Origin of the sequence: Paraburkholderia sp. RL17-380-BIE-A, assembly GCF_046028085.1 — a bacterium.
Taxonomy (GTDB): Bacteria; Pseudomonadota; Gammaproteobacteria; order Burkholderiales; family Burkholderiaceae; genus Paraburkholderia.
Window position 1 is genome coordinate 461,374 of sequence record NZ_JARESQ010000002.1, and the last position, 57,671, is coordinate 519,044.

Annotated in this window: 52 protein-coding genes and 2 pseudogenes (2 of these 54 only partly in view); 27 read left to right on the plus strand and 27 right to left on the minus strand. The window is 60.5% G+C overall.

Annotated elements, in window-relative coordinates; all coding sequences use genetic code 11:
* A protein-coding gene (locus P0D68_RS04870) for an NAD(P)/FAD-dependent oxidoreductase (protein WP_408295226.1) crosses the window boundary here: on the plus strand, window positions 1–888 show its 3' portion. Its footprint begins 321 nt before the window's first position; 888 of the gene's 1,209 nt are visible here — the last part of the coding sequence; its start codon lies off the left edge, out of view; its stop codon occupies window positions 886–888.
* A 116-nt stretch (window positions 889–1,004) separates the two neighbouring features.
* On the opposite strand, the gene P0D68_RS04875 is transcribed toward P0D68_RS04870, so the two are convergent.
* A complete protein-coding gene (locus tag P0D68_RS04875; protein WP_408295036.1) occupies window positions 1,005–1,505 on the minus strand; it encodes an Ohr family peroxiredoxin in 501 nt (166 codons plus the stop codon).
* An 809-nt stretch (window positions 1,506–2,314) separates the two neighbouring features.
* On the opposite strand from P0D68_RS04875, the gene P0D68_RS04880 reads away from it, so the two are divergent.
* The 6 genes from P0D68_RS04880 (at window position 2,315) to P0D68_RS04905 (ending at window position 9,874) form a co-directional block, all read left to right on the plus strand.
* Window positions 2,315–3,340, plus strand: a complete 1,026-nt coding sequence (locus P0D68_RS04880) for a LysR family transcriptional regulator (RefSeq protein ID WP_091805805.1) — start codon at window positions 2,315–2,317, stop codon at window positions 3,338–3,340.
* A gap of 778 nt (window positions 3,341–4,118) precedes the next feature.
* Window positions 4,119–4,619, plus strand: a complete 501-nt coding sequence (locus P0D68_RS04885; protein ID WP_408295039.1) for a lecithin retinol acyltransferase family protein — start codon at window positions 4,119–4,121, stop codon at window positions 4,617–4,619.
* Between the two features lie 90 nt (window positions 4,620–4,709).
* Entirely contained in the window at window positions 4,710–6,227 is a 1,518-nt protein-coding gene (locus P0D68_RS04890) for an efflux transporter outer membrane subunit (protein ID WP_408295042.1), read from the plus strand.
* A 34-nt stretch (window positions 6,228–6,261) separates the two neighbouring features.
* A complete protein-coding gene (locus P0D68_RS04895) occupies window positions 6,262–7,575 on the plus strand; it encodes an HlyD family secretion protein (protein ID WP_408295044.1) in 1,314 nt (437 codons plus the stop codon).
* 105 nt (window positions 7,576–7,680) lie between these two features.
* Window positions 7,681–9,231, plus strand: coding sequence for a DHA2 family efflux MFS transporter permease subunit (locus P0D68_RS04900; protein ID WP_091805819.1), 1,551 nt, complete (start codon window positions 7,681–7,683; stop codon window positions 9,229–9,231).
* Between the two features lie 31 nt (window positions 9,232–9,262).
* Window positions 9,263–9,874: a YbhB/YbcL family Raf kinase inhibitor-like protein gene (locus tag P0D68_RS04905; protein WP_408468060.1), complete on the plus strand. Its 612-nt coding sequence runs from the start codon at window positions 9,263–9,265 to the stop codon at window positions 9,872–9,874.
* Between the two features lie 187 nt (window positions 9,875–10,061).
* On the opposite strand, the gene P0D68_RS04910 is transcribed toward P0D68_RS04905, so the two are convergent.
* The 9 genes from P0D68_RS04910 to P0D68_RS04950 form a co-directional block, all read right to left on the minus strand.
* Window positions 10,062–10,577 (minus strand): Ohr family peroxiredoxin, encoded by a 516-nt coding sequence (locus P0D68_RS04910; RefSeq protein ID WP_408295050.1) that lies wholly within the window; start codon window positions 10,575–10,577, stop codon window positions 10,062–10,064.
* A 365-nt stretch (window positions 10,578–10,942) separates the two neighbouring features.
* Window positions 10,943–11,974 (minus strand): LysR family transcriptional regulator, encoded by a 1,032-nt coding sequence (locus P0D68_RS04915; protein ID WP_408295053.1) that lies wholly within the window; start codon window positions 11,972–11,974, stop codon window positions 10,943–10,945.
* 330 nt (window positions 11,975–12,304) lie between these two features.
* Window positions 12,305–13,366, minus strand: coding sequence for a DedA family protein/thiosulfate sulfurtransferase GlpE (locus P0D68_RS04920; RefSeq protein WP_408295229.1), 1,062 nt, complete (start codon window positions 13,364–13,366; stop codon window positions 12,305–12,307).
* Window positions 13,367–13,422: 56 nt separating this feature from the next.
* The gene (locus tag P0D68_RS04925) at window positions 13,423–14,694 is read right to left on the minus strand and encodes a DUF3734 domain-containing protein (protein WP_408295056.1); all 1,272 of its coding nucleotides are present in this window, start codon (window positions 14,692–14,694) and stop codon (window positions 13,423–13,425) included.
* Window positions 14,695–14,704: 10 nt separating this feature from the next.
* On the minus strand, window positions 14,705–15,487 hold the full coding sequence (locus P0D68_RS04930) for a 3-hydroxybutyrate dehydrogenase (RefSeq protein ID WP_408295059.1): 783 nt from the start codon (window positions 15,485–15,487) through the stop codon (window positions 14,705–14,707).
* 15 nt (window positions 15,488–15,502) lie between these two features.
* Complete coding sequence (locus P0D68_RS04935) at window positions 15,503–16,282, minus strand: acetoacetate decarboxylase (RefSeq protein WP_408295062.1); 780 nt, start codon at window positions 16,280–16,282, stop codon at window positions 15,503–15,505.
* A gap of 616 nt (window positions 16,283–16,898) precedes the next feature.
* Window positions 16,899–17,705, minus strand: coding sequence for a hypothetical protein (locus tag P0D68_RS04940; RefSeq protein WP_408295065.1), 807 nt, complete (start codon window positions 17,703–17,705; stop codon window positions 16,899–16,901).
* A gap of 392 nt (window positions 17,706–18,097) precedes the next feature.
* Window positions 18,098–18,808: an SDR family NAD(P)-dependent oxidoreductase gene (locus P0D68_RS04945; protein ID WP_408295068.1), complete on the minus strand. Its 711-nt coding sequence runs from the start codon at window positions 18,806–18,808 to the stop codon at window positions 18,098–18,100.
* A gap of 106 nt (window positions 18,809–18,914) precedes the next feature.
* A complete protein-coding gene (locus tag P0D68_RS04950) occupies window positions 18,915–19,667 on the minus strand; it encodes an SDR family oxidoreductase (protein WP_408295071.1) in 753 nt (250 codons plus the stop codon).
* 191 nt (window positions 19,668–19,858) lie between these two features.
* Here P0D68_RS04950 and pdxR point away from each other — a divergent pair, with 191 nt between their 5' ends.
* Window positions 19,859–21,388 (plus strand): MocR-like pyridoxine biosynthesis transcription factor PdxR, encoded by a 1,530-nt coding sequence (gene pdxR, locus P0D68_RS04955; RefSeq protein WP_408295074.1) that lies wholly within the window; start codon window positions 19,859–19,861, stop codon window positions 21,386–21,388.
* Between the two features lie 124 nt (window positions 21,389–21,512).
* Here the strand turns inward: pdxR and P0D68_RS04960 are convergent, their stop codons facing one another.
* A complete protein-coding gene (locus tag P0D68_RS04960; protein ID WP_408468061.1) occupies window positions 21,513–21,938 on the minus strand; it encodes a MarR family winged helix-turn-helix transcriptional regulator in 426 nt (141 codons plus the stop codon).
* A 111-nt stretch (window positions 21,939–22,049) separates the two neighbouring features.
* On the opposite strand from P0D68_RS04960, the gene P0D68_RS04965 reads away from it, so the two are divergent.
* Window positions 22,050–23,552 (plus strand): FAD-dependent oxidoreductase, encoded by a 1,503-nt coding sequence (locus tag P0D68_RS04965; RefSeq protein WP_408295080.1) that lies wholly within the window; start codon window positions 22,050–22,052, stop codon window positions 23,550–23,552.
* 142 nt (window positions 23,553–23,694) lie between these two features.
* Here P0D68_RS04965 and P0D68_RS04970 read toward each other — a convergent pair whose 3' ends face one another.
* Complete coding sequence (locus P0D68_RS04970; RefSeq protein WP_408295083.1) at window positions 23,695–24,264, minus strand: GNAT family N-acetyltransferase; 570 nt, start codon at window positions 24,262–24,264, stop codon at window positions 23,695–23,697.
* Window positions 24,265–24,298: 34 nt separating this feature from the next.
* A pseudogene (locus tag P0D68_RS04975) lies at window positions 24,299–24,531 on the minus strand (site-specific integrase); the annotation flags it as partial.
* A gap of 149 nt (window positions 24,532–24,680) precedes the next feature.
* Between P0D68_RS04975 and P0D68_RS04980 the strand changes: the two are divergent.
* Both P0D68_RS04980 and P0D68_RS04985 read left to right on the plus strand, forming a co-directional pair.
* A complete protein-coding gene (locus P0D68_RS04980; RefSeq protein WP_408295086.1) occupies window positions 24,681–26,018 on the plus strand; it encodes an MFS transporter in 1,338 nt (445 codons plus the stop codon).
* 130 nt (window positions 26,019–26,148) lie between these two features.
* Window positions 26,149–26,934, plus strand: a complete 786-nt coding sequence (locus tag P0D68_RS04985; protein WP_091809066.1) for a 1,6-dihydroxycyclohexa-2,4-diene-1-carboxylate dehydrogenase — start codon at window positions 26,149–26,151, stop codon at window positions 26,932–26,934.
* Window positions 26,935–27,023: 89 nt separating this feature from the next.
* Here P0D68_RS04985 and P0D68_RS04990 read toward each other — a convergent pair whose 3' ends face one another.
* On the minus strand, window positions 27,024–27,662 hold the full coding sequence (locus P0D68_RS04990) for a dihydrofolate reductase family protein (protein ID WP_408295089.1): 639 nt from the start codon (window positions 27,660–27,662) through the stop codon (window positions 27,024–27,026).
* 358 nt (window positions 27,663–28,020) lie between these two features.
* On the opposite strand from P0D68_RS04990, the gene P0D68_RS04995 reads away from it, so the two are divergent.
* The 9 genes from P0D68_RS04995 (at window position 28,021) to dhaK (ending at window position 36,439) form a co-directional block, all read left to right on the plus strand.
* Entirely contained in the window at window positions 28,021–29,040 is a 1,020-nt protein-coding gene (locus P0D68_RS04995; protein WP_408295092.1) for a LacI family DNA-binding transcriptional regulator, read from the plus strand.
* 113 nt (window positions 29,041–29,153) lie between these two features.
* Complete coding sequence (locus P0D68_RS05000; RefSeq protein ID WP_091805878.1) at window positions 29,154–30,482, plus strand: ABC transporter substrate-binding protein; 1,329 nt, start codon at window positions 29,154–29,156, stop codon at window positions 30,480–30,482.
* 74 nt (window positions 30,483–30,556) lie between these two features.
* The gene (locus P0D68_RS05005; protein ID WP_091805880.1) at window positions 30,557–31,513 is read left to right on the plus strand and encodes a carbohydrate ABC transporter permease; all 957 of its coding nucleotides are present in this window, start codon (window positions 30,557–30,559) and stop codon (window positions 31,511–31,513) included.
* On the plus strand, window positions 31,510–32,463 hold the full coding sequence (locus P0D68_RS05010; protein ID WP_408187926.1) for a carbohydrate ABC transporter permease: 954 nt from the start codon (window positions 31,510–31,512) through the stop codon (window positions 32,461–32,463). Before P0D68_RS05005 ends, P0D68_RS05010 begins: the two co-directional genes overlap by 4 nt.
* Window positions 32,460–32,654, plus strand: coding sequence for a hypothetical protein (locus P0D68_RS05015; RefSeq protein WP_408295097.1), 195 nt, complete (start codon window positions 32,460–32,462; stop codon window positions 32,652–32,654). Before P0D68_RS05010 ends, P0D68_RS05015 begins: the two co-directional genes overlap by 4 nt.
* Before the next feature lie 3 nt (window positions 32,655–32,657).
* A complete protein-coding gene (locus P0D68_RS05020) occupies window positions 32,658–33,761 on the plus strand; it encodes an ABC transporter ATP-binding protein (RefSeq protein WP_408187928.1) in 1,104 nt (367 codons plus the stop codon).
* Window positions 33,754–34,800 (plus strand): ABC transporter ATP-binding protein, encoded by a 1,047-nt coding sequence (locus P0D68_RS05025; RefSeq protein ID WP_408295100.1) that lies wholly within the window; start codon window positions 33,754–33,756, stop codon window positions 34,798–34,800. The genes P0D68_RS05020 and P0D68_RS05025 overlap by 8 nt, the downstream gene beginning before the upstream one ends.
* Complete coding sequence (gene dhaL, locus P0D68_RS05030; protein ID WP_408295103.1) at window positions 34,797–35,435, plus strand: dihydroxyacetone kinase subunit DhaL; 639 nt, start codon at window positions 34,797–34,799, stop codon at window positions 35,433–35,435. The genes P0D68_RS05025 and dhaL overlap by 4 nt, the downstream gene beginning before the upstream one ends.
* A gap of 14 nt (window positions 35,436–35,449) precedes the next feature.
* Entirely contained in the window at window positions 35,450–36,439 is a 990-nt protein-coding gene (gene dhaK / locus P0D68_RS05035; RefSeq protein ID WP_408295106.1) for a dihydroxyacetone kinase subunit DhaK, read from the plus strand.
* A gap of 37 nt (window positions 36,440–36,476) precedes the next feature.
* On the opposite strand, the gene P0D68_RS05040 is transcribed toward dhaK, so the two are convergent.
* Both P0D68_RS05040 and P0D68_RS05045 read right to left on the minus strand, forming a co-directional pair.
* On the minus strand, window positions 36,477–37,811 hold the full coding sequence (locus tag P0D68_RS05040; RefSeq protein WP_408295109.1) for an MFS transporter: 1,335 nt from the start codon (window positions 37,809–37,811) through the stop codon (window positions 36,477–36,479).
* Between the two features lie 224 nt (window positions 37,812–38,035).
* Window positions 38,036–38,656, minus strand: a complete 621-nt coding sequence (locus P0D68_RS05045; protein WP_408295112.1) for an isochorismatase family protein — start codon at window positions 38,654–38,656, stop codon at window positions 38,036–38,038.
* 197 nt (window positions 38,657–38,853) lie between these two features.
* Between P0D68_RS05045 and P0D68_RS05050 the strand changes: the two genes are divergently transcribed.
* A complete protein-coding gene (locus P0D68_RS05050; RefSeq protein WP_408468083.1) occupies window positions 38,854–39,387 on the plus strand; it encodes a LuxR C-terminal-related transcriptional regulator in 534 nt (177 codons plus the stop codon).
* Between the two features lie 62 nt (window positions 39,388–39,449).
* Here P0D68_RS05050 and P0D68_RS05055 read toward each other — a convergent pair whose 3' ends face one another.
* The 3 genes and pseudogenes from P0D68_RS05055 to P0D68_RS05065 all read right to left on the minus strand — a co-directional run.
* Window positions 39,450–39,992: an SRPBCC family protein gene (locus P0D68_RS05055; protein WP_408295118.1), complete on the minus strand. Its 543-nt coding sequence runs from the start codon at window positions 39,990–39,992 to the stop codon at window positions 39,450–39,452.
* A gap of 85 nt (window positions 39,993–40,077) precedes the next feature.
* Window positions 40,078–40,866: an aldolase gene (locus P0D68_RS05060; protein WP_408295121.1), complete on the minus strand. Its 789-nt coding sequence runs from the start codon at window positions 40,864–40,866 to the stop codon at window positions 40,078–40,080.
* Window positions 40,867–40,977: 111 nt separating this feature from the next.
* Window positions 40,978–41,121: pseudogene (locus P0D68_RS05065) on the minus strand (haloacid dehalogenase type II); the annotation flags it as partial.
* A gap of 195 nt (window positions 41,122–41,316) precedes the next feature.
* Here P0D68_RS05065 and P0D68_RS05070 point away from each other — a divergent pair.
* Window positions 41,317–41,763: a hypothetical protein gene (locus P0D68_RS05070; protein ID WP_408295124.1), complete on the plus strand. Its 447-nt coding sequence runs from the start codon at window positions 41,317–41,319 to the stop codon at window positions 41,761–41,763.
* A 171-nt stretch (window positions 41,764–41,934) separates the two neighbouring features.
* Window positions 41,935–42,585, plus strand: a complete 651-nt coding sequence (locus P0D68_RS05075) for a BON domain-containing protein (protein WP_408295127.1) — start codon at window positions 41,935–41,937, stop codon at window positions 42,583–42,585.
* Between the two features lie 99 nt (window positions 42,586–42,684).
* Here P0D68_RS05075 and phbB read toward each other — a convergent pair whose 3' ends face one another.
* The 8 genes from phbB to P0D68_RS05115 form a co-directional block, all read right to left on the minus strand.
* Window positions 42,685–43,407 (minus strand): acetoacetyl-CoA reductase, encoded by a 723-nt coding sequence (gene phbB, locus P0D68_RS05080; protein WP_408295130.1) that lies wholly within the window; start codon window positions 43,405–43,407, stop codon window positions 42,685–42,687.
* Window positions 43,408–43,494: 87 nt separating this feature from the next.
* A complete protein-coding gene (gene fabI / locus P0D68_RS05085) occupies window positions 43,495–44,256 on the minus strand; it encodes an enoyl-ACP reductase FabI (RefSeq protein WP_408295232.1) in 762 nt (253 codons plus the stop codon).
* A gap of 8 nt (window positions 44,257–44,264) precedes the next feature.
* Window positions 44,265–45,455, minus strand: coding sequence for an acetate/propionate family kinase (locus P0D68_RS05090; protein ID WP_408295133.1), 1,191 nt, complete (start codon window positions 45,453–45,455; stop codon window positions 44,265–44,267).
* Window positions 45,452–46,897, minus strand: a complete 1,446-nt coding sequence (locus P0D68_RS05095; protein ID WP_408295136.1) for a bifunctional enoyl-CoA hydratase/phosphate acetyltransferase — start codon at window positions 46,895–46,897, stop codon at window positions 45,452–45,454. Before P0D68_RS05095 ends, P0D68_RS05090 begins: the two co-directional genes overlap by 4 nt.
* On the minus strand, window positions 46,866–48,656 hold the full coding sequence (locus P0D68_RS05100; protein WP_408295139.1) for a PHA/PHB synthase family protein: 1,791 nt from the start codon (window positions 48,654–48,656) through the stop codon (window positions 46,866–46,868). Before P0D68_RS05100 ends, P0D68_RS05095 begins: the two co-directional genes overlap by 32 nt.
* A 479-nt stretch (window positions 48,657–49,135) precedes the next feature.
* Window positions 49,136–49,549, minus strand: coding sequence for an acyl-CoA thioesterase (locus P0D68_RS05105; protein WP_408295142.1), 414 nt, complete (start codon window positions 49,547–49,549; stop codon window positions 49,136–49,138).
* 65 nt (window positions 49,550–49,614) lie between these two features.
* The gene (locus tag P0D68_RS05110) at window positions 49,615–50,547 is read right to left on the minus strand and encodes a branched-chain amino acid transaminase (RefSeq protein ID WP_408295145.1); all 933 of its coding nucleotides are present in this window, start codon (window positions 50,545–50,547) and stop codon (window positions 49,615–49,617) included.
* The gene (locus P0D68_RS05115) at window positions 50,544–54,143 is read right to left on the minus strand and encodes an indolepyruvate ferredoxin oxidoreductase family protein (RefSeq protein WP_408295235.1); all 3,600 of its coding nucleotides are present in this window, start codon (window positions 54,141–54,143) and stop codon (window positions 50,544–50,546) included. The genes P0D68_RS05110 and P0D68_RS05115 overlap by 4 nt, the downstream gene beginning before the upstream one ends.
* Window positions 54,144–54,238: 95 nt before the next feature.
* Here P0D68_RS05115 and P0D68_RS05120 point away from each other — a divergent pair, with 95 nt between their 5' ends.
* The 4 genes from P0D68_RS05120 to P0D68_RS05135 form a co-directional block, all read left to right on the plus strand.
* The gene (locus tag P0D68_RS05120) at window positions 54,239–55,144 is read left to right on the plus strand and encodes a LysR family transcriptional regulator (protein ID WP_408295148.1); all 906 of its coding nucleotides are present in this window, start codon (window positions 54,239–54,241) and stop codon (window positions 55,142–55,144) included.
* 231 nt (window positions 55,145–55,375) lie between these two features.
* The gene (locus P0D68_RS05125; RefSeq protein ID WP_408295151.1) at window positions 55,376–56,458 is read left to right on the plus strand and encodes a LacI family DNA-binding transcriptional regulator; all 1,083 of its coding nucleotides are present in this window, start codon (window positions 55,376–55,378) and stop codon (window positions 56,456–56,458) included.
* A 193-nt stretch (window positions 56,459–56,651) separates the two neighbouring features.
* A complete protein-coding gene (locus P0D68_RS05130) occupies window positions 56,652–57,323 on the plus strand; it encodes a cysteine hydrolase family protein (protein ID WP_286162221.1) in 672 nt (223 codons plus the stop codon).
* A 146-nt stretch (window positions 57,324–57,469) separates the two neighbouring features.
* Window positions 57,470–57,671, plus strand: partial view of an ABC transporter substrate-binding protein gene (locus tag P0D68_RS05135; RefSeq protein WP_408295154.1) — the start only. It continues 1,364 nt past the right edge of the window; 202 of the gene's 1,566 nt are visible here — the first part of the coding sequence; its start codon is at window positions 57,470–57,472; the stop codon falls past the right edge of the window.

Here is a 57,671-nt window from a genome sequence, read left to right on the forward strand (position 1 = left end):
CTGTTGACCAGTGGCAGCAGGTTGAACAGGCCACCAATTCCGGGCCTGGCGGAGTACGCGTTCTCTGTCGATCGTATCGAGGACGCGGTAGTGCTCGACAACCACTTAAGAGAACTGGCGAAACGGCCGGATTCGCCGGCACGCAACACTATTGCAGTTGTCGGATGTGGCTTTACGGGTATCGAGGTCGCAACTGAATTGCCTAAGCGAATCCGCGAGTTGTTTGGCGCCGACGCGGCAGTCCGCGTGGTCGTGATCGGATCCCAGGACGATATCGGTCCCGATCTCGGCGCCAATCCTCGACCGTATGTATCTGAAGCTTTTGACTCGCTGGGCGTTGAGACGGTACTTGGATCTGGCGTGGTGTCGGTCGACGCGGACGGGGTTCGCACTGCGGCGGGTAACCGTATCGAAGCCATGACCGTGATCTGGGCGGGTGGAATGCGTGCCAGCTCGCTGACTGCGCAAGTTTCCTCGCATCTTGACCCACTTGGACGTGTCGAGGTCACACCTGATCTTCGCGTTCCAGAAGCACCTGAAGTATTTGTAGCGGGCGATGTTGCGCGAGCTCGGAGCGACGACGACGGGCACTATGCATTGATGTCCTGTCAACACGCTATCGTGATGGGGCAATTCGGTGGGCACAACGTGGCAGCAGACCTGATCGGCGTTCCGACACTCGAATACAGGCAGCCGTTCTATGCGACCTGCCTCGACCTCGGCGAGTGGGGGGCTATTTACTCGGAAGGCTGGGATAGACAGATCAAACTGACGCACGCAGAAGGAAAGACACGCAAACAGATGATCAACACGCAGTGGATCTACCCGCCGGCGCCGAACCGTACCGAAGCGTTGGCAGCGGGTAACCCGCAAGCGTCCTTCGGCTAACCTGTTGGCGCCGCCCTGGCTGTTGCGGTGAGCGGAGTGCGTCAGTCACGTGCGGCAGCGGCAATGAACGTCTTCAACAGACAATCACACGTTGCTGTCGCGCGAGAGGCGTTGAGTCAATCAACAACGGTCACGATATTGACAGTCCCCTGTCTGGCCATCTTCGCATACGGACACAGGCGTTCAGCGGTCCGAACCATCTCTTCCGCTACGCCTCGGTCAACGCCCGGCATCCGAACCCGAACATCGATGACCAATGCATAGCCTCCATCCATGGGATCACGACCGAACGCAACCTGCACTTCCACAACAGCATCGTGGATATCCATTGCAGCGCGTTTCCCGATCAGGTTTAGCGCCCCGTGAAAGCACGCCGCAAAACCCGCCGCGAACAACTGCTCGGGATTGGTCCCGTTACCGGGGCCGCCGAACTCAGTGGGTAGCCGCAGTTCCGCGACAAGATTTCCGTCATCTGAACGAGCCACACCAGATGCACGACCGTGTCCCGTCTCGCCGCCGGAAACGGTGACAGTGGTTGTGTACAGTGGATGAAAATCCCGGCCCCGATACCTGTCGAGGAGAGAAAGCGGGGGAGCTTGCAGCTTCTTGTCGTCCATGGTGCGGTCTCTAGTTCAGTGAAGCGCGTTCCGGCTCTCAGCCGTCAATTTGTCGAAGCCTGCCTTATCGGTGCGGCCTGCCCTCGCAGGAGCAAGCACGGTCTCCGGGACTTCGAGGCGTTGAATGGAACGAACGATCATATAGTAAATGGGGCGACCTCTCGCTCGACCCGATTTCTGGTCGGCGACGGGACAACGCCGTCCCATGGTAGATGAGCGCGAATGGCAACGGTAGAGTCGTCAAGGGAGACATGATGTTTCCGGTTTGGCGCCAATCAAAATTGGTCATACGAAACTGAAACGCGCGCGACACGCGCTCAAGGTGGCTGATCGATTCGTGGATCGCGCGCGGGCGTGTGGATGGACGTCGGATATCAAGACGGGCGGGTCTCCATCGAGCCGGGCGAAGCAGATGAAAATTGAGTGAACCCAATCGCATCGGCCAGATGATAGCGGCCGAGTTCAGCAATTTTTTTGCACCAGGCAAGTGCTAGACTTCTACACGTCAGACCGCAGTCTGACGGCGCCGTATGCGGCCGTCTCGACGGGTCAGACAAAGCGGAATAAGGAACACTTGTAAGGAAATCCTGACCGTCCTTGAAGCAGCCGGCGGTATCTGTCCGGCTAAAGCGTTGGTCCCGGACTGTTGTGCGATGGTCCCCGAGCTGCATTCATAGGCGTTCCCCGTCTCGCCCGGGCCGCGTCAATCACGGTCACCAGCTGTAGCACGAATAGTCGTTGTCGGCGCGAGAACGCATGCTGGCGCCCTGGACGACTCACCCGTTCATGTGTCAGTAGTGGGGCCATCAATGGATCAATCGGATACATCACAGCGAGGCTTTCGCGTTGGCATACCAAATAACGCTGATGCCTTGTCTACCTGTTTCGCGACCAGCTACGCGGGGATCATCGCGTTCATGGCGGTCGCGACCGAGGGAAGCTTCGTCAAAGCCGGGGAACGATTGGGGATTGGACGCTCGGCCGTCTGTCGAAATGTTCAGAAGCTTGAAACACAGCTAAGCACTCGCCTTTTTCTCCGAACGACAAGGACCACAAACCTGACGCAGGAGGGCGAAAGGTTCTTCGAGAACTGCAACCAGGGCGTGACCCATATCGTCGAGGCAATGAACGACATGCTGGACCTCCGCCAAGGTCCACCTCGTGGCTTCGTTCGAATCCGCTCGACAGTTGGATTTGGACGCAAGGTGGTTGCTCCGTTGCTTTTCAAGTTTTCCGAGGTTTACCCGGATATCGCGGTAGATCTAAGCCTGGATGACAGGCCCGCCGATTTCGCTGCAGAACAGATCGATGTCGCGTTTCGCGATGGGTTCATTGAGGACTCGAGCATCATTGCGAAACAGCTCATTCCAATGCAGAGGGTACTCTGCGCATCCCCTGCTTATGCCGAAGAGCGGGGACTACCCTCTACGCTGGAAGATCTGGCGCAGCACGACTGTATCAACCTGCGATCCAACGGTCGCGTCTTTGAGTGGGATTTCAAGGTCGACGGACATATGCGAAAGTATCTGCCGACCGCCAGATTGACGTTCAATGATGCAGACCTGGTATTGCGGGCAGTCCTGGAAGGTCGCGGAATTGCACAGATGCCGGGCTATCAGATATGTGATTACGTCGCGCGCAACGAACTCGTCATGGCCTTAAGGCGGTACTTGCCGGACGACCGGGGCCACTACATCTGCTATCTCTGCCGACAGAATCTGCCGTCGCGCATTCGCGTGCTTGTTGATTTCATGACGGAGGAGATTCGGGCGCTCAACCCATTCTGCCTGGGGGAATTCAATCCGGACGATCTGGAAAACGGGCGTCAGGCGTGAGGCGACTCATAGACCCCATATGTGGTGCGATCACATTATCGATATGCTTCGCGGTCACAAACCGCACTCACATTGCACAAAGATATTTGCGTCGGTAATGACCGGCTGAGGGCTTTAATCACTTACCTCTTCAAAGAGCCATTGTGGTCGACGAAATCGTACATATCCCGACAGCTTCGGCGAGCGGTACCGTGGCTGCACCTATTGGTGTCTACGCGGCAACAGTGAGTGGTCCGATGCGTATCTACCGAGGTCGGGACTCGGCGCCTACTATTCCAACATGGCTTCGCGATTGACTCGACTGACTTGACAGGTCGTTGAGGTCGCTAGTGGAGGGCGTCATGTTGCGTCTCGGACCCCTGTCGGTGTTTGTAGGCTGGATCATGCTATCCGCGGTCAGTGTCGGACTTGCAGTTGCTGTCTCGTTCAGCGGCATTTTCTGAGTCTGATATCTGCCTCCTGAACGCGCTCTCCCATAGCCAGCGAAGCACGAGAACTGAAAGACCCGGCTCGCAAGCGGACATTTAACTGGATTGGCAATCCGCATGGATGTGATTGAGGCGACCGCGCCGCTCCATCTGCCTGGCCGCCCATTTGTCGACGGCCGGTGAATGTAAATCCACTGTGATGAAGTGGCCCACTTTTCCTGAGGGGAGGCTCCTCGGAAGGACTCGCTTTGCCTTCCGCCCTGGGGAGGGGAATTGGCTCTTTGATGTGTTGATGAAAAGTTTCGCCGGTAGTGCTGAACTCATCACGGATATGACATTGGTAGCTCGCCATGGAAACTCCATATGTTGATTGGCTCGCAACTTCGCCGGCGTTGACCGGCGCAGAACGCGTCATCGCGGTTGGTGCCCATCTTGTTAGCGAGCGGGATGGCTATACACACCACGGAATTTATGTCGGGAATGGACAGGTTATTCACTATGGGGGCTTTCATCATTCCGCGAAACGACGCCCCATTGAATATATTCCGCTGCACCGTTTTGCAGCAGGAAAGGGAATAAAAGTTCGCTCTGAACCAGACGCCATCTATACCGGAACTGATGCTGTGGCGAGGGCTAGATCCCGCCTCGGCGAAGACCAATATCGGTTGCTGACCAATAACTGCGAACACTTCTGCACATGGTGTGTACTAGGCGTCGGGCGGAGTGAACAGGTACGCCGCTGCTTAAGGAATCCGTGGACAGGCATCAAGACGCTCTTTGCGCTCGCAAGGACCGAATGTATGCCCCCCAAGGCCACGCGAAGCCGACTCGCCGGGACCGTCGCTGTTTAGGCTGCACTGCATGTCGTCGAGGTCGCACTAGATGTGCACCGCGTTTCTCTACGAAGAACTCTTCTACTCAACGATCCGATAGGCCAGAAAATGAGCATTCAGTCACACACCGGAGAGCGCGCATCACGCGTGCCCAAGCTGGGTGTCTCGGCGATGTTAGCGGCGGTGCTGTCGGCGTGCGTGAACTACGCCGGCATTCACAGCGACGCGAAAACTGCCGATCCGCAGCAGTACGCGACGCAGCAAAGCCTTCCTGCCGAACAAGGACATTGGCCCGGCGCCAATTGGGCTGATCAGTTCGGCGATGCGCAACTCAAGGCGCTGATCGACGAAGCGCTGAGGAGCAACCCGACGCTCGACCAGGCGCATGCCCGCCTTGCGTCTGCATCGGCATACAGCGAAACGGCACGGGCGGGCACGATGCCACGCGTCGACGCGAGCTATTCGCTCACACGTCAACAGTTCTCGAATACGACATTCATACCGCCACCGTTTGGTGGCTCGTGGCAGACGGAGAACAAAGGCCTGCTGAGCGCTTCCTATGATCTAGATCTGTGGGGGAAAAACCGCGAAGCGCTCAAAGCGGCAATCTCGCAGCTTCAGGCAAGCGAGGCCGACGTCGAAATCGTCAAGCTGACTCTGACGACGTCGATTGCCCGCACGTACAACCAGCTCGCGCGTCTGTATGCATTGCGCGATATCGCGCAACAGGAAATCACGCAGCGCGAACAGATCGATCGTATTACCGCGGGCCGGATCGCGACGGGCCTTGAAACGGAAGTTGAACGCAAGACCGCGCAGGCCAATCTTGCAACGAGCCGTGCTGCGCTGAAATCGCTCGATGGGCAGATCCTCACGACGCGTTATCAGATCGCCGCGCTGCTCGGCGCGGGGCCCGACCGTGGCCTGCAGATCGCACGGCCGACGCTTGGCATTGGCGACGAAGTGCGCCTGCCGGACAACCTGCCGGCCGATCTCGTAAGTCGCCGCCCGGAGATCGTCGCTGCGCGCTGGCGCGTCGACGCGATGACGCATGGCGTGAAGGAAGCGAAGGCCGAGTTCTATCCCGACATCAACCTGAGCGCTGCAATCGGACTCGACGCTTTTGGCTTCGGCCGCTTTCTGACGGCAGCGAGCCGCACGGCGTCGGTCGGTCCGGCAATCCACCTGCCGATCTTCGACGCAGGCGAGCTGCGTGCGCAACTGAAGGGCCGCTATGCCGATTTCGACTATGCCGTCGCGACCTATAACCAGGCGCTCGTCGCGGCGTTGACCGAAGTCGCAACGCAACTCGCCGACCTGCGTTCGACGGATGCGCAGCTTGTCGATGCGCAGACCGCGCAAGACGCCGCTAGCAAAGCCGCTGAACTCGCGCTGGTGCAATACAAGGCCGGTCTCACGAATCAATTGACCGTGTTGAATGCCGACGTCAACGCGCTTTCCGCCAATCAGAGTGTCGCGAATTTGCGCATGAACCGCCTCGACCAGCAGATTGCACTGGCCTCTGCGCTGGGCGGCGGTTTCGTCGATACCTCGAACGAAAACGCCGGAGCAGCGCCGCGCGCCGACGCGTCCGCACCCAGCACGCCTGTCGTCGCCGCGCGCTGAGCAGCTGCCTACCGATTCTGTCTGGAGACTTGAAATGAGCGAAATCGATGCAACGGAGCGCCAGGAGACCCAAGTGGCGGGCGCGAAACATGACGCGGCACAGACGAAGGCTTCTGTTGCAATGGAACCCAATACACGCAAGCGCAAGGCGCTGCTTGCGCTGCTCGGCGTGGCTGTCGTCGTGTCGGCGGCGGCTTATGGTGCGTATTACATGACCTATGCGCGCCATCACGAATCCACCGACGATGCATACGTTAGCGGCAACCTCGTGCAACTGACGCCGCAGGTGGCCGGCACCGTCGTCGCCGTGAATGCCGACGATACGCAGATCGTGAAGGCCGGCGACCCGGTCGTCACGCTCGACAACGCCGATGCGAAAGTCGCGCTCGGCAACGCCGAGGCGACACTGGGACAGACCGTACGGCAGGTGAGCAGCCTGTACGTGAACAACGATTTCTATGCGGCGAACGTCGCCCAGAAGCAGTCCGATCTGGCTCGCGCGCAGGACGATCTGCGCCGCCGCCAGACCGTTGCCGAGACGGGCGCCGTGTCGGCCGAAGACATCGCGCACGCGCGCGACACCATGACGGCCGCGCGGGCCGCGCTCGACGCCGCGCGTCAACAGGCACAAGCCAACCGTGCGTTGACGGACCGCACGACGATCGAACAGCACCCGAACGTGCAAGCCGCCGCGTCGAGAGTGCGCGATGCGTATCTAGCCTATGCGCGCAACACGTTGCCGGCGCCCGTCACTGGCTATGTCGCGAAGCGATCGGTGCAGGTCGGCCAGCGCGTGTCGTCGGGCACACCGTTGATGGCGATCGTGCCGCTCGACGGCGTGTGGGTCGACGCGAACTACAAGGAAAGCCAGTTGCGCAACATGCGTATCGGTCAACCCGTCACGCTGACGGCCGATGTGTACGGCGGTAAGGTTAAGTATCACGGCCGCGTCGTCGGCTTCTCGGCGGGTACGGGCAGCGCATTCGCGAGCCTGCCGGCGCAGAACGCAACGGGCAACTGGATCAAGATCGTCCAGCGTCTGCCCGCACGTATCCAGCTCGATCAGAAGGAACTCCAGGCGCATCCGCTGCGCATCGGCCTGTCGATGGATGTCGATGTCGATACGCGCGACGACACGGGCCCGCAGCTCGGCGCGGCGACGAACACGTCGTATCGCACAGACGTGTTTGCCGAATACGGCGCGCAGGCAGACGCCGAGATCGAGAAGATCATCGCGCAGAACATGGTCCCTTTGCATGCCGGGTCCATCGGCAACGTCGTATCGTCGACACCTTCCGAGAAGCGCGACGCAAGCGACAAGCGTGGCGCTAAACAGCGAGCAGGTTAAATCGCATCCCAGGGTGCACCTCGTAGTCGCGCCCTGGTTTTTTTAATAGTCTGACAGGCCGGATCAATGCGCCGGATCTGTCGAAAACTTCAGACTGGAAGCGAGATGAATTCTTCGACGCAACTTGCACCGCCTCCGCTGACAGGTGGAAAGCTGGTTCTCGCGACAATCGCCGTCGCGCTCGCGACGTTCATGAACGTGCTCGACTCATCCATTGCCAATGTTGCGATTCCAACTATCTCGGGCAATCTCGGCGTATCCGTCGATGAAGGTACATGGGTCATTACGCTGTTCTCGGCGGCCAATGCGGTCGCGATTCCACTGACGGGCTGGCTCACGCAGCGTGTGGGCCAGATCAAGCTGTTCGTGGCTGCGATCGTGCTGTTCGTGTTCTCGTCGTGGCTGTGCGGCGTCGCGCCGAACCTGATCGTGCTGCTCGCTGCGCGCGTATTGCAGGGCGCCGTCGCTGGCCCGCTGATTCCCCTCTCGCAGGCGATTCTGCTCGGCTCGTATCCGAAGGAAAAAAGCTCGACGGCGCTGTCGCTGTGGGCGATGACGGCGACAGTCGGGCCGATCGCGGGTCCCGCGCTAGGCGGTTGGATCACCGATAGCTATAGCTGGTCGTGGATCTTCTACATCAACATTCCAGTGGGTCTGTTTGCCGCGGCCGTGACGTGGATGATCTACCGCGACCGCGAGACACCGGCGCGCAAACTACCCATCGACAAGGTCGGCCTGATGTCGCTCGTCGTCTGGGTCGCGTCACTGCAAATCATGCTCGACAAGGGCAAGGATCTCGATTGGTTCAGCTCGGCCGTGATCTGCATTCTTGCGATTGTCGCGGCGATCAGTTTCCTGTTCTTCCTGATCTGGGAGTTCACGGAGAAGAACCCGATTGTCGATCTCCGCCTCTTCGCAGGACGCAATTTCCGCGGCGGCACGATTGCGATTTCGGTCGCTTACGCGGTGTTTTTCTCGAACCTTGTGATCTTGCCGCAGTGGATCCAGGGCTATCTCGGCTATCGTTCGGTGGATGCGGGTCTCGTGACCGCGCCGCTCGGAATTTTTGCCGTGCTGCTCGCACCCGTGATGGCGAAGATCATGCCGAAGTCCGATGCACGGGTACTCGCGACGCTGGCTTTCCTCGGCTTTGCGGGCGTGTTTTTCATGCGCTCGCACTACACGACGGGCGTCGATCCTTATACCCTGGTGTTGCCGACGCTGCTGCAAGGCATCCCCATGGCGCTCTTTTTCACACCGCTCACCGCGATTATCCTGTCTGGGCTGTCACCCGACAAAATTCCGGCGGCCGCCGGCCTGTCCAACTTCGTGCGCGTGTTCGCGGGCGGCGTCGGCACGTCATTGATCTCGACGGGCTGGAACGACCGCACGATTCTGCACCATGCGCAACTCGCCGAACAGTCGAGCGTGAACAACCCCGACTATATGGGTGCGATCGCAAACCTCCAGGCGACGCTTGGCGGTGGCATGGACCAGGCCGCGGCGTTTTTCGAACGCTCACTGAATGCGCAGGCCGCGATGCTCGGACTGAACGATATCTTCTGGCTCTCGTCGATGATCTTCATTGTGATCATTCCGCTGGTCTGGCTCACCAAGCCCGGCAAGGGTGGCGCCGGGGCGGCGGGTGCTCACTGAGTAGGCACGCTTCACATACGCGAGGATTTCAATGAAGCTACTTTGTCGTCTTTTGTCTGCCGCAAGCTTGTCTATCCTTCTGGCTGCGTCGGCCGTTGCGCAGCCGCCGACCGACTTCGAGCTCTCGAGCCCCGACATTGCTCCGGGCGGCAAGATCGATAACAAATTCGTGCTCCACGCTTTCGGTTGTACCGGTGGCAACGTGTCACCCGCACTCGTCTGGAAAAATGCGCCGGCGGGGACGCGGTCGTTCGCACTACAGGTATACGACCCGGATGCGCCGAGCGGTAGCGGTTGGTGGCACTGGACGGTCTACAACATTCCCGCAGCCGTGACGCAACTGCCCCGAGGGGCCGGCAACGATCCGTCCCGTTTGCCCGTCGGCGCCAATGCGGGCATGAACGACTTCCAGGACACCGGCGCGACAGGAGCCAGCGGCAACTATGGTGGCCCGTGCCCGCCGGAGGGCGACAAGCCCCACCGTTATATCTTTACGCTGTATGCGTTGTCGGTCGACGATTTCTACGCCGCGACGGGCATTCCAAAGACCGGCACCGCTGCGCTGCATGGTTTTGCACTGAACAAGGCGTTGGGTGACAAGGTGCTCGGCAAGGCATCTTTTGCTGGCTACTACGGCCGGTAACGTACGGCCGGACAAACGACCATGCCCGGGCGCGGTGACGAAGGAGCGCCCCTTGCGGGCGCTTGATACGCAGTCGGAAACGAGAGTTTCAGTCGCTCATGCCGGTTAGCTCATCATGGCGAACCGCGTTCCTTCGACAGAGCCGGTTTTCATGTTCGAGTTCCCTCAAGAAATCAAGCACGCGGCGTTATGAGTTGCTGTCGTCGTCCGGCGGCATAAGCGCGACGACGTTTTCAATTCCATGCCGTGCCATCTTGGTGTAAGGACAAAAGCGTTCCGTGTTGCGCACCAGTTCCCCCGCGACGGCGCGCTCGACACCGGGCAAGCAGACCCGGGTGTGCGCCGTCAGCTTGAACAAGCCGTCGATCGGGTCGCGGCCGAAGTCGACCGTGACGTCCACGGAGGCGCCGGGAATCGGGATGCCCGACCGGGCCGCAAGCAGACTCATCGCGCCATGAAAGCAGGCTGCGTAGCCCGCCGCGAATAGCTGCTCCGGATTGGTGCCGCCGCCGGGGCCGCCTAGTGCCTCCGGTAATCGCAAATCGACTGCGAGCTGGCCGTCATCCGAGCGGGCAATTCCCGACGCGCTTCCGTGACCCGCGTCGCCGCCTGTTACGGTGACAGTGGTTGAATACAGCGTTTGCGCGACTTGCCCGTCATACTTATCGAGCAATGTCAGCGGCGGTGGACGCAATGTTGTCATGGTGTGCCTCGTGGATGCTTGCCGCTTATTGCGCGGCGTGCGTCTCTCGGAACGACGTCGAAGTTCACGGAGCAATGACGCACATTGTGACCGTCAGTGCTTCCTTCAGGTTTTCGCCCGATGTGGGCGACGCCGCAACGACGGCGTGAGCTCGAGTGCGGCTGTCAAACCGTTGGCGATTTTTAGAATTCGGCTTGCATCATATTGCGTATGTGCTTTGCTGTGTTTTGCTGGCCTGGCCGCGATTCGCGGGCCGTCTGTACAGGAAGCATCTTAGGCGTGCGCTACGTCACGCGGTAGGACCCCTGAATGCTTCGCTGTGTTGCATCAGAAACATCAGTCAACGCAGCGTCGTTCCGAGCGCATCAGTCGACGGCCGATAACGCCGTCATAGTCGTCAGACACTGCAGATCGAGTGCTCTCGTGTGCTCGGTCATGTAGTCGATGAACACACGGATCCGGGCCGGAAGATGCTTGCGGCTGAGATAGCAGAGGTAGTGACCGCCGTCTTCGGGTGCATGCTGCGCGAGGCAGCGGAGGAGCTGCCCGTTGCCAAGCCGATCGCAAACCTGGTAGGCAGGCAACTGCGCGATGCCGACCCCATCGAGCACCGCCTGCAGGATCAGATCCTCGTCGTTGAACGTATGCAGCGCGACAGGCTGGCGCCGCTGCGAGAGACCGTCGACCTTGAATTCCCACGTCCGAACGCGGCCAGACGCCGTCCGGAAGTTGATACAGCGATGATCCGCCAGTTCATCGACATGCCGCGGCAAGCCGTGAATTCGCGCATAAGCGGGCGACGCACAGACGATCATCTGCATCGGAATCAGCTGCCGCGCTACGATTCCGCTGTCCTCCATGCGCCCATCGCGAAACGATACGTCGACGCGATCGGTAGTGAAGTCGGCGTCGGCGGGGCGGTCGTTCAGCAACAGTTCCAGGGCGATCTCGGGATATTGCGTGTGAAAACCTCGCAGCAGCGGCGCGACAATCTTGCGGCCGAAGCCAGGCGTCGAGCCAATGAGCAAATGGCCGCGCGGCGGCCCGTTGCGCAGCTCTCGCATGTCTTCCAGCGCCTGGGCGATGCGCTCCATACCCGGCTGGCAGTTCTCATAGAAGAGTTCGCCTTCGCGTGTCAGCGACGTACTGCGAGTCGTGCGCAGGAAGAGACGTGTATCGAGCTGCGCTTCGAGTTTCTGCACGTTGCGGCTAACCGAGGAACGACCAATGCCGAGGCGATCGCCTGCGCGGGCAAAGCTGCCTTCACTGGCAACGGCCAGAAACGAAACGACGCCTGCGTAACTGGTCGCAAATCTGCTTGCAAACGGATCGTCGGCGCCTGCGGTAGGGCAGCGTGATGGGAAAGCTAAGATGGGGGCGCGGGTTGGGGAGTCCATGCTAAGCCAGACGTATTACCACTGTTATTTGTGACATCGTTCGCAGTTTTTTTGCGATGGATGTGTGGGCGTCCTCACCGCGCTACTTTCCCGATACGAGGAATGGGCGAAGTTCTCACATGGTCAATGGGCCGGAGATGACAGGAAGCGGTCGGCCGTGGAATCTCGTGGCGTCCGCGGTAACCCCTGGCGAATAGATGACGTGACAGGGCAAGTCATCCCCGTGGAAGGTGGGCTCGGCATTAGTTAGCGGTTTGTCATTCTGGAATGGCCATCGCCGTGAGGGTGCCTCACACGGGCCGCCTTGGCGCTTCGTGGACACGAATGTAATCAATGCGCGAAAAGTTTTCTCCCTTCTTCGCTGATTGCAGCGTCGCTCAGCGCGATTATCGGCTCGACGTCGAAGCCTGCCACACGCCATGCATCGATACCGCCAGTAAGTGGCAATGCAAGCTTGACGCCGGCCAGTCGCAGCCGCCTGGCCATCCACGCCGCGGAGACTTCGTTTGGACAAGAACAATAGATGACGAGCGTCCGGTTCGCCCCGTAGCGCTCCACGATCTGCGGCAGTTTCCGTTCATCGGCAAATACGGCGCCTGGAATGACAAACGGGTCGAGCATTCTCCGCTCGGCGGAGCGGATATCGAACAGGATTGGCCGCGGATTATTCGCGAGCAACGCATGCAACTCGCCCACGCTGATCCGCGCCTTCTCGAGCGCTTTTGCCAGCATGATTCTCCGGCAGTATCGATACAACACGAAAAGCACCAGCGCGATGCCGATCACGATCAATGCCTGCCAGCCAAGGCGGGAGATAAGTACTAACACCACGTCAATCTGCGACGCGAATAGCGTACCGATCGCCAGGCCGACCGATGCCCACAGCGCAACGCCTGCGCAATCATGCAGGACAAAGGAACGCAACCTGACCGCCATCGCGCCGCACAGTGGCACGGCAACGAGCGATAAGCCAGGTACGAAGCGCGCAACGACCAGCACGCGGACTCCCCATCGCCCAAAGAAGTGCTCCGTCTTCCTGACGCACGTTTCGCGCGAGAGCGACAGTTTGCAAACGGTATGGAGTGTGCGTTCGCCGTATCGCTTGCCACCCTGAAACCAGATCAGGTCGCCCAGCACACCGCCAATGACAGCGGAGCCGAGTATCGTCGCGAAATGTAACAATGTCGACGACACCGTGTGCATGGCGAGCGCAGTGCCTGCTCCAACAGTGATCAATGTCGGAATGACAGGCAACGGCAGGCCAAGCGAAGAACCCAGCACATTCAGGAATACGACTAGCATTCCATACCGTGCGATCAATTCGTGGGACAACATGGTGCTCTCCTTGTGGCATGCGCGTGCCCGTCTCGAAGTTCGTTCATCGCTCTGCATGAATGTCGCTGAAGTAGCCTTGCAAGCTTGGCCACACCGGAGGGAGTCGATACGCGCTACTTTGCGCCAGACAGTTCTTCTTCTGGCGTGCGTTTCGATGGCGGCAAAGCATCCTTGTCCAGTGCGGCGATTTCGCTGACTTCCTGCCGATAACGATGCACGTCCCGCGTGACGAAGCCGGTTTCGCGGCTCGGAATATCGAACCACTCTGGGTGTCCGAACGAGCGGCGAATATCCTCGAGACCACTCGCCCAATGCTCACGCATCGTATCCTTGCTGAATTCATAGTCCTTGTAGTGCCCCTCGAACGATTTGTTCTTGTAGATCAGGTGCACGACATTCACTGCACTGCCATCCGCCGTTTTCTGCGCCTCCCGCAGCAACGGGTGCGCAAGCCGCACTTTTTCAGGAATGTGTTCGAGCAGCGCCTTGATCATTTGCGCGTGCTTCTGGTTCTGCGACATGAACGCGGTGATCGCTCGTGTTCGGCTCGAATATTGAATGTCCTTGGTGCGCTCGCTGACGTCGAGGAAGTCGCCTGGCAGCTTGCCTCGCGAGCTCCACAGATCGATCTGGAAAACGAGTGTGTCCTTATGCTGGCTTTCCTTGATGATCTCGGTAAGCGGCGTGTTGGAAACCAGTCCGCCGTCCCAGTAGAACTCTCCATCGATCTCGACTGCCGGAAAGCCGGGCGGCAGCGCACCGGATGCGATGAAATGCTCCGGCGCCAGACGCATTGTCGAATTGTCGAAGTAGACGAGATTGCCCGTTCGCACGTTGACCGCCCCAACGGATACGCGAATATTCCCGTCATTGATGCGATCGAAGTTCGCGTACCGCAAAAGCGACTCACGCAACGCCGACGTGTCGTAATAGCTGACCTGGTCAGGCCGTTTCCTGCCGAGCCCGGCGAGAGGCATAGGCGTGCGCGGAGAGAAGAACCCGTCCTGACCTTCCATCAGCGTACGCGTCGCAGCCCATGCGCTCGACCACCTGCGCCCCATATCTTCAAACCCCGGCCACGCTGGAATGCGCGCACCGATATGTGAGAAGAAATCCGCAGGTTGACTGATCGTGTTCCAGAAGCCGCGCAGCGCTTCCACCCGGTCCGCAGGCGCATTGCCGGCGATGATCGCCGTATTCAGCGCACCGATGGATACTCCGGATATTCGTGTCGGTTCCACGCCGACCTCGGCCATTCCTTCATACACGCCGGCCTGATATGAGCCCAATGCACCGCCACCCTGCAGCACGAGTCCAATTTCGTCATAGGCGGGGAGCTTGATGCGATGGGGTTGCTGCAGCTTGTTACGCTGGCTCGGATACATGGTCGTCTCCTTACTGCATGAACCAGCCGTGGCTGACAACAATCGATTGTCCGGTGAGCGCGCTCGACTCGAAGCCGGCGAGGAATGCAACCGTGTTCGCAACGTCGGCTAGCGACGTGAATTCGCCGTTGACCGTGTCCTTCAACATGACGTCTTTCACAACCTGCTGCTCGGAGATTCCCAGGGCTTTCGCCTGCTCGGGGATCTGCTTGTCGACCAGCGGCGTTCTGACGAAGCCCGGGCACACGACATTGGCGCGCACGCCACGCGGTCCGCCTTCTTTCGCGACAACTCGGGCGAGACCGAGCAGCCCGTGCTTCGCGGTCACGTAAGCCGATTTGAGCTGCGACGCCTCGTGCGAGTGCACCGAACCCATGTAGATCACAGCGCCGCCTTTGTTCGATGCGTACATATGCTTGATGACGGCCCTGGTGGTCAGGAACGCGCCGTCGAGGTGAATGGCCAGCATCTTCTTCCAATCGGAAAATGCGTAATCCTCGATCCGGTTGACGATCTGGATGCCCGCATTCGACACGAGCACGTCGATGCCGCCCAGCCGCTTCACCGTTTCGGCCACGCCCGCATTGACCGCTTCTTCGCTGGTTACGTCCATCGCGACGGCGAGCGCTTTGCCGCCCTTGGCAACGATATCTTCAGCGACCTTTTGAGCGTTATCGAGATTCAGATCCGCGATCACGACCGTCGCACCGTCTGACGCGAGCTTGCGTGCGCAGTGCTCGCCAATACCACTTGCTGCACCCGTAACGAGCGCGACCTTATCATTCAATGCCATACGTCCTCCGAGAGCTTACTGGTTGACTGCGAGTTTCAACGACTCGGCAGGGGCAAGATAGTCATAGACCACTTCGCCGACGTCGAGCGTGAGATTTGCAATGACGTGACGTGCGCCGATTACCTTGCGAACCGGCAGATCGGCCACCGATGCGAGTGCATGCGGATGCAGTTCGAGCGCGGCAGGCCCCTCCCACGCACCGATCACATCGACATCGCGCAGGAAGAAGCGCACCAGTTCACAGATGCGCACCGAGCCATCGACGTGCGGAATGACCTTGAGCAGATAGTTGGGCGTATCCGCGAGCTTGTGGCGTTCAGCAGCCGTCTCGAGAGGACGATACTTGTAGCCCATCGTGCCGGTGGCGATGCGCTGCGTTCCGTAATCGAGCGTGCCGAGCAGCGTGTCCTTGCCGTCGACGCAAAGCTTCGGCGAAGCCAGCTTCTTGGGAAACCCCCAGATTTCTCGGCCGCCTGCGATTGGGCCTTCGTCGTCGAGATACATCGCGTGTGTGAAGTTGGCGCGATTGCCGTCCTCGTCCAGCACCGAGATCACCTGGCCGCTTTCCGTGTAGTCGCCGAACCCCGAAGAATCGGGCATGCGGATAAATTCGTAGTGGACAATTGCATTGTCGACCGTCAGCGGTTCCGGAACGACGGCCCTAAGAGCATCCATGTCCGTTTCATACGAGATGATGAAGTACTCCCGATTGATGAAACGGAAGGGCGGACGCGGATATGCCGGATTGTGTACGGGCATCGCAAAGGCGTTGTTGCGAATATCTTCTTCTGTCACGGATCGTTCCTCGGATAGTGAGGGTTTGCGTAACGCGCATCGCAACAGCTTTTGCTGTCGCGGGCAATGACGTGCGCGCAATGCAGTGAAGGCTTGCCCTGCGCGTTTTTTTACGGTCTTGTGTTTCACGACTTGTATCAGGCAGCGTGTGCCGTCACCGTCAGGACAAAGCGTAAGCGTGGTCGTCTTGCGGCAGTAGCCCTGAAAAGGACCTTATAGTGTTGCCTCGGCGGCAACAATTAATGACGGGCGGATAGGGCTTTGTCGCGTTGTGGAGGTGGTCGCGTAGAATTCTTGCGGTTCCCATCGAGCAACCATGAACTGTTGGTCGAGTCCAGCCAGTCTATGCAGTGCTTTTCTTCTGTTTCGCGATGGCGTTGTTTGTCGGTAGTGTGCCGTTAGCGCCAGTAAGCCGTACGAAATCATCGTAAGTGGCGCGGCGTGTAACGTTGATATGCGAACGGGCTCACTGTGTTGTCTGCGAGCCACCCATCGCCGAGTTTGGAAAGGCCAGGTAGAGGTCGTCGACGCGTTGCGCAGCCCTCTCTGGCGTGGCCGGGAAATCCTAAGTCATTCGGAAGAGCGAACCGTGCGCCATATTCACTATCAGATTGAGTTACCTCGACAAATGCAGTGCCTTCGATAGCACGATCCCCCGCTGCGGGCTCACCAGCCAGATGGCGTGGATATCAACATAGAGCCTCGAGGTTCTTGTCGTGATGTCAGTAGGCTCGTCATCGGTAGGATCGCTGTGATCGATCCGGTCGTTGAGATAGGGTGGCACCAGGCGACCCATGAGAACAATCGCGTAGTCCCCGTTCGCTTCGGCGTACGCCGCGCGTGAAAGCGTTACACGTCCGTGAACCGTTGTCTTCTTAGTGTCGCCGGACTGGAGTTCAATCATATCGATATGCTGAATGAACCCCTTTAACCTCGCTTCCGGCGCGACCACAAGCCTTCGGCCGCTGGGGCCGCTTACTGTCTTTTTGAGGAGGATGTCTGCGTGATTGTCGGCATCGGACAAATCCACGTTTACCGTCAACAGGTGCTTCTCCGCCTGATACCTGATCCCATACGGAGCGGGTACGACGAAGGCGAGGTCGCGATCGAGATGGGCTACCGTCAGGTCGGTATTGTGGCGCTGGCTACCGGTGGGAATGCGGATCAGGCGCAGGACACGATCGCCCAAAGACGACGAGCCTCCACTCAAGTGCTGATTCACGATCCTGTCCCGAATGGCAAGCGGGTCATCGCCTACGAAAGGGGGGCCCGACGAAGAAGCTTGCAAACCGGAGGTTTCAATCGCCGGCGCACGCGCCACTGTGGCCGCATTTGCCTGTGTCCCGACTTCTGCCAGCATAAACACACATAAGAGGGTGCACGTGGCGTTCAATAAGACTCGTTTGGATTTCAGATGAAACACGATAATGCCCCTCGTATTCCAACACAGGCTGTCGCGAAGCCATGCTGGTTCGGTTCAGATGCGTGACCAATCCACCCTGGCTCCCACCATGGCTTCTGCCGGCAAACTCATGTGGCAAATGCTCAGGGAAACAACCAGGTAATGGCGACCAGAACCTGGCGTGTTTCGAAACGAGTCCACCGACGCTCGACACAGTCGAAGGGTGGGTAGCGGACTACTATGTCGTTCGGAAGTTATCGTAGGTTCAACGCTTGCATTCCGGTAGATAGCTAGAGGAACTCGTCGCGTTGCCTTGTCGGCAACAATCCTCGCTTCCGCAGCATTTCACAGTGCGTGTGCATCTCAGCCGAGTGGGAAAAAAACCGAGCACCGCCTTGCGATGCCCGAGGTTATTAGCGACCGGCGCTCTGGCCGCCGTCGACGTGCAGGATTTCTCCCGTGATAAACGGTGCGGAATCAAGAAACAGAATCGCGTCGGCAATATCGCTCATCTCGCCCATGCGCCCGAGCGGATGGAAAGCATCCAGCGTTTCGTGGGTTTCCGGCGGGTGCATAGGCGTCTTGATGATCCCCGGCGCCACGGCATTCACGCGAATGCCTTTCCTCGCGTACTCAATCGCCAGCGACTTCGTGGCGGCGTTCAAGCCACCTTTCGTCAGCGCTGCCAGTACCGAGTGCACGCCGCTGATCGCAGCGTCGACGGTACTGGAGGTCACGCTGACCACATGGCCGCTCGAATGCTTTTCCATTTCGGCGATGGCGAGTTGCGTGATGTAAAAAAAGCCCGCCATATTCACGTTCACCACAGCGGCGTAGTCTTCTGCCGTGTGTTCGGTGAAGGGCTTGCCGATGTAAATGCCGGCGTTGTTCACCAGCGTGTCGACCCGGCCGAACTTCGCGACGCCTTCGGAAATGATCTGTTGGGCGGTTGCCGGATCGCCGATATCACCTGCAACCGTCAGGATGTTCGGATCTTCCGATGGCTTGATCGAACGTGAAGTCGCGACAATGCGATAGTCGAGCTTGCGAAACGCCTTGACGACTTCGGCGCCTATTCCTTGCGACGCGCCGGTAACGACGACAACTTTGTGTGACCTGCTCATGCTTGACCCAGAAAATTTTGTTTGGCTTCAACGCGGATCGGGCCGACGGCTCCGATCAAGGCAAACGTAGACACGTTGATGCAGCTTTTTAAAAAACCGCGGGCATTCACCCCTTCTTTGCCTGCGTCAGCCACTGATCGAGATTGACGCGGCCAATCCGCGCGTCGCCGAGCGGCACGAGCGACTGCTCTTCGACACGACCGCCGTAGTACGTCGCATCGGGATCCATCACCACCGGGCGCGTGTCGCCTGCCGATTTCAGGTAACGCGCGACGATCTCCGCGAAGGGCGCGCGATCCGGGCCGGCGATATCGACGGTGCCGTTCAGCGGCGCGGCGAGCGCGGCCTGCGCGAGGTTTGCCGCGACATCGTCCGCGGCGATCGGTTGAAACAGTCCGTCGCCGATGCGCACCGTGCCGCTGACCGTGCCGTAATCCGCGATACCGCCGATGAACTCCATGAACTGGGTTGCGCGCACGATCGTGTACGGCACACCCGCTGCTTCGATCACCTCTTCCTGCGCGACCTTGGCAGTGAAATAGGCGTTCTCCGGCGTGCGGTCGCAGCCGACAATTGATAGGGCGACGTGATGGCGCACGCCTGCGGCCACTTCAGCCTTGCCGAGGTTGCGCGCCGAGGTGCGGAAGAAGTCGAGCACCGCCTGCGGCTCCCATGACGGCGCGTTCGTTACATCCACGACGACAGCCGCGCCCGCGAGAACGTCGCTCAGGCCGTCGCCTGTCACGCTGTTCACGCCGGTACGCGGCGACGCGGCGATTGCCTCATGGCCCGCCTCGCTAAGCAGCGTGACGAGACGGGATCCGATCAGGCCCGACCCACCGATTACGACGATTTTCATGGCAAATTCTCCAGATCAAAGTAAATGGACGCGCGGGTCGCCTGGCGGGTGGCGTATCGAGTGAAAGTGTTCACCGCAGTCGCATCGCGTGAGGCTATTGTGGAAAAATCATGCTTTATCGAGAAGTGCCAAGAAGTGTCGATCTGACTAGTCCATGTTGTTCCCTCACCCCTTGTCCGACAAAAACTGTCATGACCGCGCCGACTCCCGGCTTGACCATAGAAATCGATCGGAAGCAGCAGTTGCCGATCTATCTGCAGATTTGCGAGCGTTTCAGGACTGCGATTGCCGCGGGGCATCTGCGTCCCGGCGATCGCGTGCCGGCGCTGCGCGGCCTCGCCACGCAGCTGAACACGGCGCGCGGCACGGTCGAGCTGGCCTACACCATCCTTGTCGATGAAGGCTACCTGCAGATGCGTGGCGCGGCGGGCACCTTCGTATCGCCGTCGCTGCCGGCGTCGGTGACGCGCCCGCCTCAGGCGCAAGGTGTTCCGGATGCGTACGGCAAGCGGAGTGCCGAAGCAACGGGCGCGCCGCAAACTCCCGCCGAAGCGCTTGATGGTCGGCCGGCGCCTCGTCAGCCGGCGATTGCCGCTGCGATGAGCGGAGAGCCAAGGCCGTTGCAACCCGGACTGCCCGCGCTCGACGCGTTTCCGGGCAAGGTATGGAACCGGCTCCTTTCGCGTCGCGCGCGTAGCGGCGAACGGGCGATGTTCGCGTACCCGGATCCGGCGGGTTACCGGCCGCTGCGCGAACATATCGCCACCTATCTCGGGCTGTCGCGCGGCGTGACCTGCCTGCCAGAACAGGTGTTCGTGACCGGCGGTTACCGTGCGACGCTCGAACTCGTATTGCGCAGTCTCGCCCGCCCAACCGATCGCATGTGGTTCGAGGACCCCGGCTATCTGCTCGCACGCGGTTTTCTGGCCGAGACGGGCGTGCAACTCGTGCCGGTGCCGGTGGACCGCGAAGGGATCGATGTCGAACGCGGTATAGGTCTGGATGCGCACGCGCGCTTCGCACTGGTTACGCCGTCGCATCAGAACCCGCTTGGTCACACGCTGTCACTCACAAGACGCATCGCGCTGCTCGACTGGGCGGAGAAAATGTCGGGCTGGATCATCGAGGACGACTACGACAGCGAGTTCCGCTATCTGGGCCGCCCATTACCAGCTTTGAAGAGCCTCGACCGGCGTGATCGCGTGGTTTATTGCGGCACGTTCAGCAAGGTCATGTTTCCCGGTTTGCGGCTCGCGTATGCGGTGGTGCCGGAGCGGGCCGTCGAGCGGGTCGGGCGGGTGGCACGCAGCATGAACGCCGGGTCGCCGCCGCTATTTCAGGCGACGGCGGCGGACTTCATGGAGCAGGGGCATTTTGCGCGGCATCTGAAGCGGATGCGTGCGCTGTACAGCGAGCGGCGCATGCTGATCACGCATGCGCTGGAGCAGGTCTTTGGAGAGCGGCTGATCGTCGACTTGCCACCAGGCGGAATCCAGTTCACGGCGCAATTCGCCCACGGTCCCGACAGCCCGGTCGACGATGTTGCCGTGGCCTCGCGCGCCCGCGATGCGGGGCTCGCGGTGCTGCCGCTGTCGATCTGGTACGCGAACGCCCGCGCGCAACGTACGCCGCGCGGCCTCGTGATGGGCTTCGCAAACATTGTCGATGCGCGTGAAGCGGATCGTCTCGCACGAATGTTGCGGGCGTGTCTGGACGAATGAGTCACGCCGCGCACGGGTTGCTGAGCGAGGTCGTTTCGCGGCGGCGGTCGACCTTCGCCGCCGCCGGGACCCGAATCGAAACGACTTCCGTGAAGTGAATGCCGGGATCGAATCTGTTTCCGTTTTACGTCCCGGCTCCGGACGCCTGGGTTTCGATATCCTCTGCAAACCTCCGCATCAGCCGGACGAGTTCGTCGATTTCCGCCTCCTCCCACCTGGCAAACAACGCGCGGCCCAGCCGATCGCGTGCTGCATCCACCGCGTTGGTCATCGCCTTCCCTTTGGACGTGACGACGACTTGCCGAACGCGACCGTCCTCGATACCGGCTCGCCGCTCGACCAGCCCGTGGCTCTCGAGTTTCCCCACCTGACGGCTGACCGTGGTGTGATCGCGCCCGACCCGTCCAGCGAGATCGACCACGCCAATGGGGCCCAGCCGCTCGACTATGACGAGCAACGGAAACAACGCACGATCGAGCGAAATGCCTGCCTCCCGGACCATTCTCTCGTCCAGTTCGGGGCGGTTCATCACGCTGACGATGCTGATCAATGCCAGATGCAACTCCCGGATACGCTCGGATATATGTGTATCTTGCACATTTCTTCTTGGCGACATACCATTCCTCCTATTGCGTGCATATTACACATAATGGAGCGGGTGATGACGAGAAATCCGGCTGTAGACGTGTTGATCTGCGGGGCGGGCGCCGCCGGTCTGACTCTCGCTATCGAGCTGGCGCGACGAAACGTGTCGTTCCGTTTGCTCGACAAGATGGACGAACCGTTCCGGGGCTCGCGGGGCAAAGGCATACAGCCGCGAACGCAGGAAATTTTCGAGGATCTCGACATCATCGATCGCGTGGTCGTGGCAGGGGGCGTGTATCCGCCGCAGCGCGAATATCGTGACGACGGCAGCTACGTCGAATCGGACGTCGTCGAGCATGCATCCCCGACGCCCGCCGAACCTTATCGCCTGCCGTTGCTCGTTCCTCAGTTCCTGACTGAATCGGTCATGCGCGAGCGACTCGCTGAACTGGGTCATCGGGTCGAGTATGGTTGCGAACTGGTCGGCGTCGAACAGGACCAGGACTGTGTGACGGCGCGTATTGCCGCTCAGGCTGGCGACCAGACCGTTCATGCGCGCTATCTGGTCGGCGCCGACGGTGGCCGCAGCTTTGTGCGCGCGGCACTCGGCATCGGTTTTCCAGGCAAGACACTTGGCGTGCGTGCCGTCGTGGCCGACGTCTTCCTGACGGGGCTGGAGCGCGACGCCTGGCATCGATTCAACGAAGGTTCTATGGAGCGGCAGCTATCGCTATGCCCGCTCGCGGGAACGGATCTGTTCCAGGTGCAGGCGCCCGTTGCGCTGGAAGGCGATGTCGACCTCACCGCCGCAGGCCTTGCTGCCATGGTGGCCGAACGCACTGGCCGCGACGATATGCGCGTCCACTCGGTATCCTGGGCGTCTGCCTATACCATGAACGCGCGTCTCGCCGATCGCTACCGGGACGGTCGCGTGTTTCTCGTCGGGGATGCTGCGCACATTCATCCGCCGACGGGCGGCCAAGGGCTCAATACCAGCGTCCAGGATGCCTACAATCTCGGCTGGAAATTGGCAGCGGTGAGTGCCGGCGCTTCCGATGAGCTGCTCGATAGCTACGAGGAAGAACGCCGGCCAATCGCGGGCGACATGCTTGGTCTTTCGACCAGGCTTCTCGACGAGATGAAGCGGGGAGAGCTTCGGCGCGGCCGCGAAGTTCAGCAACTCGACATCGGCTACCCCGAGTCCTCGCTGGCGATGGAGTGTCCTGAACGCTCTGCCGGCCTGCTGCCAGGCGACCGCGCGCCCGATGCGCCCATTCGTCGTGCAACCGGCCATTCAACGCGTGTCTTCGAGTTGTTTAGGGGCACTCACTGGACACTGCTAGGCTACGACGTCGAACGCGATAAGGTGGCGCCGCGAGCTGGCCTGCGCATTCATACCTTTGGTGCTCGCGGTGATGTCATCGACGACGGAGGTCATTTCCGTGATGCGTACGCGCTGCAGTCCGGAGATTGGGTGCTTGTGCGCCCGGACGGTTATGTCGGAGCGATCGTCGCAAGTGACCGGATAGAGTCGCTGGAGCGTTACTTCCGCTTTGGTGGACTAGCGCTCGCGAACTGATGACTCTCGTATGCCTGTGGGAGCGGACATGGGTGTGGCGGCTGATGTGGCAATCGGCCATCTCACTCTCACTCTCTGGTTGATGCGCCAATCAACTCTGCCGCGGCCTGTGCAAGCGCTCTCGTCCGCGACGATTCACAGGCTAGTTCTCCGCTGCTTCATTGATAACGGACGTAAGAACATGGTCCGTCCAAACTCCGTTGATTTTCAAATACGATCGAGCCAAGCCTTCGCGCTCAAAACCCAGGCGTTGGAGTAACCGGCCGCTGCGCACATTCTCCGGACGGTAATTCGCCATTACGCGATGTAACCCGAGATTGGCGAAAACGTATGGAATCGCTGCCGCTAAGGCCTCGTACATCAGCCCCTTTCCTTCAAATCGCCTGCCGAGAGAGAAGCCGAGGTGACACGCCTGGAACGGGCCTCGTGCGATGTTTGTAAAGTTGCATTCGCCAACCAATTCGCCTGTTTCGTCCAGGAATAGAAACAGGTGCAACGCATTTCCTGAAGCAGAGTTCGCCTCCATCGACTGAAGCCTGCGATGAATCTCGCTCAAGTCGAAAAAGCTATCGGACCTAAGGGGCTCCCAAGGTTGAAGATGCGAACGATTGTCGAGATAAAAGTCGCGCAAGATGCCACCGAACTCATCTCTCGCGGGCACCAATGTTAGCCGGGACGTTGCGATGCCACGGTCTGAAGTATCGAAGGTCATGGCTGAATTATAAATTCCCGTGGGATACGGAGGAGCGGTCCTTGCGGCAATTGCTCTGTTCGAGGCGCAGGGTCATCTGCTGGCTGTCGGTGTCGCTGCCTTCAGCGCCAACTCATCGCTCGCGCGCAATCCGGCGCCATAGGCGAGCTGCAGTGCGGTCTGCTGCTTCAGCTTCCCGACTGCTGCGATGAGCCGCCGCACCGCCTCCTGACTCAGGATGGCGGGCAACGTGCGGGGCACACGAACGGGATGCATCCTGCTCATCAGGCTGCTGGATCGCCAGCACCTTCATGCGCTGACGGTATGGAGGCAGTCCCAATCGGTATTGGCGGATTAGTGCCGGTTCGCATAACCTGAGTCCCGTTACCGACCGATATAAAACAAAAGCGACGCTGTCGCGCACGCACGGAGACATCTTGAACAAGCCTCTCGACATCGCATCGCTCATTGATCGCGAGCCGCTTCGGCTCTATCAGTGGGGCATCTTCCTTCTTTGCTTTGCAACCGCAGTGTTCGACGGTTTCGATACGCAAGCCATCGCCTTTACGGGCCCGGCGATTGTCGCGACGTTCGGTTTGCGTCCGGGCGATCTTGCGCCCATCCTGATCGCCGGGACGCTCGGCATGACGATTGGCGCGATGACATTGGGTCTGATCGGCGACAGGATCGGCCGCCGTCCGGCGCTGCTCGTTGGCGTCGCTGTATTCAGCGTTGCGTCGCTGCTCACCGCGTTCGCGAGTAGCACCGTGCAGATTCTGGCTTTGCGATTTATCGCCGGCCTCGGCATGGGCGGCTGTACACCGGTTCTGCTCGCCCTTGCCGCAGAGTACGGCTCGGCGCGCCACAGAGGCTCGATCATGACAGGTGTTCTGCTGGGCCTGCCAGCCGGAGCGATGCTGGGAGGGCTGCTGGCTGCGCGCTTGATGCCCGTGATCGGATGGCAGGGTGTGTTCGTCGTCGGCGGAGGCGCGCCACTGCTGCTCCTCGTCGTGCTGTATTTTGCGTTGCCGGAGTCTCTGCAATATCTGGTCAGTCGGTCAGGCAACGACAGTGCGCAGCGTGTGCGCAACACACTGCGTCGCATCGTGAGCGTTGCGTTGCCGGCCGACGCGACATTCCGGGCCCCGAAGACGACTGCCCGCGCCAGCGTTACCGCGCTGTTCAGCAATGGCAATGCGCGCAACACGGTTGCTATCTGGGCCGTCTATCTGTGCAACTGGGTTGCGTGGTTCATGTTCCTGTCGTGGCTGCCTACCGTGCTGAAAGCCGCGGGCCTGCCAGTTTCGCAAGCGCCGATGGGTACGGTAATCGTGAATGCCGTGTTCATCGTCTGCGCCATTCCCCTCTCGATGCTGCTTCCCAGAGTAAGCACTCGCCGTTTGCTGATGGCGCTGCTAGCACTCGGCATTGCGATTTCCGTCGGGCTTGCTTATGCCGGGACTGCGTGGGGCCTGGTCTTTGCGCTTGCGGGCGCGGCAGGGCTTGGTATCGGCGGTCAGCAGATCGCGCTGAATTATCTGGTGGTGGGCGCCTATCCAACGACACTGCGTGCAACGGCGACCGGGTGGGCAATCGGAATGGGGCGGGTCGGTGCAATCGCGGGTTCCGCCGTGGGCGGTACGGTCCTTGCCCACGGAGGCCCGGGCGGATTCTATCTGGCGTTGGCCGTACCTCTTGCGGCAGCGATGCTTGGCGTCATCGCGATTCGCACGACCGCGCGCGTGACCGACAGCGATATTGTAGTAGCGCATTGATCCACCTCCCGATCGCGTGGGCTACCGAAGCGGCCCGAGGAAATAGCCTGCGCGATATCGGTGTGACTCACGCACGCTTCCACTACGAGAAGTTCTCGACAAACGACGTTGCATGACAACCATGACAGGCATGACCAGGAACCATCGATTTCAGAACAAAGTGGTCGTTGTGACCGGCGCGGCCCAGGGTATCGGGCGCGGCGTCGCCCTTGGTGCCGCGGAAGAAGGTGCTGCGATCGTGCTGTGCGACCGTTCGGAGCTGGTGCATGACACCGCCGCGGAAATCACCGCGCGGGGTGCACGGTGCCTGACTGTCATTGCCGACCTCGAAACCTACGCTGGTGCAAGCCTGTTGATGCAGGCAGCGCTTGAAACCTACGCGCGCATCGACGTTCTGGTGAACAACGTTGGAGGCACCATCTGGGCCAAACCGTACGAGCACTACGAGGAAGCACAGATAGAGGCGGAAGTTCGACGTTCGCTCTTTCCGACGCTGTGGTGCTGTCGTGCCGTCTTGCCAGCCATGATCGCGCAGCAGGGCGGTGCCATCGTCAATGTATCGTCGATCGCGACGCGCAGCATTTATCGTGTGCCATATGCAGCATCCAAGGGGGGCGTCAATGCATTGACCGCGAGTCTCGCATTCGAGCATGCGCAGGATCGTATTCGCGTGAACGCTGTCGCTACCGGTGGCACTGAAGCGCCTCCGCGCAAAGTACCACGCAATGCCGAAAGGCAAAGCGACCGGGAGGCCGGGTGGTATCAAGGTATCGTCGACCAGACGATAGCGTCCAGCCTGATGCATCGCTACGGAACAATCGACGAGCAGGTGAGTGCGATTCTGTTCCTGGCTTCAGATGAAGCGTCGTATATCACGGGTACGGTACTGCCTGTCGGTGGCGGCGACCAGGGCTAATGCGAAGGCTCGACCCAGCGCGTCGCTGCGTTATATCCTGAAACATTGCAGCAGCGCGCCGTCCGCTGAAACCAGCTATCAGCCCGTCCTCACAGACGCACATAGCGCAAGTGTGTGGCAGCAGGACCATCAAGAACCTTGTCAATGCGAAACCGCGGCCCGGGCTCGCGCAGGTTCTCGAAGAGACGCCGCCCACCGCCGAGCAATACGGGCGACAAGGCGATTTCGAGCTCTTCAATGACGTCCATGGTCAGGTACTGCTGGATCACATCGGCTCCGCCCGCAATACGAATATCCCGACTGCCTGCGGATTCCCGAGCGAGCTCAAGGGCACGCTCCGGCCCGTCATTGATGAAGTAGAAGGTCGTCCCACCCGGGCGCACCCAGGCTTCGCGTTTTTCATGGGTCAGAACGTAAACCGGTGTGTGAAACGGAGCTTCTTCCGGCCAGGCGCGCTCGCCCTGGTCGAACATTCGCTTGCCCATAATGTTGGCGCCAATGCGCTCCGTAGTGCTGCGAAGCAGGTCATTGACCGGGCCGGTCTCTCCCCCCGGTCCAAGCTTGAGGTTCTCGCGGAAGTACTGTTGATTGAAGATCCAGGCCATCAGCGCGCCCCACTTGGCGCCCCAGTTCTTGTACTCAGGATTGTCCCAATTCTCTATGGTCATTCCTTCCGGTGCCATGTAGCCGTCTAGGCTGAGTCCAATGTTGACGAATACTTTACTCATGATTCTCCTCTCGCATGTTCGGATGTCGTCCTAACTTTAATATGATGTGAAATTTGTGCACCCCAACTTCCCCCTCAATTTCCTCGGAGTCACCGCTTGCGACGCAGTAAGCGATGACTTCAAACCTCTCTTTCACACCACCGTTCAACCGTCACATAGGCGGGCAGGCGTCCGCTACCGGATTTTATCCTCGGGCTCGCCGCCCTTGCCGCTGCGCATTGGGAGCCCCCAATGCGAAGCATAACTACGCACAGCAAAACAATGACGCTTTTTTCTTGGATAAAAAGCTTGCATTTTTTCGAGGAAAAACTACCTTCGGTAAACAAAACCGTTCTACGCTCGGCACCGGAGGAGACCCATGCCGGCTACTCGTACGATGATTGCGCGTCGTGCCGGCGTAAGCGTCGCCACGGTCGATCGCGTCTTACGCGACGATCATGCCGTGCGCCCGGAAACCGCCGAGCGTGTCCATCTGGCGCTCGCCAATCTGCGCGACGAGCGGGCAAGCCGTGGCCGTCCAGCAAAAGTCGGTTCATTTCGCGTTGCGTTCGCACTGCCTCAAGTCAACTCGCGCTTTCTGGATCACGTCGAACGCAACATTGCGCTGTCCGCCAGTTTCTTTCGCGAACATCGAATCACCCCTTCGTTCTATCGCTGTGACTTCTCCACACAGCGCGACACCGCTGCGTTCGCCGCCCAGGTGGTCGACTACGACGCACTGGTTCTCGCACCGCTCGACTATCCGTGGGTGGAGCGTTTTATTGAAGAGATGAGCGAGGCCGACGTGCCGGTCGTCACGGTGTTCTCCGATTTACCTGCAAGCCGCCGCGCCGCGTATGTCGGTGTCGACAACCGGATTGCCGGTCGCACCGCAGGATTGCTGATGGGCCGCTTCCTGGGCATGCGGCTCGGCACGGTCGCCGTACTGTCGGGATCGTCCCGCCTGCATGATCAGGTAGAGCGGCGCACCGGATTCTCGCAGGTGCTGGAAGAGGATTTCCGCAACCTGCGCTGGGTTGCCGAGCCGGATTTCGCGGAAGACGACGACGGTGCCGGTCTTGCCGTGCAGGGTTTGCGCGCGCGCCATGCGGATCTCGTCGGCGTCTACGTGACCGGCGGCGGCATCTCCGGCATCGCGGCGGCATTGCAGGAGTCCGGCGACAAGGCCCGCCTGGTCCTGATCGGCCACGAATGCACCGCGGAAACTCGCACTCAACTATCCGAACGCGCGATCGACGTGATCCTGGATCAGGACGTCCGCGGCATCGTTCATTGGGCGGGGCTCGCCGCCATTAACTTTCTAAACGACGTTCGGGGAGCGCTTGCCATCCCCACGCCGGAAACCCGGATTTATCTTCGTGAGAATGCGCATGCCTGACGCTCGCGACACGCGGACCGACTTCTGATCCGCCAGAGCCGAAATACGGCGCCCGGCGCATGGGCGCTGAATGTCATCAGGTTGGAGACCCGAGAAAGACAAGGAGAAGAGACATGTTACGTCTAACGTCAGCGAGGGTAGTGGCGGCAACCCTCATATCGCTGGGGCTCGGCATTGCAACGGGCGCGCACGCACAGGGCAAGCAATTGACACTCTGCTGGGCGGCCTGGGATCCCGCCAATGCACTGGTCGAACTGTCGAAAGATTTCACGGCCAAGACCGGCATCAAGATGAAGTTCGAGTTCGTGCCGTGGACCAGCTATGCCGACCGCTTCATCAATGAACTCAATTCGCACGGCAAGCTGTGCGATCTGATCATTGGGGACAGTCAGTGGATTGGCGGCGCGGCGGTCAATGGGCATTACGTGAAGCTCAACGACTTCTTCACCAAGAACAAGATTTCGATGGACGACTTCGTGCCGGCCACGGTGGTGGGATATTCCGAGTGGCCAAAGAATACGCCGAACTACTGGGCCTTGCCTGCGATGGCTGACGCGGTCGGATGGACCTACCGTAAAGACTGGTTCGCGCGCCCGGAGCTGCGCGCGGAATTCAAGCAGAAATACAACCGTGAACTCGCGCCGCCCACGACGCTTGATGAACTCAAGCAGACCGCGGAGTTCTTTCAGGGGCGCAAGATCGACGGCAAGACGGTCTACGGCGTGTATATCTTCACCGAGCGTGGATCCGAGGGGATCACGATGGGCGTGACCAACGCCTTGTACAACTTCGGCTTTGAGTATCAGGATCCGAAGAAGCCCTATCACCTCGACGGGTTCGTGAACTCGCCAGGCGCGGTGAAAGGGCTCGAATACTACAAGGCGCTCTATAAGTGTTGCACGGCTCCGGGCATGACCAACGCCTACATGCAGGAAGGACTCGACGCGTTCAAATCGGGCCAGGTGGCGATGCAGATGAACTGGTTCGCGTTCTTTCCAGGGCTTTACAAAGACCCGAACGTCGGCGGCGACAAGATCGGCTTCTTCGTGAATCCACGTGAGGTGAAGCAATACACGCAACTGGGCGGGCAGGGCATCTCAGTCGTCTCGTACTCGGACCATAAGGAAGACGCGCTCGAATACATCAAGTGGTTTGCGCAACCGGACGTACAGAAGAAATGGTGGCAACTCGGCGGCTATTCGGCGGCTAAATCGGTGGTCGATGCGCCGGACTTTCCGAAGAGCGCGCCATTCGCACCCGCGTTCCTGAAGTCAATGGCGATCGTCAAAGACTTCTGGGCGGAGCCCGCTTATGCCGAACTGTTGCTCGACATGCAAAAACGCGTGCACGACTACGTCGTAGCCGACAAGGGCACAGCTAAAGAGGCGTTGGATCTGCTGGTGAAAGACTGGAACAAGGTCTTTAAGGAAGAGGGAAAGTAATAGCGTTTAGCTGGACTTGACTGGACCGGTGAGGGCTGAGCAGCCTGTCTCCGGTCCGCTTAAAGGAGTCAGGCATGTTCGCAGACAAGCCTTTTTCTTCCACGCGTCTCGAAGCGGGTGCGCCAATGCGCATTTCGAAACGGCTAAGCGGGCTGTCGGATCGGGCGATCGCGTGGATCTTCATTCTTCCGACCGTTCTGCTGCTGCTTGCGATCAATATCTTCCCTTTGCTCTGGGCGCTTCGACTGTCGTTCACCAACTTCAAGTCGAACATGCCGAGCGTACCGGCGCGTTTTGTCGGTATCGGAAATTACATCGACATCCTGAACGACGAAGATATCTGGTACGCGATGCAGGTGACCGCGCGTTTCGTTTTCTGGTCGGTCGGGCTGGAGGTATTGCTGGGTTTCGGTCTTGCCCTGCTGATCAACCGGCAGTTCCGCGGACATAGCTTCTGGACCACGCTAATCCTGCTGCCGATGATGCTATCGCCCGCAGTTGTGGGCAACTTCTGGACGTTCCTGCTGCAACCGCAGACAGGGCTTTTCAACGATATCGTCAGCTTCTTCACCGGCATCGCGCCGGGATCGTTCCAGATGATCGGTGACGTATCGCTCGCACCTTGGACCATTGTGATGGTCGATACGTGGATGTGGACACCTTACGTCATGCTCATCTGCCTGGCGGGCCTGCGCTCAATTCCCGACTATATCTACGAAGCAGCGGAAGTGGATCGCGCAACGCCGTGGCGACAGTTCTGGTCGATCACGTTGCCCATGACCATGCCGTTCCTGATGCTGGCGGTGCTGTTTCGCGGCATTGAAAACTTCAAGATGTTCGATATGGTGAACCTGCTGACATCCGGCGGTCCAGGTTCGGTGACTGAAACGGTATCGATCACGCTCAAGCGTGCCGCGTTCGAAAAGTGGCAGACAGGTTATTCGTCGGCGCTCGCCATCATCCTGTTCGTGACGGTATTCGGTGCGGCGAATATCTACGTGAAGGCACTTAACCGGATCAAACAGCGATGAGACCGACTACGACACAACATTCCGTGGTGGCGTCATCGCCGCGAGCCAAGCGCTTCGCGGCGGCGGTTGTTATCACGTACGCGCTGGCTGCCTCGTTGCCGATGGTCTGGATTTTCCTGACGAGCTTCAAGACGCAGGAAGATGCGATAGCGTATCCGCCCGTCGTGCTGTTTCAGCCTTCCATGGAAGGCTATGTGAACCTGTTCACGATCCGCTCGCGGCAGACGCCTGAGTTCATTGCAAGCCTGCCGCCTGCGCAGACATGGTATGAGCGTGAGGTGCGCAAGCGCAACATGGTGATCGCCGGACCTTCGAAGGTTTTGCCGCGCTTCGTGAATTCGCTTGTGATTGGATTCGGTTCGACGTTTCTTGCGGTATTTCTCGGCACGCTGGCGGCATACGCGTTTTCGCGCTTCAAGGTGCCGCTTTCCGACGATTTGCTGTTCTTCATTCTCTCTACACGCATGATGCCGCCCATTGCAGTCGCCATTCCGATCTACCTGATGTATCGCGCGCTGGGCTTGAGCGACAGCTATGTCGGCATGATTGTGCTGTACACGGCGGTGAATGTCTCGCTCGCGGTATGGCTGCTCAAAGGTTTCATGGATGAGATTCCGCGCGAGTATGAGGAGGCCGCGCTGGTGGACGGCTACACACGTTTGCAGGCCTTCATGAAGGTGGTGCTACCGCAAGCGATGACGGGCATTGCCGCCACGGCGATCTTCTGCCTGATCTTTGCATGGAACGAATACGCATTTGCTTCGCTGCTGACAAGCGGCGATGCGCAGACCATGCCGCCGTTCATTCCATTCATTATCGGTGAGGGCGGGCAGGACTGGCCGGCCGTTGCCGCTGCAACCACATTGTTCGTGCTGCCGATTCTCTTCTTCACCGTTCTGCTGCGCAAGCATCTGTTGCGGGGCATCACCTTCGGAGCCGTGCGCAAATGAAACGCGAATTCATTCCACCGCACCGTTGGCTGTTACGTCGCAGGTACAGCGAGGGTGCGTCGACAGTACTGATTGGCTTAGGTATGGCAATGCTCGTGCAACCGTTTTCGTTGGCTCTTTTCACCTGGTCGTTTCCGGTCATCCTGGTGGGTGCGCTCGCGTTCGTCGTTACCAGCCATTTCCCTGACTGAATCATGTCCACGATCGTTCTCGCTCATCTCCACAAGCGCTTCGACGATTTTGTCGCGGTGCGCGACACCAGTCTGATCATCGGCGCGGGACGCTTTGTCGTGCTGCTCGGACCATCAGGCTGCGGAAAAACCACAACGCTGCGGATGATTGCGGGTCTGGAGCTGCCGACGTCCGGGCAGATCCTGATCGATGGTGAGGACGTGACTGCGTTGCGCGCGCGTCAACGCGATATTGCCTTCGTGTTCCAGATGTTCGCGTTGTATCCGCATATGACAGTGCGCAACAACATCGCGTTTCCGCTAAAGAACGAACACGTGTCGCGCAGCGAGATTGCTGCCCGCGTCGATGCAGCGGCGCATATGCTGCGCATCGAGAGCATTCTCGATCGCAAGACGGGCGGCCTGTCCGGTGGCGACCGGCAACGCGTGGCGCTCGGCCGCGCGATCGTGCGGCAACCGAAAGCATTCCTGATGGACGAACCGCTCGGCACGCTCGATGCGGACTTTCGTGAACTGATGTGCCTGGAGTTGCGCAAACTGCACAACGCGCTCACCGCCACTACGGTGTACGTCACACATGATCAGAGTGAGGCGATGGCCATGGCGGACGATATTGTGGTGATGAATCAGGGCGAGGTGTTGCAGGCGGGCTCGCCTCACGAGATCTATCATTTTCCCGCCACTGTGTTCGTCGGCAACTTCATCGGCAGCCCACCCATGAATTTCTTGCCGGTCGACGGAGCGGTTATCGCGGGCCAGGAGCAGGTGAGTCTGCATGGCGCAGCGGTCTCCGTACCACGTTGCGATGCGGCGGCCGCGCGCGTGTTGCTGGGAATCAGACCGGAGCACATCATGATCGACGAGCGCGGTCCGCTGCGCGGTCAGGTGATCGCCGACGAGTATCTCGGTTCGCACCAGATATTGGTGGTTGAAACTGCGTTGGGCGTCGTGCGTGTGCGGGCAAGCAAAGACGATGGTGTTGCCGCGGGCACGACCATCGGTCTGTCATTTCGGAAAGAACGCACGCTGCTGTATGACGCCGCTACTGAGCGCCTGCTGCCGGGCGCTGCTGCCACGCTTTCTGTCAGCGGAGAGGGTCATGGCTGAAATCCAGCTACGCAATGTATCGAAGCGCTTCGGCAACATCGTAGCGGTGGACGACCTGTCGATCGACGTGAAAGACGGCGAATTCGTCGTGCTGCTCGGACCGAGCGGCGCGGGCAAAACCACAACGCTGCGCCTGATCGCGGGACTGGAACGTCCCGATGCCGGCGACGTGCTGATCGACGGCGCGGTCGCCACCGGCGTGCATCCATCCGATCGCGATGTCGCGTTTATCTTTCAGCAATACTCGTTGTATCCGCATCTGACCGTATTCGGCAATCTGGCGTTTCCACTGCGTTCGCCACGTCGTCGCAGCAGCGAGGAACAGGTCCGCGCGCGCGTGCAGGCGGTTGCTAAGATGCTGCATATGGAAGCGAAGCTCGACAACATGGCGACGCATTTGTCGGGCGGCGAGATGCAGCGCGTTGCGATCGGGCGTGCGCTCGTGCGCGAGCCGAAAGTGTTTCTGATGGACGAACCGCTGTCATCGCTCGATGCAAAACTGCGCGAGGAATTGCGCATCGAGCTGAAGCGGCTCCATCGTACGATTGGCGCGACCATTCTCTACGTCACGCATGACCAGGTGGAAGCCACCACGCTAGCCGACCGCATCGGCATTCTTGAACACGGCCGACTGGTACAACTCGGCACGCCGCGCGACGTCTACGGTAATCCGGCCTCATTGAGCGCGGCGCAACGGCTCGGCTCGCCGCCGATCAATCTACTGCCGCCCACGCTGTTCGATTCAGCAGCGGTGCCGGCCGGCACCGCGACCGTGGCGATTCGTCCTGAAGACGTGGTGCTGCACGATGGCGACGCACGTGATGCACCCGGCACAAATCAGGCACGCGGCGCATTGGACCTGAAGGTGCTCGAATACTCACCGTTGCGTCATCTGCTGATTCTGGATCGCGCTGGAACTTCGGTAGTGGCGACCACAATGGCCGAACGCAACTTCAGCCCCGGGCAGTCGGTGCGGGTGTCGTTGCCCGCTCGCAGCCTCTTATATTTCCGTGCAGACGGCAGGAGGATCCCGACATGAACGGCAAAACGGTCATGGAGTGTATCGACGCCGCATACGCAGCGCTGAAAGAACACTCGGACGAAATAGCCTTACTCGACCAGCAGATCGGCGATGGCGATCACATCTTTAACCTGCTGCGCGGCATGGAGGCATTGCTTGCAATGCGCGCGGACATCGAAGCGGAAACCTTCGGGGTCGCGCTGGAACGGGCGGCGAGCAAGGTGCTGTCGACGGTCGGCGGATCATCCGGGCCGCTGTTCTTTTCCTTGCTGAGCGGGATGTCTAAAGCCGCCGCGAACAATCCCCTGGACGTTGCGGGTTTTGCGCGTATCTATTCCGCCGGCGTCGATGCGGTCGGGCAGCGGGGCAAGACGGGAGTCGGCAGTAAGACGATGATGGACGTATTGATTCCGGTCGCAGCGCGCTTTAGCGAGCTGGCCGGCACCGGGGCGCCCAATTTGCGGCAGACGGTGCTCGATACGTTGCCACGGGTGGCTGAAGAGAACATGCTCGCCACCCGCGACATGCTCGCGACCAAAGGGCGTGCATCGTTTCTGGGCGAACGCTCGCGTGGTCATATTGATCCCGGCGCGCGTTCCAGTCAGATCATGATTGCGGCGGTGTGCGCGCACCTCGCGCGAAATCAACCGTGAATGGAGGCCAGACCATGAAAAAATTCATCAACCATGTGGACGATTTCCTTGCCGAAAGCCTGGCGGGATTTGCCGCCGCGCATAGCGACCTGGTCGTGCTCAACAACGAACCCGTGTTCGTGAGGCGCAAGACACTGAAGCCTGGCAAAGTGGGCCTGATATCGGGAGGCGGCTCGGGACATGAACCGCTGCATTCAGGCTTTGTCGGCTACGGGATGCTCGACGCCGCCTGTCCGGGCCAGATCTTCACGTCGCCCACACCGGACCAGATGATGGCTGCGGCCGCCGCCGTCGATACCGGGGTCGGGGTACTGTTCATCGTGAAAAATTACTCCGGTGATCTGATGAATTTCGAAATGGCGTCCGAGATGACGGAGGTCCCGAACGCGATGGTGCTGATCAACGACGATGTGGCCGTAGAGAACTCGAGTTATACCACTGGGCGGCGCGGGGTCGCGGGTGCGGTGATAGTGGAGAAGCTGGTTGGCAGTATGGCGGAAAGCGGCGCAGACCTTGAACAGTGCAAGGCATTTGGCGACCGGATCAACAAGCGCACGGCGTCCATGGGCGTCGCTTTCACCAGTTGCACCGTGCCGGCGGCCGGCACCCTGACGTTCAAGATCGGCGACGACGAGATCGAAGTCGGCGTCGGCATTCATGGCGAGCCGGGCCGGCGCCGGGCGCGGTTCGCGGGGGCCGATGCGATTGCGGGAGAGCTGCTCAAGGCGATCGTCGATGACCTCAAGCCCCAGGCCGGAGCTGAATTGCTGGTACTCGTCAACGGCCTGGGTGGAACACCGCTTGGCGAACTTTACCTGCTATTCAATTCGACGCGAGCATGGCTCCAGCAACGCGACCTGAAGATCGGCCGGGCCCAGGTGGGCGCACTGACGACTTCGCTGGAGATGGCGGGCGCGTCGATCACATTATGTGTGCTGGACGACGAAATGACGCGCCACTGGGATAGCCCGGTGCATACACCGTCGTTGCGTTGGGGCATGTAGGGCGCGTTGGCTGTGAGAAACGCGCCGACGTGGTGGATCAGAAGCTGAGCGAGGTGGCCGTACGCGCATCCCTCCTCCGCGTTTCCGCAATCAGCAGCAGCGCGGCAACCGAAATGACCGCCGACCCGACCATGAACCAGGCAACCGACGAACCTTTTCCGGTTGCCGACAGCAGTGCTGTCGTGACGATCGGCGTCGCGGCGCTGCCCAACAGTCCGGACAGCATGTAGCTGACTGACAGGCCGGAATACCGGATCTGAGCGCCGAACAGTTCCGCGAGAAACGTGGCGATCGGCCCATAGTTGGCCGCGAAAGCGGTCATCATTAGCAGATATCCGAGCAACGCGAAGGAAAACTCGCGCGTGTCGAGCAGCCAGAAGAGCGGAAATGCGAGCAATGCCTCGGCGACGATTCCACCGACGATCACAGGCTTGCGCCCAATCACATCGGAAAGCCGTCCAAACGCGGGCAACAGCACAATGCAAAGCGCGCAGGCGATGAGCGCAATGGATAGCATCGCATTGCGTGAAAAACCAAGTGTCTGCGTACCATAGGTCAGTCCAAACGCAACGATCAGGTTGAACGACGTGCCGGTCGACATGGTGGCGATGCCACCCAGCAGCACCTGTTTCCAGTGTTTGCCCAGCAGCTCGGCCAACGGCACCTTGAGCTGGTCGTCAGTGTCTCTGATCTTACGAAACGACGGCGTTTCCGACGTGTTCAAGCGAACGTAAAGACCGACGGCGACCAGCAATACGCTGACCAGAAAAGGCAGACGCCATCCCCATTCAAGCAGCGCGGCGTTGGGCAGCAGGGAACTGCTCAGCAGAAACACGAGGTTGGCGATCAACGTACCTGCCGGCACGCCGATTTGTACCCACGAACCGTAAAGCCCGCGCTTGTTTGCGGGCGCATGTTCGACTGCCATCAACACTGCGCCGCCCCATTCGCCGCCGAGCGCGAGGCCTTGCACGATGCGCAGCGTGAGCAGCAGAAGCGGCGCCCAGATGCCGATCGACGCGTAGGAGGGAAGGAGCCCGATGCAAAACGTGGCCATGCCCATGATCACCAGTGACACGAGCAGCATCGACTTGCGTCCCAACCGGTCGCCGAAATGGCCAAACAGCGCCGCGCCGACAATACGCGCCAGATACGCCGAGGCAAACGTGCCGAACGCAAGCAAGGTGCCGATCAACGGCACAAAACTCGGGAAAAACACCTTGTTGAACACGAGGGCCGAAGCAGTCGCGAAGACGAACAGGTCGTACCATTCGACGGTCGTGCCAATGACACTCGCGACGGCAATTCTTCTCATGCTGTGCTCGACTTCATCCGGTACGAGAGTGCCGTCGAGAGTGCGTGCGTGAATCATGGGAAACTCCATGGGAAATTGAGCGCGCGCCGACCATCCGAGCTGGACACTATGCGGATAAGGAGCGGAGCGGGACGTACGGGTTCTTTCAGGTCCGCAGAGGCGACCGTCGAGTTGAACGCGCTGAGTCGAGTAGTTCGCCAGTCCGGTGTGCTGACGGACGGACGCCTCGGATAAGCGTGCCGTCCTTGCACAAGCCGATACCGGCCATTGTTTGCCGTGCGTTATCTCGTCGACTGTTTGATATACGCAATCACTTCGTCGGCGCTCGACACGTCCGCATATCGTCGGCCGACGTCGCGCAGATTGTCGCGGTGCGGGCCCTCCTCGATATCGCCCACACAGTCTTCCGGAACGATGGTGCGGAAGCCCCATTGGAAGCTGTCGATCGTGGATGCGCGAATACATCCGCTCGTATTGCAGCCCGTGATGATGACTGTCTCAACGCCTTCCCTGTTGAAATACGGCACCACCGGCGTCTGGAAGAAAATCGACGGTCCGAACTTGCAAACCACTACGTCGTATTCCTTATCGTAGATGCGCGGGTCCAATTCGGAACTCGGATGGTCAAGCCTGAATTGATCGCGGACAGCGGCGATTTTCCAGTGCGGCATATCACGCTCGGTCTTGTAAGCAGTGAAACATGTCGCGATGGGCACGTCGTGCGCGCGAGCCACCTTCAGAAGACGCGCCGTATTTTCCAGTCCGCGCATGACGAGCGGCGCGCCACCAAGCGGGTATTTCGACTCGGTAAAAGCCAGTTGATAGTCCACCACGACGATCCCGACCTTACCCTTCATACCAATCTCGACCGCTCCGTACGAGCGATTTTTGTAGTCGTCCATTTTTTCCTCCAATTCAACGGGTTAATTTTCATTGCACGTAGAAGTCTAGGAGTGCAAGATACGTACAACAATACGTATCGGTTACGTACGGAGTCACCCTTACCGTGGGAGGTCGTATGAAAGGCATGCCGGCTGCCGCGCCCGCGTCTGGTCCGATCGACTATGAACAGGTTTTCAGGCACGTACCGGTCGCGCTAATGGTCACGCGTCAACGTGTGATATTCGCTTGCAACCTGCAATTCATGGATATGTTTCGCGCCACGAGCGAGACCCTGATAGGGCAGTCAGTCCGAATGCTTTACCCCAATCAGGTAGCGTTCGAACGGTTCGGGGCACGCGTGATTCCGGCGCTGAAGAAGTTCGGCCGCATCGCGGAGCCGCGCGCCATGCAGCGTGTCGACGGCGAACTTTTCTGGGTCAACGTGACGGGTGTCAGTGAACACCGGGACGACCCGTATCGCGAGGCGCTGTGGTTCTTCTCGGAGATGGGTGTCGCAACGAGCCTGTCGGGCGGTGCAAGTTCCGCCAACAAGCTGATTGCGGACGCCAAGAATTCAATGACCAGGCGCGAGCGCGATGTGGCGGCACTGCTGATCCAGAACCAGACCGCGAAGGAGATCGGAATCGCGTTGGGAATCAGTCCTCGCACCGTGGAGGTCTTTCGTGGGAAGTTGTTGAAGAAGTTCGACGCGCCCTCGACAAACGCGCTGGTTAAAACACTGCTTGCCTAGCGTATCCGCCGATCGACGCTGGCCGCGAAACCGCAAGCCGCCACACCGGCCGAGCGAGTCGGCTAATGCTGCGCTGCTTCCAGAAGGCGCTTTAGCTGCGAAACCGCCGTGTCGGACTCCAGTTGAATCCGCGCGCGCAGCACGAGCCAGTTAAGAATCGCGAACCACAACGAAGGCGCGCGATACGTGAATTCACGTTGGAAGCGGGTTCCGCTTCCGCTCGATGTCAGCGAATAGGTGACAGTGCCTGCCGGTCTGCCGTCGATCTTCCCTTCTATCGTCCACATGCCCGGAGGCTCCCGCGCAATGACTGTCCATACGACGCGGCCGCGCCTGCCCGCTACACGGAAGTCCTCCGTCACCTGCTCGCCCGGATGGAGCGAATGGTCGGCCGAGCCGCTGACCGCGAGCGATGACGGATGCCAGTCCGGCCAGTGAGCCGGGGTCGTGACGAAGTCGAACACGACGTTGGGAGGGCGCTGAATCGACGCAACCGTCACGATATGCGTGTCGAACCCAACCTGCCGAGGCAGTGGGACGACGAGCAACGCGATGACGACGGCCACAGCCAGTATCGCCGTGGCGAACCGTGTACGGGTTTTCATAGCGCTCTGTATTCGACGCGCACGAGAGACATTTATTCTACTGCGGAGCGGCAGATCAACCTGCTGCTGTTTCGTGGAGCAGGACTTACTTGTCGAACGCAATTCCGTACCTGCGTAGTTCCCGCATACCGCTGTCGAGGTGCGCGCGAGCGCTTTCTCTATCGCCAAGACGCATTTGCTCGTAAGCGCGCTGCGCGACATCATGCGGCACGGGCTTGAGTGCCTGATTGGAGCCCATCGCTTTGAGCTGCACCTCTGCGGCGCGCTCCAGGTAGTACAGGTCGTCCCATGCTTCCGCGATGCTCGCCCCCGCCACCATCACACCGTGATTCTTGAGGAACAGGATGTCGGCCTCGCCCATCGCGGCGGCGATCCGGTCGCCTTCCGAGTCGTCCAGTGCCAGGCCGTTGTACTGCTCATCGACGGCCGTGCGGCCGTAAAACTTCAATGCCGTTTGCCCAAGCCATAGCAGCGGCGGACCCTCCAGCAGACACAGCGCAGTGGCATTCGGCATATGCGTGTGAAACGCAGCCTTCACGCGTGGCATCAACCGGTGTACCCGCGCATGAATATAGAACGCAGTCGCTTCAGGCTTGCCCTCACCGTCGACAACATGTCCGTCGAAATCGCAAACCAGCAGTCGCGACGCGGTGATTTCGGCGAACGCGTAGCCATACGGATTCACGAAAAACAGATCATCGTGGCCTGGCACAACGGCCGAGAAGTGATTGCAAATCCCTTCCTCCAGGCCATGCCGCGCGGCGAGCTGAAAACAGGCGGCCAGTTCGATACGGGCCTGCATCACCGCGTCTGCATCGAGTCGCACGTTGCGTGACGCCGCCGCGGAGCCGGTGGATAAGAGTGTATGCGCCATGATTGTTGCCCCTGAAATTTACCAACCGGGTGTAGTGAACAGTGTCGGCACCTGATCGAGTGTCGCGAGCGTTGCGTCCCGCGTGTAGTCGGGCAGCAATGAACGCCCCGTTAGTCTTGCCGGGTCGACGTGGCTGCCGTGCTTGCGCCGGAGCATTTCGCCGACGGCGGCCCGCAGGCCTTTACCCCATTGAATCAATGTACCGTAGCAGTCGAAAGTGAGCCATTGTGGGCGGCTGGTGTTCTGAAGTGACATGATGCGCTCGCAAAAAAACGGGTTCAAGTGTGCATAGGTGCTCACTGCGGCTCGTTGATTCAACGATAGGCCGCAGAACGCTCATCCGGACGCCGACGCGCTCTAGTCACGGATTGATGTACCTCAACTGGAGCAGCGGCTTCGAAAGCTACCCTAAGTTGAGTAGCGCTTCGCGACGAAGCGCCGGAGGGTCCGATGAACTACGCGCTTGAACCTGAACGCACCCGGCATCGACGGTGGATCCGGTCGTTTCAGTTCGTCGCCTTGAGTGCACTGCTCGCGGTCGCCGTAACTTGGACGGGTTCTGTCTATGACCATCCGCTGGACACGGCGGTCATGGCCGGCATGGCGGCGCCCGAGTGTGCCGGGGTGCGCAGCGTTGCGGCCGGTTCACTGTTGCCGGCAAGGCAGCCGGACGACGATATCTGCCGATCTTTCTTCCTGTATCGAACGACGTCGACCGACGCGACGGATAACACGCGCGCGTACATCACATCGATCGGGCAGGATCGCACGGACGAATTCACGCAGTTGATCGGCTACGTATCCCTTTTGTCGCTGATGGCGGTAGGTGCAGCGCTTGCGTTGACGTTGGGGTTTCGCGCCATGCATGCCCGCTACCGGCATGCTCAACGGCGCTAGAGAAGTGTCATGGTAATGCGCGCGGCTGGATCTCCAGGACGCGGGCCGTATGTCCATTCAAACGTGGCGTGAGGAGCCTGCTATCCCACCCTTCGAAGGCGGCGAACCATTGCGAGCGGCATCATGAATTGCAAGTGGCAGATGAGCACATGGAACTGACAGGAGAGCGCAATGAAAACGGACAAGCAGTTGGAGGCAGAAGTTGCAGACGAGTTGGCGTGGGATCCTGCGGTGTCGCTAGCTGACATCGACGTCGAGGTGAAAGACCGGGTTGTCACGCTGTCCGGCCATCCCACGAGCTATGCGGAAAAGCTGGCCGCCGAGAAGGCGGCAAAACGCGTGGCGGGCGTGAAAGCGGTGACGGTCAGAATGGATATCCGCCTGCCGCACGGAGATGAAAGAACGGACGGGGACATTGCGAACGCTGTCCGGTCGATCCTGAAGTGGACCGTGGGCGTATCGGATGTCCACGTGCAGGTTCAGGTCGACAATGGATGGGTAACATTGCGAGGCAAGCTCGAGCGGGCCTATCAGCGTCATCTCGCCACGCGCATGATCAACCCTATGCGTGGTGTGACGGGGGTTTCGAATCTCATCGCTGTGCACGAGAATCCGGCGGGTGACGATATTGCTGACAGTATCCGCAAAGCGCTCGTTCGGCATGTCGAGCGCGAAGCGAATCGCATCGGCGTCAGCGTGAGTGACGGCACGGTCACGCTGACCGGAAAGGTCGGCTCCTATGCGGAGCGATCGATCGCGCGCGGAGCGGCGTGGGCGGCACCCGGCGTGCACGCAGTCAACGACGAATTGACGATCGGATAGCCATACCGTTTGCAACGAAGCGGGCGCATCGCGGAGAAGGAGATCCGGCGATGCGTCCGCAGCGGCAGTTGTCCTGCCAATGCGACAGCATCGCAACTCTCACGCCATATATTTGCCACCGTTGATCGACAGCGTGGCGCCGTTGATGAAAGCAGCGTCATCGGCAACAAGGAAGAGGACGCCGCGCGCGATTTCATCCGACGTTGCCAGTCGTCCCGCGGGCACGCCGCTGACAATCGCTTTGAGAATGTCATCCGGCACACCATGCACCATGCCCGTATCGGTATAGCCTGGGGCAATCACGTTAGCGGTGATGCCGCGCGATGCGCCTTCGAGCGCGAGCGACTTGGTGAAACCGATAAGCCCTGCTTTGGCGGCGGCATAGTTCGTCTGGCCGAATTGCCCGGAAAGCGCATTAACAGAACTGATATTCACGATCCGTCCAAAGCGGCGCTCACGCATGCTTTCTATGACGGCCCGGCATGTATTGAAACAGCCGCCCAGATCCACGTCGATCACACTGCGCCATTGCTCCAGCGTCATTTTGTGCAGCGTGCTGTCACGGGTGATGCCGGCATTGTTCACGAGCACGTCGATCGGCCCCGATTGCGCGACGACCTTGGCAATCGCTTGCTGAGTGTCATCAAAGTCGGCCACGTTCCAGCCGAACACGGGAATGCCCGTTTCCTTATAAAACGCATCGGCTTCGGCATCGTTTCCGAAGTAGTTGGCAATCACCGAATAGCCGGCGCTCTTCAACTGTCGCGCGGTTGCCGCGCCGATTCCACTTACTCCGCCGGTAATCAGTGCCGTTCTTGTCATCGCATGCTCCTTTTGGAAAGCTTGTATGTAGTGAGAGCCGTGTGAGGCCCATGATCTGGATGAGCACCGTTTACGGGCTCGATCGGCTCACGCGGTGACATGAAAGCCCGCGTCGGCGTAAATAGTGGATCCGGTCAGCGTCATGCCCGCCTCGCTCGCTAGCACGGCCGCAATCCGGCCGATCTCGTCGATCGTGACGAGATGCTGCGCGGGCGTATGCGTGCGGACGTCGTCGAGCAATGCGTCGAAATGGTCGATGCCGGACGCGGCGCGCGTTTTGACCGCGCCGGCTGAAATGGCATGGACGTGGACACGACGCTCCGCCAGTTCGACCGCAAGATAGCGCACGCTCGATTCGAGCGCGGCCTTGACGGGCCCCATCACGTTGTAATGATCGACCGCGCGCTCGGCGCCCAAAAAGCTCACGGTCATCAGGCTGCCGCCATCGGGCATTAATGGGAGCGCAAGTCTCGTCATGCGGATAAACGAATGGCACGACACGTCCATCGCGAGTGCGAAACCTTCGGCCGAACAGTCGACGAGGCTCGCGTGCAGGTCGTCGGCGGGGGCGAAGGCGATTGAATGGAGCACGAAGTCGAGCCGTCCCCACTCTTTCGTGATCCGTTCGAAGACGGCTTCCAATTGGCCCGCAATGCGTACGTCGCATGGCATGACGAGAGAAGAATGAATCGCCTCGGCAACCGGGCGGACGAACGGTTCGGCCTTGTCGTTCAGATAAGTGACCGCCAGTTCCGCACCGGCTGCTCGAAACAGCTTCGCGCAGCCGGTGGCGATGCTGTGCTCGTTCGCGATGCCGACAACCAGCCCCCGCTTGCCGGAAAGATCGATGATGGAATTCATGATTTCATTGCCTCGCGATGCAGTACCGCAATAGCCTCGTTGGCGATGATCTGCTCTTCATCGGTCGGCAGCACGAGGACCGTGATCTGGCTGCGGGCGCTGCTGATCACACGCGCATTGCTGTCGTTCGCATCGCGATCGAGTTCGACGCCCAGCCACGCGAGGCGCTCGCATACGGCAAGTCGCACTTCGGGTTGATGCTCGCCGATCCCGGCTGTGAAGACCAGACTGTCCAGGCCGCCGAGTGTGGTGGCAAGCCGCGCGACCTCGCCCGCAATACGAAAAGCGAACAGATCGAGCGCTTCGCGGGCTTCCGGGCGGTGGCTTGCCTGCAGCTCGCGGCTGTCCGCACTGATGCCGGAAACACCGAGCAGGCCGGACTGCTCATACAGCATATGCTCGACCTCGCTGACGCTGAGACCCTGTTCGAGCAGGTGAAGCACGACGCCGGCGTCGAGCGCACCACATCGCGTCGCCATGGGAATGCCGTCGAGTGTCGAGAAACCCATGCTCGAATCGCGACTTGCGCCGGCCTCGAATGCGCACAGGCTTGCGCCGCTGCCCAGGTGCGCGGCGATGACCTTGCCGCGTGCGAGTGGCGGGAACTGAAGTTCGAGCTGACCGCGAATGAATTGATATGACAGCCCGTGAAAGCCGTAGCGCTTGATGCCCTTGTCGAAGAGTCCGCGTGGAATCGCGAAACGTTGGACGAGAGCCGTCTGCGTGCGATGAAATGCCGTGTCGAACGACGCGGCCTGCAGCAGATGAGGCCGCAGGTGCCGAATCGCTTTGATCAACCGGACGCTCTGCGGCTGATGCAACGGCGCAAGCGGGACTAGCGCGGTAATGGCCTCCAGCGTTTCGTCTGTAATGGCGACGGGACCGGCGAAGCGATCGCCGCCATGCACGACGCGATGACCGACTGAAACGAGATCGTCGAGCGAAAAGTGCGTGGCGAACCAGCCGAGCGTTTCGTCGAGCACGTCGTGCAGATCGTCGGTGACGGCGGATTGCAGTGCGATGTCCGTCGTCTTGCCGTCGTTCACGAGATGCAACTGCAACGGTTGGTGCCGGAAGTCGATCATGCCCTGGCCGATTCTCACGGCTTCACCGGCGACCACGCGGAACAACCCGATCTTGACCGTCGAAGAGCCGGGATTGAATGTGAGGAGAAGTGGGGCGTTCATGATTCGAGCAGATCGCCAAGGCCGCTATCGGCGACGAGCCTCGCCAGCGCGACCGATGCGAGGCGCACCCGCAGGCTATCGGCGCGGCTCGTCAGGATGATCGGCAGTCGCGCGCCGACAATGAGCCCTGCGGCGTCGGCACCCGCGAAATAGACTAGCTGTTTCGCCAGCATATTGCCCGCCTCGAGATCCGGAACCAGCAGGATGTCCGACTGACCGGCCACCGGCGAGTGAACCCCTTTCGTCTGCGCCGCGGCAAGGCTGATCGCGTTGTCAAAGGCGAGCGGGCCGTCTACAAGCGCACCGGTTATCTGGCCGCGTGCGGCCATCACCGTGAGGGCCGCCGCGTCGAGCGTGGTCGGCATCGCCGGATTGACCGTTTCAACTGCGGCGAGCACGGCGACCCGCGGCTGCTCGACGCCCAGAACATGCAGCAGGTCGATCGCGTTCTGACAGATATCGCGCTTTTGCGCGAGGGTCGGCGAGATATTGACCGCCGCGTCGGTAACGATCAACGGCTTGGAGTAAGCGGGGATGTCCATGGCATAGACATGGCTGATCCGTCGGCCGGTCCGCAGGCCCGATCCGGCGGCGACGACCGCCGAGAGCAGTTCATCGGTATGCAGGCTGCCTTTCATCAATGCGGCAACCTTGCCGGCTGCGCCCAACTCGACGGCGCGCGCGGCGGCTGCGTGACTATGCGCCACCGCTTCGATCGTGATGCCGTCGAGACTCACGTTGGCGGCCTCGGCGGCGGCGCGGATCTTCGCTTCGGGTCCGATGAGTAGGGGATCGAGCAAGCCTGCGTCACGCGCCTCAAGGACTGCCTGAATGACGTCCGGTGAACACGGGTGCACGACGGCCGTGCGCAGTGCGGTATGGGTGCGCGCTTCACGAATGAACGCCTCGTAACGGTCGTGCCGGCGCACGGACACTTCAGGCTGCGGGGAGGGATGCCAGACAATCGGGGCAGACGGCGCAATCACCGTGGCCGTGCCGAGCAGGACAATGTCGCCCTTCTGGTTCGTGCAGCGCGTGTCGAGCAGCACGATCCGCTTGTCGGGGCGCTTTTCCTTTACCGTCACCGTGGCGGTGATCGTGTCGCCCGGCGTGACCGGATGGCGAAACTGCAGGTCCTGATCCAGATAGATGGTGCCAGGGCCCGGCAGCCGGGTGCCGAGCAGCGCGGAGATCAGCGCGCCGGTCCACATGCCGTGCACGACGATATGGCCGAACATGTCGCTCGACGCGAAGGTCGCGTCGGTGTGCGCGGGATTGACGTCGCCCGACACGGCGGCGAACAGATCGATGTCGAGCTGCCCCGCTGTCCGCTCGAGCGAGGCGGATTCACCAATCGCCAGTTCGTCGAAGGTCCGGTTATGCAACTGAAGATCGTTCACGAGTGCCCCCTCAGTTCTGGAAAACGTAGGTGCCTGGCGCATCCGCAAGCGCGTGCGCGCCCGGCTCGGTGCCGATGGCCGGCGGCGCGACCCGCTCGGGACTCGATCGGGCCTTGAGCCAGTCGGACCAGACGGGCCACCACGAGCCTTCCTGTTGGGCGGCGGCGGCCGTCCATTCGTCGGGGCTCACGAGCAGATCGTCGGCGGCGGTCTCCTTGATTCTGAATTGCCGGTGCGGGTGGCCCGGTTCGCTGACAATCCCGGCGTTATGACCGCCGCTCGTCAGCACGAAGGTGATTGCCGTGTCGGCAAGATCGTGAATCTTGTAGACCGATCGCCACGGCGCGATGTGATCGCGTTCGGTGCCCACCACGAACATCGGCGCCCGGATGTTGCGAATCGAGATCGGGCGCGCGTCGACCTGATATCGGCCGGAGGCGAGGTCGTTGTCGAGGAAAAGTTGACGCAGATATTCCGAGTGCATCCGGTACGGCATGCGGGTGGCGTCCGCGTTCCAGGCCATCAGATCGATCATCGGGGCGCGCTCGCCCAGCAGGTAGTCATGCACGATGCGCGACCAGATCAGGTCGTTCGATTGCAGGAGCTGGAACGCACCGGCCATTTGCCTGGCATCGAGATAGCCTTGCGACCACATCATGCTTTCGAGGAAATAGACTTCGCTGTCGTCGATGAAGAGCTGCAACTCGCCCGGCTCGGTGAAATCCGTTTGCGCCGCGAACAGCGTGACCGATGCCAGCCGATGATCGCCCGAGCCGGCCATTGCTGCCGCAGCAATCGACAGCAGCGTGCCGCCGAGGCAATAGCCGGTTGCGTGGATCTTGTGATCCGGGACGATCTTCGAGACGGTGTCGAGCGCGGCCATGACACCGAGTTGCCGGTAATCCTCGAGACTGAGGTCGCGGTCGTCGGCGTCGACGTTGCGCCACGAAATGCAGAATACGGTGTGTCCCTGTCCGACCAGATAACGGATCAGCGAGTTTTGCGGCGACAGGTCCAGGATGTAGTACTTCATGATCCAGGCGGGGACGATCAGCACAGGTTCGGCGATCACCTCGTCAGTCGTGGGGCTGTACTGAATCAGTTCGATCAGGTGATTGCGAAACACGACCTTGCCCGGCGTGACGGCCAGATTGACGCCCACCTTGAACTGCTCCAGTCCGGCAGGCGGCATGCCGCTCGCCTGGCGTGTGGCGTCTTCGAGTGCGTTGCCCGCACCTTGAACCAGGCTCAGGCCCGCTGTCGACATAGCGCGCTGGAATACCTCCGGGTTGGTGAGCGGAAAGTTGGTAGGCGCCAGCATATCGAGCAACTGTCGCGCGACGAACGACACGACGTCTTCATGGTGACGCGTGGTACCGGGCACTTCGCGCGTTGCGGCATTCCACCACTGCTCGGCGAGCAGGAATGTCTGTTGCCACAGCCGGTAGGGTTCGGTCTGCCACACGTCGGCACGAAAGCGGTCGTCTTTCGGCGACGGCTCCGCCGGCAAGGGAGCGTATGCGCCGGAAGAGACATGGGCGCAATAGTCGGCGAGACGCCGTGTGTTCAATACCCAAAGCGACGCGAGTTCCAGTTGCTTGCCGGGTGCCGCCGCGAGATGGATAAGCCAGTCGGAGAATGCCGCGCCCAACGCGGCCGGCGACAGGCCCGCCGTCAATCGCGCGATCATCGCCTCTTTGGCGTGATCCAGTTCCCGGAAGGGCGCGGCTGAAGCGGAGGCGGCGGATCTGTCGGGCAGTGTGTGATTGCCTGCGGGAGCCAACCTGGAGCGAGTGTCCATCTGAATTCCTTTTGATTGCCCTGTGCGCACGGCGACATGGCCGAACGAACTGACGACAGCGGGATAGCTATGACGGAAGAGCCGCGCCGGGGCGACTTGTGTCGGTGCCAGCAGCAATTGCTGGCACGACGACATCGCGGGCGGACGGAGCGTTTTATGCTCCATGATTGTGCGGCGCAACAAGTGTCGTGAATGTGACTTTAGCGGCGCCCTGGGCGTCGCTCTTGATCTGGGTCAAGAGACACCCGGTCGGCGGTTCGCCGCGCAAGGCACAGGTGATTGGTCGTTTTTAGATGTGACCTGCTGCCTTGATTTCAGTCACGTTGGCACGATGCCAAACGCGTCGGGCGTGACAATTCAATGTTGTCGGCGAGCTGGGGTTCGTGAGGAGCGGCCCCTCTACAGTTAGCCGATGGGATTCGGCGAGGCCACGGATAGGGTCGGGGTGGCAGAAGGTGCGGAAACGGCGTCAAACAGCGTCAAACCGCTTCAATGGGCGGCAAGGGGCGTGGCTTTCGCGCCGAGTCGGTAGCGACAAAGGTCAGCGTGGCCTCCGTCACCTTGACGACGTCCGCGGCCATGCCCATGCGCTGCGCGAACACTTCCACGTTGACGGTGATCGACGTACGTCCCTCGCGGACGATATTCGCGTAGAAGCTCAGCAGGTCGCCGATAAAAACGGGCTGCCTGAACGTGAACGAATTGACGGCGATGGTGACGACGCGTCCGTTCGCGCGCCGGCTCGCGGGAATCGATCCGGCGATATCGACGTGTGACATGATCCAGCCGCCGAACACATCGCCGTGTACATTGGCACTCGACGGTTGGGGCACGACGCGCAGCACGGGCATTGCGTCGGCGGGAAGGCGTTCTGATGACGAAGAGTCGGGCATGATGGTCCGGTGTCGTAGGTAGGCCGGGAGCGGCGCGCCGGCGCCCGGCCCGTGCAAAATCGAGTTTAGCGGGCCACGTGCGTGAGCCAGTGCGCGTAGCGCTCCGACTTGCCGGCCACCGCGGCGAAGAACGTTTCCTGCAGCGACGCGGTGATCGGTCCGCGCTCGCCGTTGCCGATCACGCGATCGTCGAGTTCGCGAATGGGCGTGACCTCCGCTGCCGTGCCCGTGAAGAAGGCTTCGTCGGCGCAGTACATTTCGTCGCGGGTAATGCGTTTTTCGACGACCTGAAGGCCCTGATCCCGCGCGATTTCCATGACCGACGCACGCGTGATGCCGTCGAGGCACGAGGCAAGGTCCGGCGTATACAACACGCCATTGCGCACGATGAAGACGTTTTCGCCCGCTCCCTCGGACACATAGCCTTCCGTATCGAGCAGCAGCGCTTCGTCGTAACCATTGCGGGTGACTTCGCGATTGGCCAGGATCGAATTGATGTAATAGCCGCTCGCCTTGGCGCGCACCAGCGACACATTCACGTGGTGGCGCGACAGCGACGAAGTCTTGACACGAATGCCGCGCGTGAGGCCCTCCTCGCCGAGATAGCTGCCCCAAGGCCATGCGGCGATGCCCACATGAACCGTATTGCCGCGCGCACCGAGGCCCATCTGTTCGCTGCCGAGCCAGACAAACGGGCGCAGATAGCACGACGTCAGCCGATTGCGGCGCACTACTTCCAACTGAGCCTCGCGAATCGTTTCGAAGCTGAAGGGCACGGCCATTTCGAAGATCTTCGCGGAATTGAAGAGTCGTTTCGTATGGTCGTCGAGCCGGAAGATCGCCGGTCCCGCAGCGGTTTCGTACGCTCTGACGCCTTCGAATACCGCCATGCCGTAGTGGAGCGAATGAGTCAGAAAGTGAAGTTGCGCGTCGCGCCACTGCACCAGTTCGCCATCGAGCCAGATTACGCCGTCACGGTCGTGCATGTTCGTGTTCATATCGCTTTTTCGAAAGGTGAGGAAGATGAAACGGGTGACATGTTGGCCGCATCGGTCCGGTATTCGGCAAGCCAGCGTTCGCGCTTACTCGCCGCGGCGAGCACGTTGCGCTCCTTGACGTGACCGAAACCGCGAATCTCGTCGGGCAGATTGGCGAGCTTCATCGCTGCATCGAATCGGGCGGTGTCGAGCGTTACGCAGAATTCGTCGATCAGCGTGAAGTACTGCTCGATCAACTCACGTTCATTGCGCCGTTCCTCCGTCTTGCCGAAGACGTCGAACGCCGTGCCGCGCAGGAATCTGAATTTTTCGAGCACGCGGAACATGGTGAGCGTCCATTGCCCGAATCGTTGTTTCTTCAGGTGGCCGTGTTCGTCGCGTTTGGCGAGCAATGGCGGCGCGAGATGGAACGCGAGCTTGTAATCGCGACCCGGTTCGCCTTCGAACTGTGCGCGCAACTTGTCCATATAAGCCGGATCTGCATAGAGGCGGGCGACTTCATACTCGTCCTTATAGGTCATCAGTTTTGCCAGGTTGCGCGCGACGACCGGTGTGAGGCGCGGTTTCGCCCCACCCATGACAGCCGTTTCCTTCGCGCGCAGACGTTCGACGGTTTCAACATAGCGCGCCGCATAGCGCGGGTTCTGATAGCGACTCAGCTGCTCGACGTGACGCTCGATCAGCCGGTCCAGCGATTCCGGCATCTGCACGACAATGGCCTGCTGCGCGCCGCTCGATGGCGCGAAAGCGTCCACTCCTGCTTCACCGTGCTGTGCGACATAGCGTCCCCATGCAAACGCCAGACGATTTTTTTCGACGGCCACGCCATTCAGTTCGATCGCGCGATCGAGACTTTCGTAACTAAGCGGCAGCCAGCCGCGTTGCCATGCAAAGCCGAGCAACAGAGGATTGGCATAGAGCGTGTCGCCTAACAGTGCGAGCGCGAGACGATTGGCGTCGATAAAGTCGCAGTCTTCGCCGATGCTCGCGCGCAGATCCAGTTGCGTCTGCTCGGCCGGAAAGCGCCAGTGCGGATCCCGCACGAATTGCGCGGTCGGGGTGGCGCCGCTGTTGATCGCTGCTTTTGTCACGCTGCGTTGCGTGCGTGCCAGCACTTCAGCGGAAGCGGAGACGATCGCGTCGCAGCCCAGAATCAGGCGTGCTTCACCGGCTGCAATCCGCGTGGCATGCAATTGTTCGGGTGTCGCGGCGATCTGCACATGACTGAGCACGGCGCCGCCTTTCTGCGCGAGCCCAGCCATATCGAGCACGGTGACGCCCTTGTTCTCGAGGTGGGCCGCCATGCCGAGCAAGCCGCCGATCGTCACGACGCCGGTTCCGCCGACACCTGTCACCAGCACGCCATACGGCTTCGACAGTGACGCAATCGCGGGCCGGGGCAGTGCCGTGAAATCGGGCAACGCGGCTGCGGATGCATGCTTGGCGGGCTTCTTCACCTGCGCGCCTTCCGCGGTGACAAAGCTCGGGCAGAAGCCTTTCACGCACGAAAAATCTTTATTGCACGACGACTGGTTGATCTTGCGCTTGGTGCCGAGCGCCGTTTGCAGCGGCTCGACCGACAGGCAGTTCGATTGCACCGAGCAATCGCCACAGCCTTCGCACACTGCGTCGTTGATAAAGGCGCGCTTCGCCGGATCGGGATAGGTGCCGCGTTTGCGACGCCGGCGCTTTTCGGTCGCACACGTCTGGTCATAGATCAGAATCGACGTACCCGCCCCCTCGCGCAACTCGCGCTGCAACCGGTCGAGTTCGTCGCGGTGATACACCTTGACGCCTTCCGGGAGGCGCACGTTCGCGTCGTATTTCTCAGGCTCGTCGGTGACAATGAGCACTTGCTTCGCGCCTTCGGCCACGACCTGAAACGCGATCTGCGGGACCGTGAGCACGCCGTCCACCGGTTGGCCGCCGGTCATCGCGACCGCGTCGTTGTAGAGCACTTTATAGGTGACGTTCGCACTCGCAGCAATGGACGCGCGAATCGCGAGCAGGCCGGAATGGAAATAGGTGCCGTCTCCCAGATTGACGAATACGTGCCGCTCGTTCGTGAAATGCATCTGGCCGGTCCACGCAACACCTTCGCCACCCATCTGGCTGAAGGTCTCCGTCTTACGATCCATCCACATCGACATGTAGTGGCAGCCAATGCCGGCCAGTGCGCGCGAGCCTTCCGGCACGCGGGTCGACGTGTTGTGCGGGCAGCCCGAACAGAACCACGGTTGCCGCTCCGTCACGGAACGCGGCATGGCCGCCTCACGTTCCTTGGCCTCGATCACGGCAATGCGCGCCTCGATCCGCGCGCGCAGATCGGCTGGCAGATCGGCTTTGGCGAGGCGCCGGGCGATCGCTTTCGCGATCAAGGCCGGCGACAGTTCGTAGTGCGCGGGCAAGAGGGTCTGCCCGCGCGGCACGGACCATTCGCCGCCTTCGTCGTCGCGCTGGTCGAACTTGCCGAATACTTTCGGGCGCACGTCGTCGCGCCAGTTATAAAGTTCCTCTTTGAGCGCGTATTCGAGAATCTGGCGTTTTTCTTCGACCACCAGAATCTCGTCGAGGCCAGTGGCGAAATCGCGTGCGTTCTGCGCATCGAGCGGCCATACGCAGCCTACCTTCAGCACGCGTATGCCGATACGCGCGCAGGTTTCGTCGTCGAGCGAAAGATCGGCGAGCGCTTGCCGTACGTCGAGATACGCTTTGCCGGCGGTCATGATGCCAAGGCGTGGGTTGGGGCTGTCGATCACCACGCGGTTCAGCTTGTTCGCGCGAATGTAGGCGAGCGCCGCATACCACTTGTAGTTGAGCAGACGCGCTTCCTGCGTGAGCGGCGGGTCGGGCCAGCGGATATTGAGGCCGCCTTCGGGCATCTCGAAGTCGTCCGGCAGGACGATCTGCAAACGGTCCGGGTCGATGTCGATCGACGCGCTCGATTCGACTACGTCCGTAACGCATTTCATCGCGACCCACAGACCCGCGTAGCGGCTCATGGCCCAGCCGTGCAGACCGTAGTCGAGATACTCCTGCACGCTTGCCGGATACAGCACCGGAATGCCGCTGGCCACGAACATATGCTCCGACTGATGCGCGACCGACGACGACTTCGCCGCATGGTCGTCACCCGCCAGCACGAGCACGCCGCCGTTCGGATCGGTGCCGGCCGAATTCGCGTGCTTGAAGACGTCGCCGGTGCGATCGACACCCGGCCCCTTGCCGTACCACATGCCGAATACGCCGTCGACCTTGGCGCCGGGCCAGAGATTGAGTTGCTGCGTGCCCCACACGGCGGTCGCCGCGAGATCTTCGTTCACCCCCGGCTGAAACACGACATCGTGTTCCTTCAGATGCTGCTTCGCTTTCCATAGACCCTGATCGAGCGCGCCGAGCGGCGAGCCGCGATAGCCGGACACATAGCCCGCGGTGTTCAGGCCGGCGCGGCGGTCGCGCGCCTTTTGCAACATTGGCAACCGCACCAGCGCCTGAGTGCCGCTCATATAGACGCGGCCCTTTTCGAGTGTGTATTTATCGTCGAGCGATACGTCGGCAAGCGCGTCACGTAGCGGGGGCGTTAGCGGGGCGTTCATGGTGAAGTCTCCGGCGGCTTTATTGGGGCGGAGTATAGGAAGCGGAATTTCCAACGTAAAATCACGAATACCGAATCCTGCTATTCGAAAAACACATGTCAAGAGACGTTACCCTGCGGCAGATGCGTTACTTCGTGGCGGCAGCCCAGAGCGGGCAGTTTTCGATGGCGGCGACGGCCGAACATGTGTCGCAGTCGGCGATCACCAATGCGGTGCTCGCATTGGAGGAAACCCTGGGTACGCGGCTCTTCGAGCGCCTGCCTCAGGGCGTTACGTTGACGCCGGACGGGCACGATTTCCTGAACCACGCGCGGCACATACTCGATTCGGTGCGCGACGCGGTCTACAAGGCGCCGTTCCGCTCGCACGATCTGAAGGGAACCGTGCGCATTGCTGCGTCGTATACGGTGCTGGGGTACTTTTTGCCCGAGTTGATGGGACGTTTTCGCGCAACGTATCCGGACATCGAAATCGATCTGCATGACCTCGACCGCGAGTCGATCGAACAGGCCGTGCTCGATGGAGTCGTCGATCTCGGTATCGTCCTGCTGTCCAACGTCGAAAATATCAGGCAATTCCGGCACCACGTGCTGATCCGTTCGCGCCGGCAGTTGTGGACTTCTCCGACCCATCCGCTCACGCAACTGAACGCGCCTTCGCTCGCGGATATCGCAAGTTATCCGTACATCCTGATTACCGTGGACGAAGGCGAGCAATCGACGCTGCGGTACTGGAAGCAGAACAATGTCGAACCCAACATCGCGTTTCGCACCAGTTCAATGGAAGCGCTGCGCGGTCTGGTGGCGCATGGCTTTGGCGTGACGATTCTTTCGGATATGGTGTTTCGTCCGTGGTCGCTGGAAGGCAAGCGGATCGATGCGCGGCCGATTCTCAACGCGATTCCGCAGATGGACGCGGGCATGTTGTGGCGCAAAGGCGCAACGCTGGATACGCCGGCCGTTGCGTTTCAGCAGTTCCTCATTCATGCATGCGGGAGTTGAAAGCGAGGAGTGGGCGGAGCGACGAAAGAGGCGGTGCATCGCCCGAATCCACGTCGCAGTTTCACGTGTATCTGTTTTTCGCATACCCTGGCGGCTGTTTTCTGTCTGTAGGTGGGGCTGCCCATTTCCGCCGCGAAGCCGCGCCGGCATTGGCCGGAGCCGGGACGCACTATAATCGGCTCGATGCATCGATTCATTAAGAGTCGATCGACGACCTTTTCGCCTTCCGTCATGCCCAAAGAGAAAGCCAGCAAACCCGTTCAGCCCGCGTTGCGCAGCCGCAAATCCCCCCAGGGTTCGCCCACCGTGCAGGACGTCGCGCGTCTCGCGAAGGTGTCGGTCGGCTCGGTGTCGCGTGTGCTGAACGGCCGCGAGAATGTGGCGCCAGCCATTCAGGAGGCGGTGCGCGCCGCGGTGGCCGAGTTGAATTTCGTGCCGAACGTGGTGGCGCGCAGCATGCGCAAAGGCAGTTCCAGCGCAATCGGCTGTCTGATTTCGGACATCACGCAGCACACCGCCGCACAGATGGTCAGCGCCGCCGAAGAGCGTCTGCGGGCGAGGGGTTTCGAAATTCTGATCGCCAATTCCCACTACGATCTCGAACGCGAGCGCGCCATTCTGTCGAGCCTGAAGCAGCGCCGTATCGACGGATTCATCGGCGCGATTTCCGACGACGAGACGCCTTCCTATTTCAACTTCCTGCATACGCTGAATATGCCGGTCGTGCTGTGGGAGCGCGATGCACAGGGCGAATTCAATTCGGTCCTGACCGATCACGCCGACGGCTGCCGCCAGGCCGTGCGCTATCTCGCATCGCTCGGACATCGCGCCATTGCGCTCGTCGCCGGTCATGAAAACACGTGGGTGGGCCGCGAGATGGTGCGCGGCTATCAGGCCGCGTGCGAGGCCGCCGGCATCGCGCTCGACCCCGCGCTCGTGCTGCGTACCAGCGCCTTTAACAAGGACGTCTGCCGCGCCTTGCTCAGCGGTCCCGACCGGCCCTCCGCCATCATCGCCACGCTGAACGACGTGGCCATCGTGCTCGAAGTCGTGCGGGAAGCCGGGCTGTCGATTCCTGCCGACCTGTCGGTGATATCGATCGGCGAGCACGAGTATTCGGGCATCGCGTCGCCGGCGTTGACCGTGGTGACGCAAAACCCGCGTGATGTCGGCCGCGAAGCAGCGGACATGATGTTGCAACTGATCGACGGCACGGCGCCGTCCGGCATCCGCCGCTCGAAACATCCCATGCGGATGATCGTGCGCGAGTCGTGCGGCGCGCCCCCCAGTGCTGCACGCCGCAGAAAGCGCTAGCCGGATTCGATCCCAGGGTTTATCCGATCGCAAAGTTTCTTGACAGCGGATTTTTCGCCGCCGACAGTGCGTACCTACCTGTAGTGAATCGATTCACCAAAACGCGAGGCGCAATATGAGCGACAGGAAGAACGGGGTACAGTCGGGTCAGGACAACAGCAAGGGCGGCGGCCGCGCAGGCCGCCGACGGTTTATGAAAACGGCGGGCGTGTTTGCCGGCGCAGTGGCGACCGGACTGGGTCTCGATGGCTGCGGGGAGGGCGGAATCAGCGCCGCGTCCGCGCAGAGCGTGGGCGCGCGGATTCCCGCGATCGTGCCGGCGCAAACGGCGCTGGTGGTCATGCATTATCAGACCGACATCCTGGCGCTCTTTCCGGCCGTCGCGCCTACTCTGCTCGCCAATACACGCAAGCTGTGCGATGCCGCGCGGGCTAAAGGCGTCAGCGTCTACTTCGCCAAGATCCAGTTCAGTCCGGGCTATCCGGAAGTCAGTCCGTTGAACAAGAACGGGCAGGGGCTCAAGCAACTCGGCCTTTTCATCAACGACAGGATCGCGCCGGAACTCGGCCAGCAGGCCAACGAGCCGCTCATCATCGGGCATCGGGCCAGCGTATTTTTCGGCACTGATCTGCAGGCGCGGCTTTCCGCGCAGGGTATCGATTCGCTGATCATGGCCGGCATTGCGTCGACCGGTGTGGTGCTGTCGTCAGTCGCCTATGCGAGCGATTCGGACTTCCGCTTATACACCGTGAAGGATTGCTGTTTCGACCCGGATCAGGTCGTCCATGATCATCTCTTTTCCACCGCATTCGATTCGCGCACTGCGGTGCTGTCGCTCGCCGACGCCTCGCTGCTGCTCGCCTAGGCCCGTCGCAACGCGCGCTGAACCCGCCAACCAGGGTTTCCGATATTTTTGAAAAGTTGACTCGCTGCGCTAAGCTCACTATTGTCTGTGAATCGATTCACGAAAGACGCGGTGAGTTGCGCGGCATTGAAAAAGCAGAGGATTTCATGACTTTCAGCAACAGGCGACGCCAACTGCTCCGCGCGGGCGCCGCAAGCATTGCGGGGCTTTCCCTGCCGTTCGCGCTCGAAGGCCGGGTATTCGCGGCCGAAGCAGGGGTACTGTCGGTTGCCATTCCGAGCAATCCGCAAACGCTCGATCCGCTCAACCAGCCGAATCACGACGTCATGGCGATCAACCAGTTGATCT

Bases quoted from the DNA above. Each gene is read 5' to 3' on its own strand.
- P0D68_RS04875 (WP_408295036.1), bottom strand. From the start codon at position 1,505: ATGGACGACAAGAAGCTGCAAGCTCCCCCGCTTTCTCTCCTCGACAGG.
- P0D68_RS04880 (WP_091805805.1), top strand. From the start codon at position 2,315: ATGGATCAATCGGATACATCACAGCGAGGCTTTCGCGTTGGCATACCA.
- P0D68_RS04885 (WP_408295039.1), top strand. From the start codon at position 4,119: ATGGAAACTCCATATGTTGATTGGCTCGCAACTTCGCCGGCGTTGACC.
- P0D68_RS04890 (WP_408295042.1), top strand. From the start codon at position 4,710: ATGAGCATTCAGTCACACACCGGAGAGCGCGCATCACGCGTGCCCAAG.
- P0D68_RS04895 (WP_408295044.1), top strand. From the start codon at position 6,262: ATGAGCGAAATCGATGCAACGGAGCGCCAGGAGACCCAAGTGGCGGGC.
- P0D68_RS04900 (WP_091805819.1), top strand. From the start codon at position 7,681: ATGAATTCTTCGACGCAACTTGCACCGCCTCCGCTGACAGGTGGAAAG.
- P0D68_RS04905 (WP_408468060.1), top strand. From the start codon at position 9,263: ATGAAGCTACTTTGTCGTCTTTTGTCTGCCGCAAGCTTGTCTATCCTT.
- P0D68_RS04910 (WP_408295050.1), bottom strand. From the start codon at position 10,577: ATGACAACATTGCGTCCACCGCCGCTGACATTGCTCGATAAGTATGAC.
- P0D68_RS04915 (WP_408295053.1), bottom strand. From the start codon at position 11,974: ATGGACTCCCCAACCCGCGCCCCCATCTTAGCTTTCCCATCACGCTGC.
- P0D68_RS04920 (WP_408295229.1), bottom strand. From the start codon at position 13,366: ATGCAGAGCGATGAACGAACTTCGAGACGGGCACGCGCATGCCACAAG.
- P0D68_RS04925 (WP_408295056.1), bottom strand. From the start codon at position 14,694: ATGTATCCGAGCCAGCGTAACAAGCTGCAGCAACCCCATCGCATCAAG.
- P0D68_RS04930 (WP_408295059.1), bottom strand. From the start codon at position 15,487: ATGGCATTGAATGATAAGGTCGCGCTCGTTACGGGTGCAGCAAGTGGT.
- P0D68_RS04945 (WP_408295068.1), bottom strand. From the start codon at position 18,808: ATGAGCAGGTCACACAAAGTTGTCGTCGTTACCGGCGCGTCGCAAGGA.
- P0D68_RS04950 (WP_408295071.1), bottom strand. From the start codon at position 19,667: ATGAAAATCGTCGTAATCGGTGGGTCGGGCCTGATCGGATCCCGTCTC.
- pdxR (WP_408295074.1), top strand. From the start codon at position 19,859: ATGACCGCGCCGACTCCCGGCTTGACCATAGAAATCGATCGGAAGCAG.
- P0D68_RS04965 (WP_408295080.1), top strand. From the start codon at position 22,050: ATGACGAGAAATCCGGCTGTAGACGTGTTGATCTGCGGGGCGGGCGCC.
- P0D68_RS04970 (WP_408295083.1), bottom strand. From the start codon at position 24,264: ATGACCTTCGATACTTCAGACCGTGGCATCGCAACGTCCCGGCTAACA.
- P0D68_RS04985 (WP_091809066.1), top strand. From the start codon at position 26,149: ATGACCAGGAACCATCGATTTCAGAACAAAGTGGTCGTTGTGACCGGC.
- P0D68_RS04990 (WP_408295089.1), bottom strand. From the start codon at position 27,662: ATGAGTAAAGTATTCGTCAACATTGGACTCAGCCTAGACGGCTACATG.
- P0D68_RS04995 (WP_408295092.1), top strand. From the start codon at position 28,021: ATGCCGGCTACTCGTACGATGATTGCGCGTCGTGCCGGCGTAAGCGTC.
- P0D68_RS05000 (WP_091805878.1), top strand. From the start codon at position 29,154: ATGTTACGTCTAACGTCAGCGAGGGTAGTGGCGGCAACCCTCATATCG.
- P0D68_RS05005 (WP_091805880.1), top strand. From the start codon at position 30,557: ATGTTCGCAGACAAGCCTTTTTCTTCCACGCGTCTCGAAGCGGGTGCG.
- P0D68_RS05010 (WP_408187926.1), top strand. From the start codon at position 31,510: ATGAGACCGACTACGACACAACATTCCGTGGTGGCGTCATCGCCGCGA.
- P0D68_RS05015 (WP_408295097.1), top strand. From the start codon at position 32,460: ATGAAACGCGAATTCATTCCACCGCACCGTTGGCTGTTACGTCGCAGG.
- P0D68_RS05020 (WP_408187928.1), top strand. From the start codon at position 32,658: ATGTCCACGATCGTTCTCGCTCATCTCCACAAGCGCTTCGACGATTTT.
- P0D68_RS05025 (WP_408295100.1), top strand. From the start codon at position 33,754: ATGGCTGAAATCCAGCTACGCAATGTATCGAAGCGCTTCGGCAACATC.
- dhaL (WP_408295103.1), top strand. From the start codon at position 34,797: ATGAACGGCAAAACGGTCATGGAGTGTATCGACGCCGCATACGCAGCG.
- dhaK (WP_408295106.1), top strand. From the start codon at position 35,450: ATGAAAAAATTCATCAACCATGTGGACGATTTCCTTGCCGAAAGCCTG.
- P0D68_RS05040 (WP_408295109.1), bottom strand. From the start codon at position 37,811: ATGATTCACGCACGCACTCTCGACGGCACTCTCGTACCGGATGAAGTC.
- P0D68_RS05045 (WP_408295112.1), bottom strand. From the start codon at position 38,656: ATGGACGACTACAAAAATCGCTCGTACGGAGCGGTCGAGATTGGTATG.
- P0D68_RS05050 (WP_408468083.1), top strand. From the start codon at position 38,854: ATGGTCACGCGTCAACGTGTGATATTCGCTTGCAACCTGCAATTCATG.
- P0D68_RS05055 (WP_408295118.1), bottom strand. From the start codon at position 39,992: ATGAAAACCCGTACACGGTTCGCCACGGCGATACTGGCTGTGGCCGTC.
- P0D68_RS05060 (WP_408295121.1), bottom strand. From the start codon at position 40,866: ATGGCGCATACACTCTTATCCACCGGCTCCGCGGCGGCGTCACGCAAC.
- P0D68_RS05070 (WP_408295124.1), top strand. From the start codon at position 41,317: ATGAACTACGCGCTTGAACCTGAACGCACCCGGCATCGACGGTGGATC.
- P0D68_RS05075 (WP_408295127.1), top strand. From the start codon at position 41,935: ATGAAAACGGACAAGCAGTTGGAGGCAGAAGTTGCAGACGAGTTGGCG.
- phbB (WP_408295130.1), bottom strand. From the start codon at position 43,407: ATGACAAGAACGGCACTGATTACCGGCGGAGTAAGTGGAATCGGCGCG.
- P0D68_RS05090 (WP_408295133.1), bottom strand. From the start codon at position 45,455: ATGAACGCCCCACTTCTCCTCACATTCAATCCCGGCTCTTCGACGGTC.
- P0D68_RS05095 (WP_408295136.1), bottom strand. From the start codon at position 46,897: ATGCGCCAGGCACCTACGTTTTCCAGAACTGAGGGGGCACTCGTGAAC.
- P0D68_RS05100 (WP_408295139.1), bottom strand. From the start codon at position 48,656: ATGGACACTCGCTCCAGGTTGGCTCCCGCAGGCAATCACACACTGCCC.
- P0D68_RS05105 (WP_408295142.1), bottom strand. From the start codon at position 49,549: ATGCCCGACTCTTCGTCATCAGAACGCCTTCCCGCCGACGCAATGCCC.
- P0D68_RS05110 (WP_408295145.1), bottom strand. From the start codon at position 50,547: ATGAACACGAACATGCACGACCGTGACGGCGTAATCTGGCTCGATGGC.
- P0D68_RS05115 (WP_408295235.1), bottom strand. From the start codon at position 54,143: ATGAACGCCCCGCTAACGCCCCCGCTACGTGACGCGCTTGCCGACGTA.
- P0D68_RS05120 (WP_408295148.1), top strand. From the start codon at position 54,239: ATGTCAAGAGACGTTACCCTGCGGCAGATGCGTTACTTCGTGGCGGCA.
- P0D68_RS05125 (WP_408295151.1), top strand. From the start codon at position 55,376: ATGCCCAAAGAGAAAGCCAGCAAACCCGTTCAGCCCGCGTTGCGCAGC.
- P0D68_RS05130 (WP_286162221.1), top strand. From the start codon at position 56,652: ATGAAAACGGCGGGCGTGTTTGCCGGCGCAGTGGCGACCGGACTGGGT.